Below are 57,671 nucleotides of genomic sequence, written 5' to 3'. Positions count from 1 at the left end.
ACACGCGAGCCCGGGTGATCGTGGAGATCGACGGGCGCGAATTCCATACCGACCCCGCAACTTTCAACAACGATCGACGGCGTCAGAACGCACTCGTTCTCGACGGATGGATGGTGTTGCGTTACTCCGCCGCCACCGCGATGGCCCATCTCGACGCTGTGGCGGACGAAATCATCACAGTGGTCCGAAGACGCCGACACAACCGGGCGTAAGCGCGGGCGTAAACGCACACAGCATCGAGCGCGCAACGGGAAACCGCGATCGCGTCGCAGTAGTGGACAAAAATGCCCGCAAATACCTCCGCACAAGCAAAAGCCCGGCCCACCAAACGGTGGGCCGGGCTCTAGGAGCTAGGTGGAGATGGACTCAGAAGTCCATGCCGCCCATGCCGCCGGTCGGATCGCCTGCAGGCGCTCCGGCCTTCTCGGGCTTGTCAGCGACAACGGCTTCGGTCGTCAGGAACAGAGCCGCGATGGACGCTGCGTTCTGCAGTGCCGAGCGGGTGACCTTGACCGGGTCGTTGATGCCTGCAGCGAGCAGGTCGCCGTACTCGTTGGTCGCAGCGTTGAGGCCGTGACCTGCGGGCAGGTTGGAGACCTTGTCCGCAACAACGCCGGGCTCGAGGCCTGCGTTGAATGCGATCTGCTTGAGCGGAGCGGACAGTGCAACGCGAACGATGTTCGCGCCGGTTGCCTCGTCACCTTCGAGCTTGAGGTCGTCCAGTGCGGGAGCTGCCTGGAGAAGTGCAACGCCACCACCGGCGACGATGCCCTCTTCGACGGCTGCCTTTGCGTTACGCACTGCATCTTCGATGCGGTGCTTGCGCTCCTTGAGCTCGACCTCGGTAGCAGCGCCGGCCTTGATGACTGCAACGCCGCCGGCCAGCTTGGCCAGACGTTCCTGCAGCTTCTCACGGTCGTAATCCGAGTCGCTGTTCTCGATCTCGGCGCGGATCTGGCTGACACGACCGGCGATTGCGTCGGCGTCGCCGGCACCCTCGACGATGGTGGTCTCGTCCTTGGTGATGACGACCTTGCGTGCCTGGCCGAGGAGCTCTAGGCCTGCGGTCTCCAAGGAGAGTCCGACCTCTTCGCTGATGACCTCGCCACCGGTGAGGATGGCGATGTCGGCGAGCTGAGCCTTACGACGGTCACCGAAGCCGGGAGCCTTGACGGCAACAGACTTGAAGGTGCCACGGATCTTGTTGACCACGAGGGTGGAGAGAGCTTCGCCCTCGACGTCCTCGGCGATGATCAGGAGCGGCTTGCCGGACTGGATGACCTTCTCCAGCAGGGGCAGCAGGTCCTTGACCGTGGAGATCTTGGAGCTGACGAGCAGGATGTACGCGTCTTCGAGGACGGCTTCCTGACGCTCTGCATCGGTGGCGAAGTACGCCGAGATGTAGCCCTTGTCGAAGCGCATGCCCTCGGTGAGCTCGAGCTGCAGGCCGAAGGTGTTGGACTCCTCGACCGTGATGACGCCTTCCTTGCCGACCTTGTCCATAGCCTCGGCGATGAGCTCACCGATGGACGGGTCGCCGGCGGAAATACCGGCGGTAGCAGCGATCTGCTCCTTGGTGTCGATCTCCTTGGCGGTCTCGAGCAGGCGAGCTGTGACAGCCTCGACAGCCTTCTCGATGCCGCGCTTGAGGCCGAGCGGGTTCGCGCCGGCTGCGACGTTGCGCAGGCCTTCACGGACCAGAGCCTGTGCGAGAACGGTAGCGGTGGTGGTGCCGTCGCCAGCGACGTCGTCAGTCTTCTTGGCGACCTCCTTGACGAGCTCGGCGCCGATCTTCTCGTACGGGTCGTCGAGTTCGATCTCCTTGGCGATGGAAACACCATCGTTGGTGATCGTGGGGGCGCCCCACTTCTTTTCGAGAACGACGTTGCGACCCTTGGGGCCCAACGTCACCTTGACAGCGTCGGCGAGGGCGTTGAGGCCTCGCTCGAGGCCACGACGTGCCTCTTCGTCGAACGCGATGATCTTTGCCATTGCGAAGTGATCCTCCGGATAGGGGGTGACACACAAGGTGACCGCTCGTCGGGTCACCTCATCGGCACAAGGCGACCGTTTGACCAGTCACCTCATTACACGGGCGACCGATTTGCCTGGTCACCCATCTACGCCTGTGGTCTAGTCAGTGCCCGCGACGGACGACCGGGGGTGTCTATGGTTCCCGGTCTCACTGCCTCGACCTGGCACTCACGGTTCGCGAGTGCCAACTGCATTTTTAGCACTCGAGCGTGCCGAGTGCAAGGTTGAGCCTCAGCCCGCGATGCAGAACTGTCCGTTACTCAAATTGACCGCAAACGAGAGCACTCCGACGCAGTCGACGCCGTTGGCATCGGCCGTAGCGCCCGCTCCGTAACCAGCGATGGCGAAGGTGACGTTGCCGTCAGCCGCCCCGGCCCGCGCGATACCGCCGCCGAGCGCAAATGCCTGCGCCTGACCGTTACCGCGAGAAGCCCCCAGCGCGGTTCCGAAGCCGTTTGCATATGAATTGGAGTAGCCGTTGTCGGCGGCGACGCTCACAGCGGTACCGCTCTCGGCAGCACCGGCCTGCGAACGGCCGGCTCCGACGGACTGCGCGCCGCAGCTCGCGGTCTCGGAGACCTGGATGTCATTGGCCGACGGCGGCGAGACACACGTGACGGGGGCTGCCGAAGCAGCTCCCGCACCGGTCAGCGCCAGCCCGGCGGCGAGCCCCATACCTACAGTCATCACAGCCCCTGTTCTCGCCAGGCGGCCCCCCAACCGACTACTGGAAATTCCGCTGACTCGAGAGGATGAGCGACGGAACCAGACTGACGAGATCAAGGGCATAGAAAACTCCTTCGTGGAACAAGTTCATTGGATTCGGGCGCGAGAGTACCCGCTCGAGTGAAGTCCGTCACCCCCGCCTGGTCAAGCCTCGAGGACGACCCCGAGAAGGGCCGGAAGATCCGCGACCGAATCGATGACATGATCAGGCTTCTGAACCGACAGATCGAGCACTGTTTGCCGAAACTTGCCTGTGCGCACCAGAACTCCGGTCAAGCCGACTCGTTGTGAGGAGAGGACGTCCCCGATCAGGTCGTCGCCGACCATCACAGTCGCCTCAGGTTCGACATGCATCAGCTCCGTGGCTGTCAGGAACCCCGTGAGAGACGGTTTACCCACTGCGGCGATATTTACACCTGCCACTTCCTCGAAGCCCGGCAAGTACGTTCCGGTGTCGATCCGAAGGCCGTCTACGGTCTCCCACATCATCCCGCGGTGCATCGCGACGACGGGCACACCGGCGAGCAGGAGTTCGAGCACTCGGCTCAGCGCCTCGTGAGTGAACTCCGGGCCGGCACCGCCGAGAATCACGACCTCAGGATCGGCGTCGTCGAATTCGATTCCCTCGAGATCGGCAGACACGTCACCGTGATTGAGGACCCACGCCCGCGCGTCCGGATACGTCGCCCGCACGTACTCCCCCGTGAGCCTGGCGGCAGTAACTATCTGGCTCGCCTCGACCTCGATACCGGCGTCGCACAACCCCTGCGCGATGAGCGTCGAACTGCGCGAGGTTGTGTTGGTCAGAAACCCACAGGCCAATCCGCGCCGCCGAACTTCGCGTACTGCTTCCCCTGCTCCCTCGATCGGCTGCCAGGACGTGAGCAGGACTCCGTCGATATCGAACAGAACACCTTCGATGTCGGCCATTGCACCAGCCTATATTCGCCATCGAGGTCCTGCCGAGGCGTCGGAACCCGAAATCCGTCGATCGCTCAGTAGGCTCCCACCCATGGACCTGCGCGACGACGACCTATTCTCCGTTGCCGGTTCTCTGGCCGAATTGCTCGGCGCTCCCGTCACGATCGAGGACGAGAACTCGACTGTCCTCGCGTACTCCGGCGGCGAGCAGGCCGTGGACGAAGCCCGCATCGGCACGATCCTCGGCCGGCAGGTACCCAGCCGATTCCGCCAATTACTCTCCGATGCAGGAGTATTCGATCGTCTCCACCGAGAGAGCGACCCAATCTACGTTGATCTCGAAGACCCTGCGATCACGCCGCGCCTGGTCATCGCAGTTCGCGAGAACGATCACCCCGTCGGCTCGATCTGGGTCGCACTCGCCGGAACACCGACGCCCACACAGGAATCGATACTTCGATCCGCGGTATCTGTCGTGGCCGAGAGAATCGCCTCGGAGCGTGACCGGGTCGACAGCACACGCCGTCGCCAATCCCAGCGCGTCCAAGCTCTGATCGGCGGTGGCGAACCCGCATTCCGCGCCGCAGACGACTTGCGGTTGGCAGGCCCGCTCACCGTCGTCGCCGTCGGAACCGTTGCGGGACCACTGCCGGCGGGGTTGGTCGCGTCCTTGAGCTTGTACCTCGACACTCTGGCCGTCGACGCCGTTGCCGCTCAACTGTCCGAGACCATCTACCTTGTCATCGCGACCGACGAGACCAACGCTCGCCGATTGTCCGCCGACTTCCTCACCCGCGCCCGTGGCCGCGAATTCCTGGCAGTGGCCGTCGGTCGGACAGTGAAGTCTGCAAGCGAATCACATCTTTCGCGCTCGGACACCGACCATGTTCTCGGAGCGCTTCGTCATGGCCGGTCCGGCGGAACCGTCGCGGGAATGAGGGACACGTTGGCCTCCGTTCTCGCCCTGCACGTCGCCGACATCATCGACGGACTCGGCGACTCCACACCACTCGGAAGCCTCGAACGTCACGACTCTCAGCACGGCAGCGATCTGGTCGCGACGGCAAAGGCCTTTCTCGAGCACGGCGGTGACGTGGCGAATTCTTCTGCCGCACTGCATGTTCACCCCAACACGCTCCGCAACCGCCTGCGTCGAGGCAAGGAGATGTGCGGCGTCGACCTGACCGACGCCGACACCCGCTTGATTCTGATGCTGCAGTTCAAACTCGGTCGCTGAGCAGGCGCGGCGGTGCGTTGTGCGAATCCACAACGAGGTAGCTCCGACGATGGCCGAACGGCCAGTCCTTTTGCCGCCCCCGCGATTCATGCTTGAGAGAAGAGCCGGATGTGACCGGCGTCTCGGTTCGAGCAGAGTCTGTAGAAGGAGTGCGTCATGGGAACTCGTCAGAGCCCCGATCGTGTGGTCGTGGTCGGTGCGGGTGTTGTCGGATTGTCGACGGCCTGGTTCTTGCAGGAACGTGGAGTCGAGGTCACCGTCGTCGATCGCGACGGCGTCGCAGCCGACGCGAGCTGGGGCAACGCCGGTTGGCTTGCCCCCGCATTGACGCTTCCGCTGCCCGAACCCGCAGTGCTCCAATACGGCTTGCGCGCGATGCTCAGCCCGTCGTCCCCGGTGTACGTGCCACTGACCACCGATCTGAAGCTGATTCGGTTCCTGGTCGGGTTCGCGCGCCACTGCACGCCGTCGAAGTGGCAGGAAGCGATGTCGGTCTACACCGAGGTCAACCGAACAGCCTTGGGCGCGTACGACGAACTCGCCGACGGTGGCGTCAAAGAGCTGACGCGCCTGGCCGATCCTTTCCTCGCCGCGTTTGCGTCCGAGAAGGACCGACAGACCTTGGTGGACGAGTTCCACCACGTCGAAGCTGCCGGCGGAGAAGTCGACTTCGACCTCCTCGACTACGACGCGATTCATTCGCTCGAGCCTTCACTCGGCCAGGGTGTGAAAGCCGGTTTGCGCCTGCGCAATCAGCGTTTCATCGATCCCCCGTTGTTCGTGAACTCGTTGGCGGACGCGGTTCGTGAACGCGGTGGAGAAATCGTCAGCGGTTTCGACGTCACGCAGATCGACGATCGGGTCGGCGGAGTCACTGTTCGCAGTGCACACGGTGATTCACGCGACGGCGACGCCGTGGTCATCTCGAGCGGTGCCCGCTTGAACAAGCTCGCTGCACCGTTCGGTGTGCGCAAACTGGTGCAGGCCGGACGCGGATACAGCTTCAGTGTCAAGCCTGAGCACCTCCCCAAGAACCCTGTGTATTTCCCCACCCAGCGCGTCGCATGCACTCCGTTGCACGATCGCTTCCGAGTGGCCGGAATGATGGAATTCCGCAGCCCTGACGCGCCGCTGGATCCGCGCCGCGTGCAGGCGATCATCGATGCGGCCAAGCCGATGCTCAGCGGCATCGACTGGACTGCGCGGGAAGAGGAATGGGTGGGATCACGACCGTGCACTACCGACGGCTTGCCGTTGATCGGAGCCACGCGCTCGCCGCGCGTGCACGTCGCCGGTGGTCACGGGATGTGGGGAATCGCTCTGGGTCCGTTGACGGGAAAGATGGTGGCCGACTCGATGACCGGTGCTCAGACGCCGACCGTCATGAGTCACTTCGATCCGCTGCGCTGACAGCCGGTTTCACCCACTTGTAGTACGCGCCCGTCAGCAGAACCAGCCATCCGGCGCCGACGAGCAGCGCAACTCGGGTATCGGCGATGACGCCGAGCAACATGATGACAAAAGCCAGGAACACGATCGCGAAGATCTGACCGTACGGCCACAGCGGCACTGGAAACTTCAGTGCCGCTGTTTCGTCTGCACTCATCTGAGCGCGGGAACGGAACTGCGAGAGCAGGATCATGATCCAGACGAAAATGGTGGCGAAGGTCGCCAGCGAGGCGATGACGAGGAACACCTGGTCCGGGATCAGGTAGTTGAGCACTACTCCCACCAACAGGGCAACGGTCATGATGACAACGGTCATCCACGGAACACCGTTGGCGGAGACTCTCTTCATCACCTGCGGGGCCTGGCCGGCATGCGACATTCCGAACATCATGCGACCCGCACCGAAAACGTCGCTGTTGATGGCTGACAGGGCTGCGGTGATGACGACGATGTTGAGGATCGATGCGGCCGTTCCCAATCCGAGGTTCTCGAAGATCTGGACGAACGGGCTGTTGTCGGAGTTGATGGTCTGCCACGGAATGATCGCCATGATGACGGCGAGGGTGCAGATGTAGAAGAGAATGATGCGCACCGGGACCGTGTTGACGGCTTTCCTGATGGTCTGCGCCGGATCCTCGGCTTCGCCCGCGGTGATACCGATGATCTCGGTGCCACCGAACGCGAACATGACGATCGCGAAACACGCGACGAATCCGCCGAAGCCCGTCGCGAAGAACCCGCCGTCCGACCAGAGGTGGCTGATTCCGGCATCGGTGTCGTGAACGCCGAATCCGAACACGATGATCGCGATGCCGCCGGCGATCATCGCGATGATGGCGGTGATCTTCACGAGCGTGAACCAGAATTCCAGTTCGCCGAACACCTTGACGCTCAACAGGTTTATCGCGCCGATGAAGAAGACGACAGCCAGAACCCAGATCCATCTCGGTACGTCCGGGAACCAGAACTGCATGTACAGGCCGAAGGCGGTGACGTCGGCGAGGCACACGATCACCATCTCGAACGTGTACGTCCACCCGGTCATGAAACCGGCGAGTGGTCCGAGGTGCTTGTTCGCGTACTCGCTGAACGAACCGGAAACCGGGTTACGGACCGCCATCTCGCCGAGCGCTCGCAACACCAGGTAGACCGCGATACCGCCGATCAGGTAGGCCAGGAGCACCGACGGGCCGGCTCGTTTGATGGCCTCGGCGCTGCCGTAGAACAGTCCGGTTCCGATGGCTGATCCGAGGGCGATGAAGCGGATATGGCGCGCTGTCAGCCCTCGCTTGAGGCCATCCTGCGTCGCGGCGTCGCTGTTCACTTCTCGGTACTCCAGTCGGATGGATCGTCATACGTGCGCGAACCATTGTCCGCTACCACCGCGCGTGTTCCCGCACGACCCTGTTGGACGGCCGTACAGTGACCTGACACACATGGTCCATTGACGGATCGCTTACGATCGACAAAAGTGTTTGTAACTTTACGTAGCATCAACTCGACTGGAGAGACTGTGTCCAACACCCTCGAAGCAAGCATCGACATCGACGCATCACCGCAGGACGTGTGGGCAATCGTCGCCGACCTGCAGCGCATGGGCGAATGGAGCCCCCAGTGCAAGGTGATGAAGGTAATCGGCGGGACCGTGCGTGAGGGCGCCAAGACGATCAACGTCAACCGCAAGGGCCTGCTGGTCTGGCCGACGTCGTCGAAGGTCGTTCGCTTCGAGCCCAACAAGTCGGTGGCGTTCCGCATCGCGGAGAACCGCACGATCTGGTCCTACGAACTCGAGCCGACCGCTACCGGCACCAAAGTGACCGAGCGTCGCGAGGCTCCCACCGGAACGTCGAAGGTCTCGCAGTTCCTCGTCAAGACCGTCCTGGGCGGAAACGCCGACTTCGAGGTCGAGCTCGTTGAAGGCATGAATGCCACCTTGAAGCGTGTGAAGAGCGAGGCCGAGGCGGCTGCACGCACCTCTGCTTGACCCTCGACCTGGTCGAGGCATCAGGATCCGTTCCATGGATCCCGTGATGACACAGATAGCGCAGGCACAAGAATTGGCGAGCTCCGGCGATCGAGCCGGGGCTCGCTCTGCGTTCGAGAAGGTGTGGGAAGAGATCAGCGCCGCCCCCGATGCGCTCCACATCGTCTCCCTCGCGCACTACATGGCCGACGTTCAAGACGATCCGGCTCAAGAGCTCTGCTGGGACCTGCGCGCCCTCGACGCTGCAGATTCGTTGACCGACGCGCGAGCCCAGGAACACCACGCATCGCTGCAGGTCGCCGGTTTCTATCCATCGCTGCACCTCAACCTGGCTGCCGACTACCGCAAACTCGGACGCGACGCCGAGGCCGTCGAGCATCTGACGAAGGCCGAGGCGTCGGTCGGCACACTCGCCGACGACGGTTACGGCCGGATGATCAGGGGCGCTATCGAGCGACTGCGGGCAGAATTGATCCGTGACCACTAGTTCCGCCCTCTTGACGATCGGCGAGATGTCCAGGGCGTCGGCGCTCCCGATCAGCGCGCTGCGGTTCTACGACAAGGAAGGCGTGCTCGTCCCGCATTCCGTCGATCCGCACACCGGTTACCGCTGGTACACCGACGACCAACTCCGCGACGCACGCGTGATCGCCGGTATGCGGCGCGTCGGTGTTCCGATCCGCGACATGATGGCCGTCCTGACCGGACCGGAACCCCATTCGTGCCTCGACGCCCATCTGCGCAACCTCGAGGACGGTCTCGCCGACGCCCGGGCCGAACTGGGACGAATCCACCGCCTGATCGACGCGCTACCTATCTCCGGCGGCGTGGACATCGACTCGTGGGATCTACGACGCGCACTCGACGCCGTGCTGTTCGCCGTGAACGAGGAATCGGAGTTCCCGATACTTCGCGGCGTCCACCTCGACATTCACGACGGCGTCGCTGCGTTTGTCACCACTGATCAGTACCGGCTCGCGGTCGCCGAGGTGACAGTTCACTCCGCTCTGACGGTGTCCGCTGTCGTTCCCGTCACCTTCGCGCGATTGTTGCGCGACGTCGCCGGCGTCGTGACGCTGACTTTCTCCGCGCGCACGGTGACTGCGTCGTATCCGGGAGGTGAGGTGTCCAGCCCCCTGATCGAGGACGGAGAGTTCCCCGATCACCGAATCCTGCGCGAGCACCACAACGCCGTCGAACTGAGCGGCGACCACCTTGCCGCCCTGCTCAACGGCACCGAGGACAGTGCCGTCGTCAGCGTCGGCGAAGACGGTGGTGCCCGGGTGGATCCGGGCGGAACGGATCCCCGTGAGAAGTTCCGAGTACTGGTCGACCGGCAGCGACTGCGCGACGCCGCCGCAGCCCAACCGGGGCGGCAACTGGTGATCCGAGTAAGCGGTGCGACGCTCCCGCTGGCGATACGCACCGGCGACTGTGTCGGGTACTACTCGTACTTGATGCCATTACAGCCTGTAGGAGAGAAGGCGTTCACGTAATCTATGGATGTTCTACCACCCCGTACTGTCAGTGCGACCAGCAGAAGACCTACCGAGTAGTTAGAGGAGCCTGTGGCACGCCGACCCACACCCCCCGGAACCCCGCAACCCACCGGGATCGGACATATCGTCGATCTGGTTCGCCATGCGATTCCGCCACTTCATCCCGCCGGCCTGCCGTTCGTGCTGGCCCCGCTGGGAGTTGCAGCTCTGGGCCGCAACCGTAAGTGGGTGCGCCGAGCCGGTCTGACCACCGCCGCCGCATGCGCCACGTTCTTCCGTCACCCGCACCGGGTGCCGCCCAACCGCATCGGCGTCGTCGTCGCACCCGCCGACGGCGAGGTGGCGTTGGTCGACAACGCCGTTCCGCCCGCCGAGCTCAATCTCGGAAGCGAGCCGCGCCCGCGCGTCAGCATCTTCCTGTCGGTTCTCGACGTGCATGTCCAGCGCAGCCCTGTCGGTGGAACGGTCAAAGAGGTCGTTCACCAGGCAGGCAAGTTCCTCTCCGCAGATCTCGCCGACGCCAGCGAGGTCAACGAGCGCAACAGCATGCTGATCGAAACCGCCGATGGTCACGACGTTGCGGTTGTCCAGATCGCGGGACTGCTTGCACGCCGCATCGTCTGCTACGCCGGTGTCGGTGACGTCCTGCCGATCGGCGACACGTACGGACTGATCCGTTTCGGCTCACGCGTCGACACCTATTTCCCCGCCGGAACCACACTCGTGGTCGAGCCGGGACAACGCACGATCGGTGCTGAAACAGTTATCGCGCAACTGCCGTGAAGACGCCGAAGATGAAGTCAGCCGTGAAGAAGCCGGGAGCAGCCCAACCCGGCGCGAAGATGCCCAAACGCACCCAGGCGGTGCGGTTGCTGCCGTCCGTCATCACCATCCTGGCGCTGTGCGCCGGGCTGTCCGCCGTCAAATTCGCTCTCGACGGACAACCCGGTACCTCGCTCGCGATGATCGGCGCCGCTGCCGTCCTCGATTCACTCGACGGCCGCATCGCGCGACTGCTCGACGCCACCAGCAAGATCGGCGCCGAACTCGACTCACTGGCCGACTCCATCTCCTTCGGCGTCGCCCCGGCCCTGGTCCTGTACGTGACCTTGCTGGACGGCACCAGCATCGGCTGGATCATCGCGTTGATCTACGCGGTCAGCATCGTGTTGCGACTCGCACGTTTCAACACCCTGCTCGACGACGACGACGTCCCCGCGTATGCACGTGAGTACTTCGTCGGCGTTCCGGCTCCGGCCGGCGCACTCATCGCCCTCACTCCCCTGGCCGCGACGGCTCAGTGGGGTGACGGCTGGTGGTCTTCGCACTTCGTCGTCATCGTGTGGACGCTCTTCTCGGCTGCACTGATCGTCAGCCGCATCCCGACCCTGGCGATGAAGTCGGTATCCGTGCCGCCGCACATGGCGGCCGGCCTGCTCGTCCTGGTGACGTTGGCTGCAGCCGCACTCATCACCTACCCGTACATCCTGCTGATCGTTCTCATCGCGATCTACCTGGTGCACATCCCGTTTGCCGTGCACTCGAAGCGGTGGGTGGCAGCACGTCCCGAAACCTGGGACATCAAGCCTTCCGAACGCCGCGCGATCCGACGCCAACCCAACGTCGGTGGCCGCCGCTCGGCCGCTCGTCTCGGATTGCGGCGACCCCGCTAGTCCACGACGTACTCTCGAGAGGTGACTTCGCCGGAACTCGCCCTCACCGTTCGACTCAACACCTCTGCCGCCGACCTACGCCGCGGGGTCGTGCGCTTGCACCCCGAAGCGTTGGCGGCGTTGGGCATCCGCGAATGGGATGCCATCGCACTCATGGGAGCCCGCGGCACCGCGACCGTCGCGGGCCGTGCACCCACCGGAACCCCGGCAGGCACGATCCTTCTCGACGACGTCACCATGTCGAACGTCGGCCTGACCGAGAACTCTTCCGTCGTGGTCGGTCCGGTGACGGTGTACGGAGCGCGATCCGTCTCCGTCACCGGCTCGTCCATGGCGACAAATTCGATCAGCTCGACGGTTCTGCGACAAGCTCTTCTGGGCAAGGTCGTCAGCGTCGGCGACACGGTCTCGCTCCTCCCCCGCGATCTCGGTCCGGGTACGAGCACTTCCGAAGCCACCCAAGCGCTTTCCCGTACCTTCGGCGTCGCGTGGACATCCGAACTGCTCACCGTCACGGCCGTCGAACCTGCCGGTGGTCCGGTCAGCGTCCAGCCGAATTCGGCAGTCAACTGGGGTTCCGGCTCGGCGGGCACACTGACACCGAGTGCGCTTGTTTCCAGTCCGGCCGCCGTCGCGATCGAGCCTGCACCGTCGGTTCCGCTGGATCACCTCGTCGGCGCGCAAGCGCAGGCAGCCAAGCTGACCGAGTGGCTCGGCCTGGCACTCGACGAACCAGAACTGCTCCGTACGCTCGGCGCCTCCCCGCACCTCGGCGTCCTCATCACGGGCCCCGCCGGCGTAGGCAAAGCCACGTTGGCCCGCTCGGTCCTGTCCTCGCGCAAACTGGTCGAACTCGACGGCCCGGGAGTCGGTGCCACCGAGGCGAATACCCGCCTGCAGCGAATCGTCGACGCCGTTGCTGCCGTGCGCGGCGGTGGTGTACTGCTGATCAGTGACATCGACGCTCTGCTTCCGGCCACCGCGGAACCGGTGTCCGCACTGATCCTCGAACAACTGCGCAGCGCCGTCGCAACCCCGGGCGTGGCATTCGTCGCGACCTCCGCCCATCCGGAGACCGTCGACGCGCGCCTTCGCGGCCAGGATCTCTGCGATCGAGAACTCGCACTTACCCTGCCGGACGGCGCAACCCGCAAGGCGTTGCTCGAACTCCTGCTCCGCCGCGTGCCCACCGGAACCCTCGAACTCGACGCCATCGCCTCGCGCGCACCCGGATTCGTGGTCGCCGACCTCGCGGCGCTCTGCCGTGAAGCTGCCTTGCGAGCGGCGACGCGGGCGTCCAAATCCGGTGATTCTCCGGAGATCACGCAGGAAGATCTTGTCGGTGCCCTCGAAGTGATTCGGCCACTGTCTCGTTCGAGTACCGAAGAACTGTCGATCGGCAGCGTCACCCTCGACGACGTCGGCGACATGGTCGAAACCAAACAGGCGCTCACCGAGGCGGTGTTGTGGCCGCTGCAGCACCCCGACTCCTTCGCGCGCCTCGGTGTCGACCCACCCCGCGGCGTGCTCCTCTACGGCCCTCCTGGCTGCGGCAAGACGTATCTCGTTCGTGCCCTTGCCAGCTCGGGGCACCTCAGCGTTCATGCCGTGAAAGGCGCAGAGCTGATGGACAAGTGGGTCGGCGCCTCCGAAAAGGCCGTAAGAGAGTTGTTCCAGCGCGCACGCGATTCGGCGCCGTCGTTGATCTTCCTCGACGAAATCGACGCCCTTGCCCCGCGTCGTGGTCAAAGTTCCGACTCCGGGGTGTCGGATCGCGTCGTAGCCGCGTTGCTGACCGAACTCGACGGCGTCGAACCGCTACGCGACGTCGTGGTGTTGGGCGCCACCAATCGACCGGATCTGATCGACCCGGCTCTCTTGCGCCCCGGCAGACTCGAACGTCTCGTATTCGTACCGCCGCCGGATGCGGAGGCCCGCAAAGCGATTCTGCGTGCTTCCGGCAAGTCGGTACCGCTCGCCGAAGATGTCGATTTGGACATTCTGGCCGTCGATCTCGAGGGATACTCGGCAGCAGACTGCTCGGCTCTCCTGCGTGAGGCTGCACTCGCCGCCATGCGTCGGAGCATGGACGCGGCCGACGTGACGGCCGCGGACGTGGCAACCGCCCGTGAGAAGGTACGTCCCTCACTCGATTCCGAGCAGGTGGCACACCTACAGGCGTACGCGGACAACCGATAAGGACTGACCATGGCTGCTGATCTGGTTCTGTACGGCGACATCGTGACCATGCACGAGGAATCACCACGCGCCCAGGCGCTCGCCGTGACGGGCGGCCGGATCACAGCCGTCGGCGCGCGCACGGACGTCGAGAAACTGGTGGGGCCGGATACCCGCGTCGTCGACGTCGGAGGTGCCGCTGTTCTGCCGGGGTTCATCGAACCGCACGGTCACCCCCTGGAAGAAGCCATCGTTCTCGGGCCTGACGTCGTCGACATCCGGCCTGTCACGATCGCCGAGGCGGATGCCGTAGTTGCTGCCGTCGTCGACACTGTTCGTTCGCGAGGTGCTGCCGGCGCTTCTCTGAACGGTTGGGACCCGTTGCTGCAGAAGGGCCTACCCGATCCGACCATCGACTGGCTGGACTCCATAGCGCCGGAGTACCCCCTCGTGATCATGCACAACTCGGGACACGTCGCGTATTTCAACACGGCGGCAGCAGTGCAGGCCGGCATCACCCGCGATACCCCCGATCCGATCGGCGGATCGTACGGCCACGACGCGACGGGCGCACTCGACGGAGCCGCGTACGAAATGCCTGCGGTGTTCGCAGTCGCGGGCCACGCAGTCACTATCGGTGACGACTTCCCCGCACTGGTGGCGGCCGAATGCGCCCGACTGAACGCCGCCGGAATCACCACCATCGCCGAATTGTCGTTCGACCCCAAGATGCGGCCCGCCCTGGCCGCAATAGCCGACGCCGGACTGCTCACCACCCGCCTGCGGCTCTACGAAATGTCCAACGACGCACGCACTACCGAGGCGTCGCCGGGCGACGGAAACGACCTGGTGCGCCAGATCGGCATCAAGGTCTGGTCCGACGGTTCGCCGTGGGTCGGCAACATCGCCACCAGTTTCCCGTATCTCGATACCGAAGCCACCCGTGCGCTCGGGATCGCCTGCACGCACGGGCATGCCAACTACACCGGCGAACAGATCCACGACATCAGTTCCGCTTACTTCGCCAAGGGGTGGCAGATGGCGTGCCACGCCCACGGCGACGACGCGATCACCATGGTTCTCGACGCGTGGGAGCAGCTTCTGAAGGAGCACCCCCGGCCCGATCACCGGTTGCGCCTCGAACATGTCGGCGCGATGCGTCCGGATCAGTTCGCCCGCGCAGCGGAACTGGGCGTCACGGTCAGCATCTTCATCGACCACTTGCACTACTGGGGTGACGTTCTGGTGGATGACCTGTTCGGCCCCGAATACGGATCCGTCTGGGCCGCAGCAGGATCTGCACTCGCGGCCGGGCAACGGTTCACCTTCCACAACGACGGTCCCGTCACCCCCGCCAATCCGCTACGGAATATGCAGGACGCCGTCACCAGACTTTCGCCCAGCGGCCGCGTCGTGGCACCCCAGGAACGGATCCCCGTGGATGCCGCAGTGCGCGCCCACACGGTCAACGCCGCGTGGCAGCTGTTCAGCGAAGATCACATCGGGTCCATCTTTCCCGGTGCCTACGCGGATTTGGTTGTGCTGTCGGCAAATCCCCTCGACGTCGAGCCGGCCGAGCTGGCCGACATCACGGTGCTCGCCACCGTCCTGGAGGGCCGGACGGTGTACGGGGACCTGAGCGCGATCGGCTGATCGGTCGCCGAACGCCGTGGACAAAGGCCGATAACCTTCCCTGCTCGAGTTCCAAGGATTGTTGCGAGAACGGAGACGGCGCAAGTGGTCTCAGGGTTCAGTGCGGATGTCGTCAATGACCTGGGCAATCGCATGTTTCGCCCAGGCCGTGATCTGCTCGTTCGTGTCGCGGTAGTACGGCAAGGCAACCAATGCATTCGACAGAGCCCATGCGCGGCCACGCGTCCAAGTGCCCTCGTCCACGTCAACATGAAGCCGGAATGTATGCCGAGTGCTCGGCGTCAGCAGAGTCCATGCGATGAGGCAGTCGAGATTGCCTGCCGCAAATCGAATGAAGATCCGAAAAGTCCCAGAAATCAGAATTGTCGAAAATTATTGCATAGGAACAGTTTTCGAGATTCAAGTCTTGTGTTCGAAACTTTGTTCGATTAGACTTTGAGCATGGACAGTCGGGAAGCGTGGCAGCTGGATGGTGAGGGCCTCAAGAGTGAGGTTCTGGATCTGGTGCGCGCCCGGCACGAGTTGCAGTCGCGGATGGTGTTGCTGATCGTCGAAATGTTTTCCCGGGACGTTCTCGGCGGGAAGGGTTTTCGGGCGATCGCACAGTGGTTGCACGGGTCGACGAATCTGGAGATCGGCGAATGCAGCCTGCTGGTCGGGTTGGCGCGGTTGCTGATGCTCGAACCCGTGGTGGGCGATGCGTTTCACCGCGGTGACGTGGATGCGTTGAAAGCCCGTCAGGTGGCGTCGTTTTGTCAGCATCCACCGAAGAACATGACGCCGGCGGATGTCGACAAGGCCCGCGGGATCTTGTTGGGGTTGGCGTCGAAGAACATCGTGGATTGCGATGCGGTGCGGGCGGCGATCCGGCGGATCGAGAAGCAGTACGGCAAACGCGAGGACGGCGTTCCGGTGGGTGAGGATTCGGAGCGTAACGAGTTCTACGCCTCGAAAGGCTTGTACGGGCGGGTGACCGTGAAGGGTGATTTGGATGCGGTGAACGGGGCGCGTCTGATCACGTTGTTGTCGAGCCTGTCTGCGCCGATACCGGAGAAGGACGGCGTGAAGGACACCCGTACTCCGGCGCTGCGGCGTGCGGACGGGTTCTGCGAACTACTGCGGCGGTACGAGCGGGCGGGGTTGGGTCCGATCGAAGGCGGGGTGAAACCGCACATCACGGTCACCGCGTCCGCGAAAGACATGACGGATCTGCAGGCTTTGAAAGACCTCCTGCCGTCGACGGAGGAACTCGGGTTTGCGTGGGCGGATTGGGTGGGTCCGATCAGTATCGATACCGCGCGGATGTTGGCGTGCGACTGCACCGTGACGCGGATTTTGTTGGATGAGAATGGTGTTCCGCTCGACTGCGGTAAGGAAGCGAGAACAGCGACGGTGCCGCAGAGGCGGGCGTTGGCGGTTCGTGATGGTGGGTGTGCGTTTCCGGGGTGCGGAACGCCGTCGGGGTGGTGCGATGCTCATCATATTGTTCACTGGAACGATGGTGGCCCAACAGATCTCGACAATCTGATCTTGTTGTGCGGTCATCACCACCGGACACTGCACCACACCGAATGGCGGGTGGAGATCGGGCCGGATCGCAAAACGGTGTTCTACCCGCCGATGTCTGTTGATCCGTATCAGCAGCCGATCGGCGGGAACGGCCCACCGACAGCAGCCTGAAGTGAAACAACTCGAGACGCGAGCACCGGGGCACGATCATGCCCCGGTGCTCGTGCTGCGTTCCGTCATCTTCGCGGAGACGTACGGCCTACCAGCGGTTCCGAACCTCCTCGGCAAATCCGAGGAGATCTCGAACCACCACGGAGGTGCCGTCGTCGAGGATCACTGTGCCGGAGAACTTTCCGAACACCTGATGCTGAATCGAACGCAGCACCCCGACGTCGAAAGTCGCGGCACGGTCGATGATCGGCTCGAAAGTCATCTCGAAGCGACCATCGTTGCTCGAGAAGTTCCACGGAGCGCCGTCGTACGTTCCCTGCGGGATGCCGAAGTCGATCCTGTCCAGTTTGTGTGCCCGCCCTCCGACAAACACGATGTTCTCGCTGGCCGCCGTAGTGTCACCGAAGCCGTAACCGATGTTGAATCCGAACCGCTCGCCGTTCACCAGTCCGGATGCAGAACCCCAGTACCAGGTGTTGTCGAAAGTCCAGACTCCCCTGCCCCAATCGAGAACGCCGAACGAGTCTTCCGAGCGAAATGTGAAGTCGTCGATCCCGATTCGCACGGTCCCGGCAGCGGGCAGGCAGTTGATCTTCTGGTTGTAGTAAAACGAACGGGACGCCTTCGGAAACGGTGTGGCGATCACCATCCGGTCATCGGCAGGACTCGCCAGGAACAAATCGGCATGAAGGCCTCGCCCACCGTCGAAAGCCGGGTAGTCGACAATCAGGTGGCGCCCACCGTCCACATGGCGAAACTCGAAGCGAGCTTTACCTTTCGACACCACCACATCACCGTCGTCCGCGCTTTCGGGCAGACCGAGCCTTCCCATCGGGAACGGCAGCATCACGTTTTCGGTGATCTCGTGTGGTGTTCGGAAATCGAGCCAGGAGACTCCGAGCAAGCCCATGTACCCGTTGTCGGCGACGGTCAACGCGATGCCGTAATCCGCAGTGAGAACGCAGTAGTAGTCCCACTCCTTGATCCGGAACTTGGGAGCGGTGATCGCAGAGCGTCGATACTTGCGAATCTCCGATGGGGCCCAACCCGTCTCGACCAAATGTCCGCGATCGTCGAGAAGCGGGCCGGGCGACATCAGTGTCTGCATTCTTACTTCCAGCGTCCCAAGATCTCGTTCGCACGGTTGGCCAATGCCATCTGGAAGAACGGACCGAAGCTCACACGTGCCACTCCGAGCGGACCGAAACTTGCCGGGTCGTCCTGGTCCGGGATTCCGATCGCATTGATCGGAAGTGGGAGCTCGGACGTCAGGCGGCGCTGGGTCGCGTCGTCATGGCGCCCGACGGGGTAGAGAACGTCGGCGCCGGCGTCGGCCGCCAGCTTGAGGCGTGCGATGGCGCGATCGACGCGATCGGCCTCGTCACCGACCTGCTTCACGAACAGGTCGGTGCGCGCGTTGACGACAACGTGAACTCCGGCTGCGTCGGCGGCCTGACGAAGCCCACCCACGAAGTCGGCGTGCTCCTGCGCCTCGCGCAAGCGTCCGCCTTCACTGTGAACGGTGTCCTCGATGTTGAGTCCGACAGCGCCGGCATCGATCAACCCGTCGATGAGAACTGCCGGCTCGAGCCCGTAACCACCCTCGATGTCCACCGAGATCGGGGCGTCGACCGCACCGGTGATCTGCTTGATCCGGTGCAGAAGTTCGTCGAAGGTGATGCCCTCGTTGTCCGGCTTGCCGATGGAATCGGAAACCGGATGACTGCCTACCGTCAGGGCTGCAAAACCGGCAGCCACCGCAAGATTCGCCGACCACGCGTCCCATACCGTCGGGAGAATGACCGGATTACCTGGCTGGTGCAACGCCAATAGAGCAGTTGCCTTGTCGTTGATCGAAGTCATGCGGTGGCTCCTCGAGATCGTGGGGTGTACCTCTCACCTACCGACTCTAGTGAGCGACCGGGCAGCCTGTGCTCTTGTAATCGACCTGGAACTCCTTGATGCCGTTGATCCAACCCGAGCGCAGACGGCGCGGATCACCGATCTTGGTGATGTCCGGGACGTTGTCGGCGATCGCGTTGAACATCAAGTCGATCTCCATACGAGCGAGGTTGGCACCGATGCAGAAGTGCGCGCCCGTTCCGCCGAAGCCCAAGTGCGGATTGGGGTTACGAGTGATGTCGAACGTCATCGGGTTCTCGAACACGTCCTCGTCGAAGTTCGCGGAGCTGTACAGCATCACCACGCGCTGCCCCTTCTTGATCGACACTCCTGCCAATTCCGTGTCCTCGAGCGCGGTGCGCTGGAAGGCGGTGACGGGTGTCGCCCAACGGACGATCTCGTCGGCCGTCGTCTTGGGACGTTCCTTCTTGTACAGCTCCCACTGCTCGGGGTTGTCCAGGAACGCGATCATTCCGTGCGTGATGGCGTTGCGAGTGGTCTCGTTCCCTGCGACCGCCAGGATGAGCACGAAGAACCCGAACTCCTCCGGGCTCAAGGAGTCGCCGTCGATGTCGGCCTGGACCAGAGTGGTGACGATGTCGTCTGCCGGGCAGGTACGACGTGCGTCTGCCATTTGGTACGCGTATCCGAGGACCTCGGTGGACGCGACTGCCGGATCACCCTGGTATTCCGGGTCGTCGTAGCCCATCATCTCGTTGGACCACTTGAACAGCTTGTCTTGATCGTCCTGCGGTACACCGATCAGATCCGCGATCGCTTGGAGCGGCAGCTCGCTGGCAACCTGCTTCACGAAGTCGCCCGGGCCTTCGCTCACAGCGGTGTCGACGATGCTCCGTGCACGACGGTCCAATTCGTCGCGCATGCCGTTGATCGCGCGAGGCGTGAACAGCTTCGAAATCAGCTTGCGGAGCTTGGTGTGCTCCGGTGCATCCTTGTTGAGCAGAAGATGCCGGAGCATCTCGACGGCCTCACGTGGCATGTCGTCGGCGAAACGCGCGATCGCGGTGTTCTCCCAGCTCGAGAACACATCGCTGCGCTGGCTGACCTCTTTGACGTCAGCGTGACGCGAGACCACCCAGTAGCCCTCGTCCTGGAATCCACCGACCGTCGGCGGCTGCTCACACCACCACACGGGTGCGTTGCGACGCAGTTCGGCGAATTCCTCGAAAGGGATCCGCTCCCCGAGGACAGCAGGATCGGTGACGTCGAATCCGGCCGGCAGGTCAGGCGTGCGTGTTGTGTCCGAGATGGTCATGGCGTCCTCTGATCGGTCGAATGTGCGCTACACCACAGAGTAGCTTTCACTAACGGACTGTCAAGTGAAAGACGGAGAGTCTCGTGCAACTGACCCGTGAGAGCCCCCGCGGCACTAGGATCCTGGTAATGACAGATACCTCCGGCAGACTGACGCTGCGAGAGAAGCAGAAGCAGCGAACCCGCGCAGACCTCGTGGATGCCGCCGGCGCGCTCTTCACCGAACGCGGATACGCGGCTGTCACCGTCGAGGACATCGCCGGCCGGGTCGGTTGCAGCCGAGCCACCTTCTACCTGCACTTTCCCGGAAAGATCGACATCCTCAAGGCGCTCGGCTCGAACACCGTCGTATCCAGCACCCTCGCCATATTCCAGGATCTCGACCACGTACTCGATTCCGGTTCGCGCGAAGAATTCGCCGGCTGGATCAACCGCGCTCTCGACTGGTGCCGCGATCACCACCACATGATGCGGGCGTGGGACGAGGCCATGGTCCTCGAACCCGAGTTCCGCACACTGGCCCGCGAAGGCATCTCCGCACTGCCCAACGCGATGCCGTCGTACCTGGCACGCTGGCCGCAGAGCCGACACGACGAGGCGAAACTCCGGGTCGAACTCCTGCTGACACAAGTCGAGCGCTTCTTCATTCGCTGGGCGGAACAGGGCGCGATCACCGCGGGTGCGGACGTCGCAGCAGACGTTCTCACCGACATCTGGTTTCCGGCACTCACGCCGCCCACGACCGATGTCGCGGCGCCGCGATAGGTTGGCCCGATGCCACTCGATCTTCGAGCGATCCTCACCACCGTCGCTGCGCTCCTGTCCGGGATACTCGCGGCGCTGGCCCTGACCAATCCCGTTCTCCGTGACTGGGCCATCGTGGCCTCCCCGTCGGAAGTAGATCGCTGGATCAGCAGTGGACCCACCGCTGTCGGGCTCGGCGCCGTGGTTGCCGTGCTTGCCTGCGCACTCTCACAGCGTCGCGGCTCCCGTCGGGCAGCCTGGATCGCGATCACCGTCGGGGTCGCCGTCATCGCGATCATTCGGGCAGTCGTGCCCGAGGTTGCGTCACTGGACCTGCTGATCGCCTTGATCGTCGTCAAAAGTGTTGCAGCCGGTGCGATTCTGGGTTGTGTGGTTGCCGTCAGTTGGGATCGCACCTCCACGAAGAACGCCACCCTCCTCGGCGTGCTTGCCACCTTCCTCGCGGTTCGCACGTTCTCCGGCGGGACGGGCCGGATGAGTACGTCTTCGGTAGGTGAGCCGTCGTGGTGGTTGATCGGCGCCACGGCCGCAGCAGCAATCGCCTGTGCAGTGACCGCGCAATCCGGCTTCCGGATCCGCAAGCCCGACGCGGGCGAAATCCGCATCGCGCTCGTGGTGATCGCCGCGCTGGCGATCGGGCATCGAGTGCTCGGCGCCATGATCGATCGCCAGCAGTACGCGTCCGAGGCGACCGCCTGGATCGTCATGGTTTTGGCGGCAGGCGCTGCGCTCGCGTTGACATGGATCGCCGCCTACCGTCTCGGCGACACCTCCGGTGCTGGTGGCAAGTTCCTCTGGGCCGCAACCGCTCTGGCCGCTGCGTCGGCCCCGCTCTTCGTCGACATCGCGAAGGGTTCCGGCCACTGGGGAGACCTGAAGTCCCCTTGGGTACTGGTGCTTTTCGCGGCCCTGCCGGTTGCCGTCGGATTGAGACTGCACAAGCAGGTGCCAAACCTAGTGCCCATCGTCGTCCTCGTTGCGGTACCGCTGTCCGAACTACTGCCCTTCGACTCCGCGCACGGTGTCTGGTCAATCGCGCTGAAGATCGCCGCACTGGGCCTCGCCGCCGGATTGCTGTTCGGTGCCCTGGCTCCCGGCAGCCTGGTCGACGCCACACTCGGACTCGCCATTCCCTTTGCCGCAATGACCTTCTCGTCGATCGCTGTTCTCACCGATCAGCTCGCTTTCCCACCGATGATGACGTCGATATACATCCAAGGGCAGCTCGATATCGATGCGGTCTCTCCCCACGGCGACGGAGGATTATTCGGACGCGGCGTCGGAATCACCGTCGACTACGTCACCCCTCAGACCGTCGGCACTGCAATCCTCTTCGCCTTGATCATCGGCTTCTGCGGTGCAGCGATCCTCCGACGGTCCCATCCACCCGTCGACACCACGGAATCTCGGATCGAACCGGAGCCAGTCGACTGACACACCGTCACCGGACTGAGACCTGCTATTGCGGTGCAACTGGTACCGGATTGACTATTTTGGAGCAGTGCCCATCGCCCGCAGGACGCTGCTCGTCGCGCTGAGTGGTGTGACGGCATTCGTCGTCACCGTCGTCGCCTTGGCACCGTTCGTGAACAGCCAGTCGACGTCGATTTCGACGGGCGACAGGTTCTGGTCGATCTCGACGATCGGCGCCGGCGTTCTGGCTGTCGTCGCGGTCGGGACAGCCGCGATGATGGCCCGCTGCCGGTTGCGGACCGCGGCCATGACGGTCTTCGGTGGACTCCTACTCGAACTGCCCGGGCTCTACGATCACAACTTCGAGGCACTCTCACCCGTGGGTGCGGGAGTCGCTGTCGGCGCGGTCACGGTTGCTGCCGCTCCCCGGGTCCGAGCCGCTTCCGTCGCGGGAACGATTGTTGCCGTGCATGTCTCGGATTCACTCCTCGACGAAGACGCTATTCCTCGGCGGTACGCGGACTACATCGCCGACAACACCAACCAGTTTCAACCACCAGTGTTGGGGGCAACACTGCTCGCGCTCGCTTTGGCCGCCGCCTGCGTCGCCGCGTTCTGGTTCCACGACTTCGACAAGGACCACCCCAAGGAACGGATGGCCGTTCGACCGGTGACTATCGCGGCGGTGCTCACTCTCTTCGGGGTCGCTGCGAATTGGTGGTTCGAGATCACCACCGTCACGGCGGCGGTGCCTCTACTACTCGTCGCGCTGGTGATCACGGTGATCTGCGCGCGGGTGCTGGGCGACGGCAGTCGTATCCTGCTGATGTGTACCGCTGCCGTCGCAACTCTGGCGGCGGTCTCGGCGAACCGTCCCGCAACCGAAGCTATGGAATGGTCGAAAACCCCCGCCTCGACCGCCGTCGTGATCGGACTCGTCATCGTCGCCGCGGCAGCGATCGGCGCGATCGCTCCCTCGCGGGTCGTCGGCTACGGATTGCTCCTGACGGTCACGGTCGCCGGGATCGTCAGCTACGCCACGTCGCCGTCGCCGAAGATCGGTGACGTTCTCACGATCAGCGATCTTCTTGTCGCCTTCACCGCTGCGGTCGTCACGTACGCGATCGCCAGCGCGATGTACCGAGAGCCACCGCGGACCGGAGCGTCACGAGCCCTCGTCGGACTCGGTGTCATCTTCGGCCCGACGGCGCTGGCCCTGCTCGTCTATCCGCAGTTCGACTACGGATGGACGGCGTACACGCCGCTCGACGAGAACAAGCCCTTCAACGGCATCACGACGGTCGGCCCGTTCGAAATCTCGACCGACATTCTGATACTCGACGCCGTGGCGTTGATCATCGTGGCCGTCTGCGCCTACGTGAGTCTCCGATTGGGGCGGATCAATCGATCCGTTCCTCCGCCGATCAGTCGATCAGATCCATCGACGCCAGGCGATGGAACACTTTGAGCGATCCGGGCGCCACCTCGTCCATCGCTGCGTACTCGGCGAGCGTGAAGTAGCGGAACTCGGCGATCTCGCTGGTCGGGCGCGGGTCTCCGGCCATCTCCGCCAGATAACAACTCATGTGCAGGCCCGTGTCCGCGGAATGTCCGAAAGCGTGAGCCTCGAAGACGTCGAGGAACGTGACCGTCCCGTCGACCAGATCGACGTCGAGTTCCTCCCGAATTTCGCGGTGCAACGCCTGCTCGGGCGTCTCACCCGGGTCGATCTTTCCGCCGGCCATGTAGAACGCGGTCTTGCCCACGGAGCGGGTCTGGATCAGCTTGCGGTCACGAATGTGTGCAAGGGCGGCGGTACGGATGATCGTGGTGGGTGTCGACGAATTCACGTCGTCCAACCTACGTGTATCAGCGAGTGCCGATGATGTCCGAATCGACTCGCTGCACATCGAAACTGCCACGCCCGGTAATATGTACGCAAAGACAACCTCTCCGACAAGGTGAATTGTCTCGTTAATCCGATAGGTTCGATTTTGTTCGGACACCCCGCCGCCCGCTGACAACACGACGGAGTGCCTTTTGCTCGCTATCTTGCTTGCCCATGCCGTTGCCGCCCTCTTGGCTCCGCTTGTGGTGCGCAGGTTAGGGCGAAACGGCTTCTTCCCCCTCGCGATAGTCCCCCTCGCCGGCCTCGGCTGGGTCATCGACAAATGGGGCACCGTCGAGACGCTGCACATCACCTGGGTTCCAGGGCTGTCGATGGACATCGACTTCAGGTTCGACGCGCTTTCGGCCATCATGGCCGTGCTCGTCCTGGGTGTCGGCACGCTCATCCTGGTCTACTGCGCCCGCTACTTCACCGACGACGAACCTCGACTCGGTATCTTCGCCGCCGAGATGGTCGCCTTCGCGGGTGCCATGTTCGGGCTAGTGACCAGCGACAACATGCTGCTTCTCTACGTGTTCTGGGAACTGACAACGGTCCTGTCGTTCCTGCTCGTGGGTCACTACGCCGAACGCGCCACCAGCCGCCGCGCCGCGACCCAGGCACTGCTGGTCACCACCGCGGGTGGTCTGGCGATGTTGGTCGGCATGATCATCCTCGGCCAGGTCGGCGGCAGCTACAACCTGTCCGAACTGGTCGCGAACCCGCCGACGGGGTGGCTCCCGTCCGTCGCGATCGTCCTGATCCTGATCGGTGCGCTCTCCAAATCGGCAATCGTGCCCCTGCACTTCTGGCTTCCCGGTGCAATGGCCGCGCCAACCCCTGTCAGCGGTTATCTTCACGCTGCTGCAATGGTCAAGGCCGGTATCTACCTCGTCGCGCGCCTGGCTCCCGGGTACGCCGATTCGCCGCCGTGGCGCATCACCATCATCAGTTTGGGTCTGCTGTCGATGATCCTCGCCGGTTGGCGAGCCATGCGCGCGTACGACCTCAAACTCGTCCTCGCCTTCGGAACCGTCAGCCAACTCGGCTTCATGATGGTCCTGGTCGGCATCGGCACGCGTGACGCCGCCCTGGCCGGTATGACGATGGTCGTGGCGCACGCGATGTTCAAGGCCGCACTCTTCATGGTCGTTGGCATCATCGATCACACGACCGGTACCCGTGACCTGCGCAAACTTGCTCACCTGGGTAAAGCGGCACCCGCTCTCGCGATCATCGCGAGCCTCGCTGCCGCCAGCATGGCCGGTCTGCCACCGCTACTCGGATTCGTCGGCAAGGAAGCCGCACTCGAATCGGTGCTCGAAACGAACGCGCTCGGCCACTGGTCGTCCATCGCCGTCGTCACGGTGATCGTGTTGGGCTCGATCCTCACCGTCGGCTACAGCGTCCGCTTCATCTGGGGCGCCTTCGGACGTAAGACCCTGAGCAAGCCCAGCCCAGCCGTGAGCAAGATGCACAAGCCGGGTTGGCTGTTCCTGTTCGCGCCAGGCCTACTCGCGGTTCTCGGTCTGGCCGCCGGCATTCTCTCGCCCCAACTCGAGAAGCTGCTGACGCCGTACTCGACCACACTGGCCCCCGGACCTCACGCCGACTACCACCTCGCGCTGTGGCACGGATTCAACACTCCGCTGCTGCTCACCTGCATCGTCATCGCCGGCGGCATCGCGCTCTACATCGCGCAGCGTCAGATCAGCCGCCTGCATTTCGAGCACCCGCCGCTCGGCAACGCCGACCGTATCTACGACGCGACCCTGCGCGGCATGGACACCATCTCGATGCGCCTGACCGGTGCCACTCAGCGTGGTTCGCTCCCCCGCACACAGTCGACGATTCTCGCGACGCTGGTCGTTGTGCCGCTGTTCCTGCTGATCATCGACACCGATGGCGGCGGAGTCGACCTTCGGATGTGGGATTCACCCATCCAGTTCACGATCGCGCTGATGATGATCTCGGCCGCCATCGCCGCGACGCTGATGCGCAACCGACTCGCCAGCGTCATCCTCGTCGGACTGACCGGCTACGGCTGCGGCGTGTTGTTCGCGCTGCACGGCGCACCCGACCTCGCGCTGACCCAGTTCCTCGTCGAGACACTGACACTGGTGATCTTCGTGCTCGTGCTCCGGAAGTTCCCCGCCGAAGTCGACGAGAGCAAGGCGATCGGCTTCAAGTGGCCGCGTGCCGCACTCGCCGTCGCCGTCGGTATCACCGTCACCACCATCGCGGCCTTCGCGACCAATGCCCGAAACACTCGTCCGATCTACGAACTGCTTCCCGACGCGGCCTACGACCTGGGCAACGGCAAGAACGTCGTCAATGTCCTACTCGTCGACATCCGCGCATGGGACACCCTCGGTGAGATCTCGGTGCTGCTGGTCGCGGCAACTGGCGTCGCCAGCCTCGTCTTCCGCAACCGCCGGTTCGGTATCGCGCCGCGCGTCGCGGACGCCCCCTCCGTCATCGTCGACAAGGCAGCTGCCAACTCGGACACGACGTGGTTGCGCGGCGGAGACCTCATCGATCCTCGACACCGTTCGCTGGTTCTCGAGGTCACCACGAGGTTGATCTTCCCGACCATCATGGTGTTGTCGATCTACTTCTTCTTCTCCGGTCACAATGCCCCCGGTGGCGGTTTCGCCGGAGGCCTGACGGCGGGCCTGGCGCTGGTACTTCGGTACCTCGCCGGCGGACGCTACGAACTCGGTGAAGCCGTACCCATCGACGCGGGCAAGATTCTCGGCCTCGGTTTGGCGCTGGCCGCGGGCACCGCCCTGGTGTCGCTGTTCCTCGGCGCCCCGGCGCTCTCGTCCGCCGTCTTCGAGTTCACACTCCCGCTCATCGGTCACGTCAAACTGGTCACCGCACTGTTCTTCGACCTGGGCGTCTACCTCATCGTGGTCGGCCTGGTCCTGGACGTACTCCGAAGTCTCGGCGCCCGCCTCGACGCAGAAATCGAGGTGAAAGCACCATGAGCGCAAACATCGGAATGCTGATCCTGATCGGCGTCCTCACGTCGGCCGGTGTCTACCTGCTGATCGAACGAAGCATCACTCGGATGCTGCTCGGTCTACTTCTATTCGGCAACGCCATCAACCTCTTGATCCTCACTGTTGGTGGATCGGACGGGAATCCGCCCATCGTCGGCCGAGATTCGGTCCACGAGGAGATAGCGGATCCGCTCGCCCAGGGCATGATCCTGACGGCGATCGTGATCACGATGGGTATCGCCGGCTTCGTTCTGGCACTGGCGTACCGGTCTTACAAGATCAACACCGCCGACGCCGTCGAGGACGATCCCGAGGACACCAAGGTTCTCAAGCGTCGCCTGCCTGCCGACGCTCCCGACCACGACCGCTCCGACGACCCGGTCACCGGTGCCCCGAGCATCGGCGGCGACGCATTCGACAAGGACGGCAACCCTATTCCCCTCGAACAACTGGTCAACCTCGAGGACATCGAATGCTACGACGACCTCCACGACGGCGACTTCGAGGACGAACCGGTACCCGACTGGGCCACCGACCTTGCTCGTAAGAAGGAATCCGAGAAGCGGCGCAAAGACGCTCGCCAGACCAAGATCGAGGGAGGTGGAGGCGCATGACCATCTCGGACAACCTGATGGGAGCCCTTGCGCCCCTGCCCGTCTTGATCCCGATGCTGGCCGCAGCTGCGACGCTGGTCGTCGGCCGACGTCCTCGTTTCCAGCGCGTGATCACACTGATCGCGCTCGTCGGCGTCGTCGCGGTGTCGGGCTTGCTGCTCTACCTCGCCGACCGCGACGGTACGACGGCCGTTCAGGTCGGCGGCTGGGACTCCCCCATCGGCATCACACTCGTGGTCGACCGTCTCTCGGCGATGATGCTCGTGGTCTCGTCGGTGGTGTTGCTCGCCGTCATGATCTACGCGATCGGTCAGGGTATTCGCGACGGCAGCGAGGCCCAGCCGGTCTCGATCTTCCTGCCGACCTATCTCGCATTGACTGCCGGAATCTCCAACGCGTTCCTCGCCGGTGACCTCTTCAACCTCTACGTCGGGTTCGAGGTTCTGCTCGCCGCGAGTTTCGTGCTCCTGACGCTCGGTGCCAGCGCCGACCGCGTCCGGGCCGGCGTCTCGTACGTGATGGTCTCGATGGTGTCCTCGCTGATCTTCCTGGCGGGCATCGCCTTCGCCTACGCGGCGACCGGCACCCTCAACATGGCCGACATGGCCCTGCGCTTCGACAACATTCCGCCGGGCACACGAACCGCCATCTTCGCTGTCCTGCTCGTGGCGTTCGGCATCAAGGCCGCGGTTTTCCCGCTGTCCGCGTGGCTACCGGACTCGTATCCGACCGCGCCCGCACCGATCACCGCCGTCTTCGCCGGGTTGCTCACCAAGGTCGGTGTGTACGCGATCATCCGCGCACACTCACTGCTGTTCCCGCAAGGAGAACTCGACAACGTACTGATGGTGTGCGGCCTGCTCACGATGGTGGTCGGCATCATGGGTGCCATCGCGCAGAGCGACATCAAACGTCTGCTCTCGTTCACACTGGTCAGCCATATCGGTTACATGATCTTCGGTATCGCACTGTCCACGACGTCCGGGCTGTCCGGCGCGATCTACTACGTCGCCCACCACATCATCGTGCAGACGACGCTCTTCCTCGTCGTGGGTCTGATCGAACGACAAGCCGGGTCGTCGTCGCTGCGCCGTCTCGGCGGTCTGGCGGCGGCCAGCCCGATCCTCGCGATCGTCTTCCTGATCCCGGCGCTGAATCTCGGTGGTATCCCGCCGTTCTCGGGCTTCATCGGCAAGGTCGCGCTCCTTCAGGCCGGTGCGGCCGACGCCAGCGCGTTGGCTTGGATCCTCGTTGCCGGCGGCACGATCACCAGCTTGCTGACGCTCTACGCCGTCGCCCGCGTGTGGACCAAGGCTTTCTGGCGAGCCCGGGCCGACGCGCCCGAAGGTGACCTCGCCGACGTCAGCCCGTCAGCGTTGATCGACGAGTCCGAAGAGGACATCGCGTTCGTCGACCGCGAGGATGTCGGCAAGATTCCGCTCTTCATGCTGATTCCGACGGTCGGACTTGTCATCGTCGGTCTGGCACTGACGGTGTTCGCGGGCCGGATCATCGACATCAGCGACAGAGCGGCGAAGGATCTGCAGGACCGGTCCATCTACATCGACGCGGTTCTCGGCAACCACCGGCCCGTGCCGGTCGACGAAGCTCCCGTCGCTGCAGACGACCCCGCAGCCGTTCCGAATACCGAGGCCCCGAACACCGACGTCCCGAATACCGAGGAGGCTCCGCGATGAAACGCGAACAGGTACTCCGCGTCGGGATCCTGCTGTGGCTGATGGTCGTATGGATCCTGTTGTGGGGCAACATCAGTTTCGGCAACATCTTCGGCGGACTCGCCGTCGGCCTGATCATCATGGTCCTGCTTCCCCTCCCCCGCGTACCGGTCGAGGGTCGGGTACATCTGCTGTCGATTCTGCGTCTGTTGTGGATGATCGTGTACTACGCGATCCAGTCGAGTATCCAGGTCGCGTGGCTGGCGATCCGTCCGTCGCCGCCGCCGGTCACCGGAGTTCTGCGGTACCAACTCGGGATCAAGTCCGACCTGGTTCTCACGCTGTGCATCGACGTTCTCAACCTGATCCCCGGCACGATGGTTCTCGAGATCGACCAGAACCGACGCATCGTCTACGTCCACGTGCTCGACGTCGGCTCGCAGAAAGCCGTCAGCGCGTTCTACCGCTCGGTGGAGGACCTCGAGCGGTTGTTCATCGCGTCGTTCGAACGTGATTCGGACTGGCAACCCAGCCCATGGCACCAGCGCGACTACGAATTCGATGCACCCCGGCAGGAGGACCAACCATGAACGGGTTCATCACCACGATCTTGATCATTTCCGGAGTGATTCTGCTGATCGCCGCCGTACTGACCACGTTCCGATTGCTCGACGGTCCGAGCTCACTCGACCGCCTCGTCGCCCTGGACACGATCATCGCGGTCTCGATGTGTGGACTCGCGGTCTGGGCCGCGTACAGCAAAGACACGACCATCGTTCCCGCGATCGTCGCGCTGGCGCTGGTCGGCTTCATCGGTTCCGTGTCCGTCGCGCGCTTCCGGGTGAGTGACCAGTGATCGGCAACATCCTCGACACGATCGGGGCCATCTCCATCTTCCTCGGCGCGCTGCTCGCGCTGACCGCCGCGGTGGGAATCGTTCGCTTCCCCGACACTCTGCGTCGTATGCACGCGGCCACGAAACCTCAGGTGGTCGGACTGATCTTGGTCCTGATGGGCGCCGTGTTCCTGCTTCGTGGGAGCGTCGACATCTGGATGTTGGTCCTGGTGGGCATCTTCACGCTGCTGACGGCGCCCGTGATCGCGCACAGCGTCGGCCGAGTCGCCTACCGCGAACAGCGCGAAGAGGACGACCTCATGAAGATCAACGAGCTGGAAGACCCGGACTCTCTGCTGTAGCGGCATCCCACTCGCCGTCGCGCTCGCCCCACACCGCAAGAGCAGTGCCGGGGCGGGCGAAGAAGGTGGCGAAGTACGCCACCGACATGAGAACCAGGACAGCCATCAGCAGCGGCCCGAAGATCGCCGGGTACTCGGCCATCTGCACCGCAGCGAACCGGTACGAGAGCAACAATCCCGCCAGGAGTGCCGAGCCACCGATCAACAGACGCACTCGGAACCACCCCCAGCCGCGCTCCGGATCCCGTAGCGCCGCATCGAGGGTCAAGCACAGGACGGCACCGGCAATGAGGTCGACGCCGTAGTGGAATCCGAAGCCGAGCGTCGCGGTCAGGGTCGCAACGAGCCAGAACGATCCCAGGCTGCGAATCCACCACGGTCCGCTGCGCGAGTGGATGAACAGCGCGACTGCCCACGCGGTGTGCAGGCTCGGCATGCAGTTTCGCGGTGCGGCGTCGTCGAACGGCAGCGACGACGGTGATGCGAAGTCGAAGTTGGGCACGATGTTCGGCCAGTAGTCACCGATCTGGAATCCGAACCCACGCGGACCGAAGGCGAACACCGGGCCGACCACCGGGAACAGGACGTAGAAGATCGGGCCGATCAGCCCGATGAGCAGGAACGTGCGCAGCAGGTGATGCGACGGCCATCCCTTACGTACTTGATAGAGAGCAACCACGATCACTGCGACCGGCAGTTCGACGTAGATCCAGTCGAGGGCTGCGGCACCGACGGGGCCCATGGCGTCGACGATCTGGCCCATCACCCACGACGGATTCCCGAGAGCCTGGTCGGCGAGGAACACGTACTCGTCCCACACGTCGGTGCCGACGAGAATGGTGATCTCCAGCCACGTCTCGGCAACCTTGGCCGCGATGATGAGCAACGCGCCGAGAGCGACGCCGTGCAGAACGCTGAGTCGACGCTCACCGGACAACTTCCACACCGCGTACACCGCGATGGCCGTCAGCACCCAGGTGCCGCCGGTGCCCATCGTCAGCGGTCCACCCGAGAACCAGCGGATCGCGCCGACGACCACGTCGATCACGACGGCCGCGGATACCGCGTAGATGCGTTCTTTGTTGTTCAGTCCGACGAGCGCGAGAGCGAGGCCCACCCAAGGCATGGTCGCGGAGCGGGGAACGAGGAAGTAGTCACCGAACAGGCTTTCCACCGGACCGAGATAGCCCTTGTACGACGCGAACGCCTGCACGCCCAGGACCAGCACGGTCAATGCTGCTGTGCCGATCAGAAGGAGTCGGTGAGAACTCGACCACGAACGGTCCGACTGTCCGGGTGCGCCCCCTCGTTGGGACCAACTGTCTATCAACACCGGACAATAGTAAACGGCGTGTGAACTGAATATGGACACCCACTGGACAAACGGTTGGTATGCCCGGATTTCCAGTCCGCGAAACAGTCCTTCGCACTGTGAACCTGCTAGGTGCCCAACTCTGCGACCAAGGCGTCGACGACCGCAACCAGATCGCCGCCCGTCGCTTCCGCGACACGACGTTGCCGCTGGTAGGACGCGCCGCGACGGGGAATGTCCGCCACCGACGCCAACTCGTCCGCGCAGCCGAGTGAGACCGCAATCGGCGCCAAGTCGTCGAGCAGGCGATCCAGATCGTCAGTGACGAGGCACTCGTTTGCGTCGGAGTCGAGGATGATCTCGGCGTCCAGTCCGTATCTCGCTGCGCGCCACTTGTTTTCCTTGACGTGCCACGGCTGCATGTTCGGCAGAGTCTCACCGGCACTCAGTCTGCGGTCCAGATCGACGATGAGGCAGTGGACCAGAGCAACGAGAGCACCCAGTTCAGCGCGTGTCGAGACGCCGTCGAACACCCGGACCTCGATGGTTCCCCACTTCGGCGCGGGACGGATGTCCCAGTGCATGCCACCGATCTTGGTGATCACACCGGTCTTCATCTGGTCGTCGATGAACGACTCGTATTCGGCCCAGTTCTCGAACTGGTACGGAAGGCCCGCGGTGGGGAGCTGCTGGAACATCAACGCGCGATTGGACGCATAGCCGGTGTCCACACCGGCCCACATCGGCGAGGACGCCGACAGCGCCAACAGGTGCGGATAGCGCTGCAGCAGTGCGTTGATGATGGGGAAAACGCGATCCGCGGACGAGACACCCACATGAACGTGCACGCCCCAGATCAGCATCTGCCGACCCCACCACTGCGTGCGTTCGATGAGTTCGTCGTAGTCGGGTGTCCGGGTGACCAGCTGCGTCGACCATTGCGCGAACGGGTGCGTGCCCGCGCTGATGAGGTCGACGCCGAGCGGATTCGCAGCGCGGCGAAGCAGATCCAGTGACCTGTCGAGATCACTCATCGCCTCGCCGACCGTCGAATGAATACCCGTGACGAGTTCGACGGTATTTCGCAGTAGTTCCTTGGTGATGTGCGGGGTTTCGGAGCCGGCAAGCTCTTCGACCGCCGAAAACACCTCGGCTGCTGTGTTGGAGAGATCTCTGGTCTTGCGATCGACCAGCGCGATCTCCCACTCCACGCCCAGCGTCGGGCGCGGCGAACCTGGAAATGGAACTACCACGCAGAGAATCCAATCACAGTGTCGGTAAAAACACCGTGCTGGCTACTGCGTGGTAGTCGCCGGAAGTGATGCAAAACTCAGGTGAGTTTGTCAGCTCTTGGTGATGACACCGCAAGCAACGCGTCCGCCGGCGTCACCGGTGTCGAGGGTCTGCTGATCCGGTGCCGGCGCGTAACGCGTCGGGATGTTGCCGAAGTTGTCCGCTCCGGCGTGGATCATGACGGATGTTCCACCGTTTGCGACCAGTTCGTCGACGGTGAATGCATCGGTCGTGGTGACCAGTGTGGCGGTGCCGTCTTCGAGGACCTGAACCGAAGTGAGGTCGCCGCTCGCCGGGTGGCCCGTGTGACCCTCGGCCTGGAAGTGTCCGCCTGCCGAGAGGAAGTTACCCGGCTCTCCGCCGCTGGGGGCAACGGAATTGGTCTCGCACTTGGCGACCTGGTGGACGTGGAATCCGTGGAAGCCGGGGGTGAGGCCCTTGGCGTCGAGGGTGACCTTGACGTCGCTACCTTCCTGCGCGAACGTGACCGTTCCGACCTTGGCGCCGTCGGTGCCGTTCAGCGTTGCGGTGACCGTTTCGGCAGAAGCGCCGGCGTGAGCCGTCTCGGAACCGTGGCCGCCCGCGCTTTCGTGCGCGCTGGGATCGGCTGCACCGGTCCACACCGGAGGAGTCGTGCCGGGGACGCTGCTGGGCTCTTCGCTGTTACTGCAAGCGGTCAAGCCGAAAGCGGCAATCGCGACTACAGGGGCAACGACGCGCCAGGACATACGCCGGGTGCTGCTGGGGGCCATCGAACCGCTCCTTTGAGGTGGCGAGAAAGTGCTTCTGATCATAACGGCGCGTGTAGTAGCTGGAACCGACGGGTCAGTTCCACCTTCACGACCGGTCAGTTGGAGGTCACGATCACGATCACGCCAGGTGACGCGTTCGCGATGCCGGCGAATCGAGGCTCTGCGGAGACTCCGAGTTCAGCCGCGATCTTCTGCGCCGCTGCCTTCTCCGCCGCGGACGATCCGTAATACACCGTCGTCGTACTGACGGTGCCCTCGCTGTAGTTACCCGTCTCCTCGACGTTCCAACCTGCTGCCGTCAATTCCTCGGCGGTGCCTGCTGCCAGACCGGAGACGGTGCTGTTGTTGAGAACTCGAACGCTGACATTCGACGTGTCGGCGCCGCTCGCGGAGCTGGAAGTCGTGGTCGTCGCAGTTCCCGAGGGACGCGACGTGGTGGTGGTATCGCCCGAAGCGGGTTGCGTCGTCGCTGCAGGCTTGGTGGTGGCAGGCGCGGGGGCGCTCGTCGTGGCAGACGCCGAGGATTCGGTCTGCTGTGCTGCGGTGTTCTCGTCGCCCGATCCACCGTCGCTCGATCCACCCAGTGAGGCTGCTCCGAGACCGATGAACACGATCGCCAACGCGATCAACACCATGGCGATTGCGCGAAGCGGAGGTCCGGACGGCTGCTCTTTCGGGGTACTCACGATGTCGACCTTATCGCCAGTGCGTGGACAGCCCGATCATATGTACGCGTGATTCAGGTGACCTCGAAGCCGAGGCGACGCGCGGCCCTGGCCTTCTGACGGCTGGCACGCAGACGACGCAGGCGCTTGACCAGCATGGGATCAGCCGCCAAGGATTCGGGGCGATCGACCAAGGCGTTGAGAACCTGGTAGTAGCGGGTTGCCGACATGTCGAACAACTCCTTGATGGCTTCTTCCTTCGCACCGGCGTACTTCCACCACTGACGCTCGAAAGAGAGGATGTCGTGCTCCCGGCGGGTGAGGCCGTCTTCGCCGACCTCGTGCATGCCTGCTGTATCTACTACCGAATCGTCGGCGCCAGTGCCTTCGGACTGGTTCCGACTACGCGCGGTTGCGCCGTCCATGTCACTCCTCGACTGCTGTGCTCGGCGTCAGCGAGACTCGTATGCCCGGTGTTCTTTTTCCGACCGAATTCTCGCGGCCGTGAGTTTCCCGGTCCCCTGGCCCGAAGGTAACTCACAATTTCCCCCGCGGCCCACGTTCCGACCGAGCAACGAATTACATCGCTGTTCTTCAGCAACCATTGAACCATGATCGAGTGTGCGGGCCGTGATAACTACGCGGGCGCGCCGCACTATCCTTGTCCGCATGGCTATCCTCCCCATCCGAATCGTCGGCGACCCGGTACTGCACAAGGCGACAGAGCCGGTCACTCAGTCCCCGGCCGAGATCGCCGAACTGATCGCAGACATGTACGAGACGATGGACGCTGCCAACGGCGTCGGTCTGGCGGCCAATCAGGTCGGTGTTCCACTGCGAGTCTTCGTCTACGACTGCCCCGGTGACGACCGCAGCAGCGAGCGTCGACGCGGCGTCGTCGTGAACCCGGTACTCGAGACGTCCGAAATCCCCCAGACGATGCCCGACCCGGACGAAGACTTCGAGGGTTGCCTGTCCGTTCCCGGCGAGCAGTTCCCGACGGGTCGCGCCGATTGGGCGAAGGTCACCGGCACCGACGCCGACGGCAACCCGATCGAGGTCGAGGGCACCGGATTCTTCGCACGGATGCTCCAGCACGAGACCGGGCATCTCGACGGTTTCCTCTACACGGACGTACTGATCGGCCGCAACGCGCGCGCTGCCAAGAAGATCATCAAGCGTTCCGGTTGGGGCAAGCCCGGTCTGACCTGGACGCCGGGGACCGTCGACGATCCGTTCGGTCACGACGACGACGATTACGAAGACTGAGAATTCTGCTCTGAACGGCAACATTTCGATCGGTAGCCGGGTGGTTTTGCGATACAAGCTCCCACCCGGCTATTCGCATCCCATGACCGACGTCATCGGCATCCTCGAGGGCGCCGATCCCATCGCCGTTCGCGCCGGCGACGGTCGGCTGGTCCAGGTCTCCGCCGATCAGGTGATCGCGCTCAAGAGTCTCTCGGCCCGCCCGATTCGCATCGGCGAGATTCGAAACCTCGAAACGGCTGCTGCGGCGGCGTGGCCGGGGGTCGAGCAGGCGTGGATCGACGGTTGGTTGCTGCGCGCCGGTCACGGTGTCACCGGCCGCGCCAATTCGGCTTTGCCGCTCGGTGGTGCGGGGGCGGTTGCCGGCTTCGACGCGAGCACCATCGAGCGGATACGCCAGTGGTTCGGTGACCGCGGACTGCCGACCCTGCTGCTCCTCCCCGATCGACTCGGCACCGCTCCGGACGGGTGGAGCAGCGAGAAGGAAACCATCGTGATGGCCGCCGATCTGGGCAATGTCACGCTGCCGCTCGGTCCTCCGGTCACCTCGTTCGCCGACCGCCCCGACCACAACTGGCTGTCGATGTACGACGCCCACGGCGATCCGGCGTACGTCGAGGCGGTCCTCACGGCTGTCGTGGGCACTGCAACTTTCGGCGCGATCGGAAACACCGACACGACGCTTGCCATCGGGCGCGCTGCGCTCACCGAGGCACCCGACCACAAACGCTGGGTAGGACTGACCGGCATTCACGTCGCCCCTGAACACCGTCGTCACGGAATCGGGTCGCTGATCTGCGGAGATCTACTCTCCTGGGGTCGTGAGAACGGTGCGACGCACGCGTACCTCCAGGTTTCGGCGGACAACTTCGCGGCGATCGCGCTCTACGAGCAGCTCGGATTCGTCGAACACCACCGCTACCGATACGCCACCGATCCTGTCGGCGGCTGACGCTAGGCTTGCCCTCGTGCGCATCGCTACCTGGAACGTCAACTCCGTCCGTGCCCGTACCGACAGGATCATCGACTGGCTCGGTCGATCCGACGTCGACGTCCTGGCAATGCAGGAAACCAAGTGCAAGGACGAGCAGTTTCCGTACGAACGCTTCAAGGAGATCGGCTACGAGGTCGCCCACGTCGGGTTGAGCCAGTGGAACGGTGTCGCCATCGCTTCCCGCGTCGGCTTGGACGACGTGCAGATCGGATTCGAGGATCAGCCCGGATTCGACAAGGATCCCGAGGCAGACCCGGTCCGCGAGGCACGTGCGATCGGTGCCACCTGCGGCGGTGTGCGGGTGTGGAGCCTGTACGTCCCCAACGGCCGTGAGCTGGAAGACCCGCATTACGCCTACAAGCTGGATTGGCTGGCCAAGCTGCGCGACGACGCGGAGGGCTGGCTCAAGCAGGATCCCGACGCGCAGATCGCCCTGGTCGGCGACTGGAACGTCGCTCCCACGGACGACGACGTGTGGGATCCCGCTTTCTTCGAGGGCAAGACCCACACGTCGCAGCCGGAACGAGCTGCGTTCACCGCCTTCACCGAGTCCGGGTTCGCGGACGTAGTTCGCCCGTACACACCCGGTCCCGGCGTGTACACGTACTGGGATTACACGCAGCTTCGCTTCCCGAAGAAGCAGGGTATGCGAATCGACTTCATCCTCGGCTCACCGGCATTCGCAGCACGCGTCGAGGCGGCCGAGATCGATCGAAACGAGCGAAAAGGCAAGGGCGCCAGCGATCACGCTCCGGTGATCGTGAATCTCGGGTGATCGTGAATCTCGGAGCCTGATCGTCTGTTTGCACCCTCGGGCTTCTAGTCCTCGACGAGCAGTTCCAGATACTCGGGATGCTCGCCGAGGTACCGCTGAACATAGGTACACACGGGCCGTACCGACCAATCACGTTCACGGGCGCAGTCCATTGCGAACTGCACGAGTACGGCTGCCAGTCCCTGCCCGCCGTACTCCTCTTTGACGACGGTATGCATGTACGCAACCACGTCGCCCGCTTCGGCTCCGCTCCCCGAAATCTCGTCTTCGTCGCGGTATCCGAGGATGCCGACCAACTCGTCGTCGGAGAGCAGTTCGAATCGTTCGTGCGACGGATTGTCCACGAGCGTGACTTCCGGTGAGGTTCCGGTTTTCGAATTTTCGATGTCGTTCATTGCGGCGACCTCCACGGCACGATGTGCACCTGCGCGATCGGCGACAGCTGCGTTCGCACGCTCTCCATAACTGTGATCCATGCCACTCATAGAATCAGCTACCGACGACGCTGTCCCGGGTTCGACCAATTTTTGCACTGGGAACGACCGGATCGCAATCGCAGTTCGCGCCGTCGTTCCCGCGAGAGGTGGGACCGAGCTGCCGTTTCCCCAGGTCCGATCGGTAGGCTCGTCGTCGTGAAGCTGCTGCCCCTGACCCCCGCCGGACAGACCCCGATTCGGGCATTGACCATCGCCGGAACCGACTCCGGTGGCGGAGCCGGCATTCAAGCCGATTCCCGCACGATGGCGATGTGCGGAGTGCACGCCTGCGTGGCCGTCGCCGCAGTGACGGTCCAGAATTCGGTGGGAGTCAGCGGATTCCACGAGATTCCGCCGGAGATCGTCGCCGACCAGGTGCGCGTCGTGGTCTCGGACATCGGCGTCGGTGCGGCGAAGACGGGAATGCTCGCGTCGACGACGATCATCGAAGCGGTGGCCGCGGTTGCCGCCGAGGTTGGGATCGGCCGCGACCGTCCGATTCCGCTCGTGGTCGACCCGGTGTGCGCGTCGATGCACGGCGATCCGCTGCTGCACGAAGAAGCTCTCGACGCGGTCCGCAACACCTTGATTCCGGCAGCCACGGTGGTCACTCCGAACCTCGACGAGGTTCGGTTGATCACCGGTATCGAGGTCGTCGACGACAAGAGCGCCCGCCAAGCGGCAGAAGCGCTGCATGCGCTCGGCGCTCAATGGTCCATCGTCAAGGGTGGCCACCTTCGTACTTCGGAGTTGTCCACCGACCTGTTGTTCGACGGCGACCGTTTCCTCGAATTCAGCAGTGCCCGGATCGACACCGGCAACGATCACGGCGGCGGAGACACGCTGGCTGCTGCGATCACTTGCGCTCTCGCACACGGCTATTCCGTTCCGGACGCGGTGGCGTTCGGCAAGGAGTGGGTGACCAAGTGTCTCGAGGCGTCGTACGACCTCGGCGCGGGACACGGTCCGGTGTCCCCGCTCTGGCGGCTCCAGGTCTAGCGCTCGAGGTCCAGGGCGCTAGTTCCGGCGCACGCGCCAGATTCCCAGGTCGACGGGAACTCCGTTGGGCGTGGTCGCGAAAAACCCTCGCCGCCATGGCCGGATCGTGAGATCGAGATCCTCCAGGGTGCCGGCTTCGAGTTCCTCGAGAGTTGTCGCCGACATCATGACGTTGCCGTCGCCGCCCAAGCCCATCATCCGGGCGGCGATGGTCACGTCGACGCCGAGCCAGTCGTCACCGATCTGACGCGGGGTACCCGTGTGTAGGCCGACGCGCATGCGCGGGGTGTATCCGTCGAGATCGACTTCCGCGAGCGCGTCCTGCGCGGTGAACACCGCCTTCAAAGCCGCATCCGGGCGAATGAACACTGCCATCAGACCGTCGCCCATCCGTTTGACGACGTGTCCGCCGTTGTCGGTGATCGGAGTTTCCACGGCCTGCGCCACCGCACGCAGAAGGGTCAGCGTCGCGCCGTCACCGGCTGCGAGCGACCAGGTGGAGAAGCCCACCAGATCGGTGAAGACGATGGTCAGTTCTTGATCGCCACGTCCGCGGCCCATCTTTTCCAGCGCTGCCTGCCACACCTGCAGTGCTCCGAGGCTCACTTCGCGAGTGGCTGCCGGCTTCTGATCGAGCAATCTGTCAGCGACGCGCGCCACGGCGCGGGCACCGCCGGGGCCGGCGAGCGAGAGCGGATCCCCAAACCCTGGATCACCGGGTAGTGCCCGCCTGAGGCGTCGTAGCGCGTCGATGAGCTGCTGCCGACGGTTAAGTTCTGCCGCAGAGTTCAAGACGACGTCGACGACGCCTCGAACCGAGGAGGAAGAAGCACCTGCCGTGTCGGTGTTCTCCGGGGACAGATCAGCCATAACTCAAGCGTAACTCAGAGTTACAGACAGTGTGCTGCCGCCGTTCTCGCACAGTGGCCTCCTGGTCGCTCGCACAGTCGATCATTCGGTCAGTCGATCATTCGGTCAGTCGATCATTCGGTTCTGGCCTGTGTCCGGGCATCGCCGACGGGAACTCCGTTCGGCCCGCTCAAATCCTGGGCATACGTCGCAACTCCGAAGGCTACTGCAGAAGCGTTGGCAGCGAGCGCTTCGCGATCGATGTTCGCGAGGTTGTCCTGGGCACTGTGGTAGTTCGGGTCGAAGGTCTCCTCCGCTTCTCCGCCCCACTTCTCGGCCTGTGCCGGCGTCTTGCGCTCGTCCGCGCCGCTGAACACGCCACCCGCCGGGATCCCGATCTCGATGAACGGGCCGTAGTCGGAGCGCCCGTCGAAGTCCGTTCCGTCCGCCGCAATCCCTCGCCCGGCGAGAAAATCGACGAAGGTGCGCTCGATGCCCGCCGACCCCTCGGGCCCGGGCCCCTCCCCGACGGCATCCGAGTTGTCGCCGTCGTAAGCCAGGTATCCGGCGTTGGGCGAACCGAGCATGTCGAAATTCAGGTACAGGGCGATGTCGGCCCGTTCCTGATCGCTCAGACCCTCGACGTAGCGGGTGGAGCCGACCAATCCCACTTCTTCCGCTCCCCAGAAAGCAAAACGCACGGCATTTTCGATGCTCGGTGAGCTTCCCATCTGCAGCGCGGTTTCCAGTACGGCTGCGGTACCGCTTCCGTTGTCGTTGATTCCGGGACCTTCCGGCACACTGTCCAGGTGGGCGCCCACGACAACCACGTTGTCGGTCGCGCCGGTCTTGGTCTGCGCAATCACGTTGCGCGACTTCGTCGTTTCCGTCGACGTGTCGAGAATCAGCGTGAGGTCTCCGGGCGCTGCGGCAAGAGCCTCGCCCGACGCCTTACTCACCCCGCCGGTCGGAATGCGGGCGTCTTCGGGTTCACCCAAGGTAGCCCCGCCCAGCATTGCGTCCTCGTTGTTGGCAACCAGCAACGCCGCCGCGCCGCGATCAGCGGCGATCTTCTGCTTGTCGCCGAACGGGCACACTCCGCGGGTGACCAGCACGATTGCACCGTTCACGTCGCGGCCGTCGTAGTCGGTGGCCTCGCAACCGGGGGTCTCGTCGGCGGGAATCGCCACCAGACGCGCCGTGATTCCGGTCGGTCCCGTGGAGGTGGAATATGTCAGCGCCCGCACCGGAACATCGGAGCCGTCAGCGGCTTTCAGGGATTCGGTGCCGGGATCGAAGGAGCTGAAGTCGAATTCCGGGGTGCTGACCTCGAAACCCTTGTCTTCGAGCAGGTTTGCCACGTAGTCGACACTGGCGTCGTAGCCGGGGGTACCGGCCGATCGATTGCCCTCGTTGTTGGCGGCGATCTTCTCGAGTTGCTCCAGATGCCCGGTCACGGCGTCGACCGTGACGGTCTCGGAGAATGCAACCGGGTCTGTCGGGACGGCCGCTTCACTTCCCGACGCGCATCCACTCACCACGAGTGCTCCAGCCATTGCGACCACAACCACACCGAAGAGTCTCATCTTCGGAGGATATCGGCCGGAGCACAGGAAAGGGACCCAGTACGAATGGTTTTTCGTACTGGGTCCCTACTCTGCTGTCACTCCTTGTTCTCGGTAGGTCTCCCGACAACACCTACCGAGGGAGCGACAAGATCAGGCGTCGCGACGATTCACGATGACGATACTTGCTCCGAAAATCACCAGAACGAAGGCCGCGAAGTAAATCAGGCTGCCCCAGGGTCCCCAGTGGAAGTCGACGCCACCGCTGCTCGCACTGAGGAAGTGGTTTGCATTCGCGAACGGCAGGAACGGAGTGATCTTCTCGCCGAAGCTGCCGAACAGTCCGAACAGGCTCTCGATGAGCAGCGGCCAGAGCAGGAGCAACGCAATAGCGCCGGCCGACTGGCGAATGATCGATCCGACGCCGACAGCGAGAATCACGCACAGGAAGGCGTAGATCGGGATGCCGTAGATCGCGCGCCAGTCACTGCCGCTCGACAGAGTCAATCCGGCACTCGCCTCGGTACCGGCGATGGCCTTGGCCATGGCGTACGCGCCGAAGGCGAGAACAAATGTCAGTACAGCACCGAAAGCACCGATGAGGCCGGCTTTGGCGATCAGAACCGAGGCACGGTTCGGAACGGCCTGGAAGGTGGTGCGGATGGTCCCGAAGCGGTACTCACTGGTGACCGCGAGGGCCGCCATGATCATGAGAACCATGATTCCGAAACCCGAGATGCCGGCCGTGGCAACGGCGGTGTCGAGGTCCGGTGCTCCCTGGACGTCGGAGGACGTCAGAGCCGACTTGGCAACCGCGCCCATGATGGCCGCGAAGCCGAGCGCGAGCACGACGATGATGACCGAGCACCACAGCGGCGACTTGGTCGTGGTGATCTTGATACGTTCAGCACTGAGAACAGCCATTACAGTGCACCTCCCATAGCCTGCTGCGTGTTTGCCTGCTGTGTATTTGCGTGGTGTGCACCGACACCCGGATCGATACCGGATGCGTGGTACTGGACATCGTCCCCGGTCAACTTCATGAACGCATCCTCGAGCGACCCCTGCTGAGAAGCCAACTCGTACAACACGATTCCCTGCGAACCAGCTAAACCACCGATCACATCGGTGGTCGAATCCACGACCACCAATGCCGGGGCAACGCCGGAACCGTCTTCACGCACCGTCAGCCCCTGCGAGAGCAACACACTGCGCAACGCATCGAGCTGTGGGCTGCGCACGCGCACCGTCGACTCCGACGAACGATCCACGAACTCCGCGACCGTCGAATCCGAAATCAACCGACCCCGACCGATCACCACCAACTGCTCCGCCGTGAGCGCCATCTCCGACAGAAGGTGACTCGACACCAACACCGTGCGGCCCTCGGCCGCCAACCGCTGCATGAACTTACGAATCCAGACGATGCCCTCCGGATCGAGACCGTTGACCGGCTCGTCGAACAACAACACCTTCGGATCCCCCAACAACGCACCCGCCAACCCCAGACGCTGCGACATACCGAGCGAGAACCCGCCGGCCTTCTTGCCCGCCACCTCGGACAACCCGACCAACCCGAGCACCTCGTCGACGCGGGACTTCGGGATCCCGTTCGAAGCAGCCATCCACTGCAGATGTGCACGCGCACTGCGATTGGGGTGCACCCACTTCGCATCCAGCAACGCGCCGACAGTCCGCAACGGCGTCTTGAGCTCGCGGTACGGCTTGCCCTCGATCAACGCCGCACCCGACGTCGGCTGATCCAGACCCAGGATCATCCGCATCGTCGTCGACTTACCTGCACCGTTCGGGCCCAGGAAGCCCGTCACGATGCCCGGCTTGACCGTGAACGACAAATCGTCCACCGCTTTCGTCGGTCCGTAAACCTTGGTCAATCCCCTCAGTTCAATCATGAGGAGAACTTTGCCCTACCGGCAATGACCAGCACATCGGCCACAGGTCTAGTTCCGAGTGGTACTCAGGTAGGACACGAAGCCGGACAATCTGGGCATAACCCTGAGAAAACACCCGGAAATGGTCCGTCAGGACGATGCTTGGGCCCAGAACCGCTTGGGAATCCGGCCGGCGTGACGCGCTTCGAAACCTGCTACCACTGCGTGCCGCATCGCCGACGCCATCAACGCGGGATTCTTGGCCCGCGTCACCGCTGTCGCAAGTAGGACGGCGTCGCAGCCCAACTCCATGGCAAGGGTGGCGTCGCTGGCCGTTCCGATTCCGGCGTCGAGGATGACGGGCACGCCGGCGCGCTCGACGATCATCTCGATATTGTGCGGATTCGCGATACCCAGCCCTGTCCCGATGGGTGAACCGAGCGGCATGACTGCCGCGCAGCCGACCTCTTCGAGGCGAAGCGCCAGCACCGGATCGTCCGTCGTGTACGGCAGGACGGTGAATCCGTCGTCCACCAATTGTTCTGCGGCGGAGACGAGTTCGATTGCGTCGGGCAGCAGAGTCCGCTCGTCGGCGATGACTTCGAGTTTGACCCAGTTCGTCTCGAGCGCTTCGCGTGCCAACTGCGCCGTCAGGACCGCTTCGGCGGCGCCCCGACACCCGGCGGTGTTCGGCAACGGTTCGATTCCGAGGCGACGAAGCAGGTCCAGAACGCCGGTGCCGCCGGCCGCGTCGACTCGCCGCATCGCGACGGTGGTCAGTTCGGTACCGGAGGCGACAAGCGCTTCCTCGAGGACCGCAAGGTTGGCGGCGCCGCCTGTCCCCGTGATGAGCCGGGAACCGAAACTGCGGCCCGCGATAGTGAGAAGGTCCTGCTCAGCCACCCTGCACCGCCGTGAGGATCTCGATTTCCCAACCACGTCCGACGGATTCGTCCCAACGCCCGCGAGGAAAGAGCGCACCGTCGACGGCCACGGCGATGCCTTTGCTCGGCAACTCGAGGTGCGTCAGAAGTTCGGTCACCGTGACTGCTCGATCGAACTCGAGATCTTCGCCGTTGACGGTGATCCCGATCGGGACCTGCTCACTCATGAATTTTCCTTAGCTACTGCGAACCGCTCGGGTTCGGTTCCTTTTACCTCGACCAAAGATGTGCCGTTCAGCAACGCGACCGTCGCATCGGCGGTGACGGGCGTCAGCAGGACCCCGTTGCGGCCGTGCCCGGTGGAGACGACAACACGATCGGACACGCGCCCGATCAACGGCAGGTTGTCCGGCGTCATGGGACGCAGACCTGCCGCGCACTCGTACAGTTCGTATTCGCCGATCGCCGGCATCAGTGCCTCGGCGTCGTTGATCAGGTCCCGTACGCCGGCCATCGTGACCTGTGTATCCTCACCAGACTCGTATTGTGTTGCGCCGACGACGATTCCGTCACCGCGCGGGACGAGGTAGGCGGGCCGCCCGTGGACGCTTCCGCGGATGGTGCGGCTGGGCGCCGGGGTGACTCCAGGCCTACTGCGCAAGCGAAGGATTTCGCCCTTGACCGGGCGTACCGGTAGCCCGGGCCACAGCTTGGGTGACGCGATACCGGCGGTGAGCACTATCTGATCGGTATCGAGTTCGGCGAGGTCGTCGACGGCCCGCGCGATCAATTCGACGCCGGATTCCGCACAGGCCTTCTGCAACGCCGCCAGCAGAAGTCTGTTGTCGACGGCGGACTCACCAACAGCCATCAACCCCGACCGGATGCCCCGGCCCAGCATCGGTTCGAGTTCACGGATGCGCGCGCGACCGAGAACTTCGAGTTCGTGCCCCTGCGAGCTCACCCACTCGGCGATGGTCTGCAGGTCCTGCGCGTCGGCAGTGTCGAGTGCAACCGTCAGCGAGCTGTCCGCGGTGAAGACCGATTGCCCGAATTTTCCGAGCTCCTCACCGAACGTCGGCCACCGTTCCAGGGACGCTGCACCGATTGTCAACGCGGTTTCTTCACCCGGCCAGCCTTCGGAAAGCGGGGCAAGCATTCCGCCCGCCACCCACGAAGCACCTGATCCAATGGACGGGTCGTACAACCGAACGGCCCACCCGTCGCGGGCTGCTCGCCACGCGATAGCGAGACCGATGACACCGCCGCCGACAACCGACACCGTACGAGCGTGTGTACTCACGAAACTCCACCTCCACTTCCTGCGCCGGCATGATCCGGGTCAGGTCTGACGGTCGGGATCTGGTCGCGATCCCCTCTCAGCCCTACGAACCTCGCAGTCACGACAAAAAGTGACGACGACGTTTCAGGACTCCCGTGTCGAACCTTGCTCCCTAGAGGCTACCGTTTGCTCCGTGCACCCCACACATCCCAGTAACGACATCGACCGGCGCGAGCGCCTGGCAGCAGCACGGCTGTACCTGTGCACCGACGCGCGCCGCGAGAAAGGCGACCTCGCGCAGTTCGCCGAGGCAGCATTGTCCGGCGGAGTCGACATCATCCAATTGCGTGACAAAGGCTCTGCCGGTGAGCGCGAGTTCGGCCCGCTCGAGGCCAAGGACGAACTGGTGGCGCTGGGCATTCTCGCGACCGCAGCGCGACGCCACGGCGCATTGTTGGCCGTCAACGATCGCGCGGATCTCGCGATGGCTTCCGGCGCCGACATCCTCCACCTCGGCCAGAACGACATTCCCGTCCCCTACGCGCGAACCGTTGTCGGTGAAGACGTAGTCATCGGCCGTTCGACGAGCAGTCGCGCGCAGGCGAGTCTGGCCGCCATCGAAGAGGGCGTCGACTACTTCTGTACCGGGCCGGTCTGGGCGACACCGACCAAACCGAATCGAAGTGCGTCCGGTTTGGAACTGGTTCGATCGACCGCCGACGCCGCACCGCCGCGGCCCTGGTTCGCGATCGGCGGCATCGACGAGGAACGTCTGCCAGAGCTGCTCGATGCCGGCGCCACGCGCATCGTCGTCGTGCGTGCAATCACGCAAGCATCGGACCCCCAGGCGGCCGCGCAACGCCTCGCCGCAGCCGTCGCTGGGCGCTGAAAGCCGGTAACTGGCGTTCGTCAAGTGTTTGCCGGGCGATTTCCGCACAGTTACGGGTCAGCACGCCTGACTCGAATTGTGAACGGAAGTTGTCCGATCAGACAACAAACTCCCAGTTCCTAGGTGCGATTGGATGTCCGAAAAGTCGGATTAAGTGATCTTGCTCACAGTTGCTCCGATTGCGTGTCACATCCCATTCGGTTTGTTGTAGTTTACCTCCAGTTACTAACTGAACCTAGGAGCACTAAATGGGATCCCTCGACACCGGCTCGCTCAGCACCGAATCGCTCGAAGACCTGAACCTCGGCAAGATCAGCGAGCTGCTCAAGCTCGGCATCACCGCGGTCAGCTTCATCACGGCGCTGAACTCGCTCAGCTGAGCCTCGTTTCGGTCGACGACCGAAACACCGAAGGGCCGGACTCCCGCGGAGTCCGGCCCTTCTGCTGTGAATGAACTGTGAAGACTCGACTGCTACGACTGGGTACTGCTCGCCTCGGACAGGTTCTGGTCGCTGCCTGCCTGGTCGCTGCCTGCCTGGTCACTGCCGTGGTGGGAACTACCCGACAACCATCCGAATCCGCCGTCCTCGAGCACGACGGTGTGCGGATCGCCGTCCACGGCCACAACAGGCTCGGTCCGGAGGTCGGGCCATGAGGAACCGAAGCCCGGATGCAGCGGCAGTGAGTCGACGTCGGCTTCGCGTACCCACCGCAACTCGGTGCTCTCACCATTGGCAACCGTCGACAGTGGATGCGCCGCGTCAGCCACGACGGTGGTGTAAGTCCACCCGCTCTCGGCGCGCATCGTCACTACTTCCCCGCGGACACGGACGGCGTCCTCGGCGATACCTGCTTCTTCGTGTGCCTCCCGGACGGCAGCGTGCGTCGTGCTCTCGTGTGAGTCCCGCGCTCCGCCGGGCAGTGCCCACGTTCCGCCCTGATGGCTCCACGCCGCACGATGCTGCAGCAAGACCATGGGTGATCCGTCCGAATCGGGGGCACGCAGTAGCAGTCCTGCGGCTCCGTGTTTACCCCAATGCCGAGTACCGTCCGATCCGATGGACCAACCGTCACCGTCACCACGCATCGACTACCTCGCTCCGCCTGCTCTCGCCGTTGTCCCACACTAACCGTTTCAATCTGCTCCAGGTGTAGGTGATGCTTATATGCTCGCGAAGATGCCCTGAATCATTTCTCGGCGGCATCATTTCTCGGTAGCCCGCCTACAGCGAAGTGAGGTGCTCGATGGTCGACCGTGTCGTCCCGTCCATCGAACCCCGGTCGCTGCCGCCCTCCGAGGCCACATCAGTGTCGGCGGAGGACGAGCAGGCACTTCTGCGGCGCGAACTGCAGGCCTTCATGTCCTCGACGCCTGGCCGGTTGACCGTCGTCGGACTGATCCTGATCGCGATCACTTTGATCGCCGGACTCCTCGCCACCGCAGCGATCGAGAATCGCCAGGCGAACCTCGACCTCCTCCTCGTCGAAACCGAGCCTCTCGCCAACTCGGCCCAGAATCTCTACAGTGAGTTGTCCTTGGCAGACGCCGCCGCGGCCACCGCCTTCATCTCCGGCGGCCTCGAACCCGCCGAAGTCCGCGACCGATACACGCAGTCGATCGGTGAGGCCTCTGCGGAGATCGTCCAGGCGTCGGCCGGTCTCGACTCGACTGATCTTGCCGGTCACAGCGCGTTGACCACTATCTCGACCGACCTCTCCGTCTACACCGGGCTGGTCGAAACTGCACGGGCGAACAATCGCGTCGGAAACCCGGTCGGGGCAGCATATTTGAGCGAGGCCTCCCAGTTGATGCAGACCTCGCTGCTGCCGATGGCCCAGCAACTGCACGCCTCGCAGGAGACGCTGGTCTCACAAGTACAGCGCGATTTCGAGACTCCACCGTGGTGGCCGATCGTGGCGTTCGTCTTCGTGCTGTGCGCGCTGGTGGCGACACAGATGTACTTCTCCCGCAAGAGTCGCCGACGCTTCAATCTCGGGTTGATCCTTGCCTCGCTGGCGGTCGCTGCAGCTCTGCTGTGGCTGCTCACGGTCGGACTGGTCTCCGCACTGGCCACCGGGCGCGCGCTCGACGCCGGGGCCGAGCCACTGCACGAACTGACCGAGGCACGAATCATGGCGCAGCAAGCACGCACCGTGGAAACCCTCACGCTGGCGAGGCGGGATTCGACCGCCGAGGACAACGTGACGTTCACCCGCAAGGTCGATGCTCTGCGGGACATCCTCGAGGGCCTGCAAAGCGACGAACGCGCCCGAGTGAACAGCGAAGTGCTGACCGCCGCACTCGACTCGCGCCAGCAGTGGGTGGCTGCGCACACGCGCATGTACGACCGTCTCGGAAACGGCGACTTCACGTCCGCCGCAGCCATCACCATCGGCGCCGGAGAACAGGATTCGGCCGCGGAGTACGGAAAGCTCGATCACGAACTCTGGCAGGGAATCGTGGATTCGCGCACGAATCTTCGGTCCGACGTCTCGTACGCCTCCCGGGTGTTGGCTGCCTCTGCACCGGGCATGTCTGTATTGGCAGTTCTCGGAGTTGCCGGAATCTTCATCGGATTCTGGCCTCGACTGCGGGAGTATCAGTGACGGGAGTACCGGTGATGCGGAGGAAGAGCCCGGCCGTATGTGTCGCGGTTCTGGCAGCGGCCATGCTGATGCTCGCCGGTTGCGGTGCGGATCGAGCCGAAGACTTGGACAACGCAGGCGCCACGTCGTACACGGAACCGCCGCTGCCGGCCGAGGCCACCATCGCTCCCAGCCCGACACCGACGACTACCGCGTCGTGCACCAACCTCACCGCGAGCCTGCGGCCCACCCCCGCAGACGCATCTCCGCAGCCACCCACGCCGAGCCTCGACGCCATCCGCGCCCGCGGGCGGCTGATCGTGGGCCTGGACACCGGTTCCAACCTCATGAGCTTTCGCGATCCGGCCACCGGGCGCCTCGAGGGTTTCGACGTGGACATCGCCCGCGAAATCGCCCGAGATCTGCTCGGTGACCCGGAGAAGATCGAGTACCGAATCCTGACGTCGGACGATCGGATCGCCGCACTCCAGGAATCGATGGTCGACGTGGTCGTCAAGACCATGACCATCACGTGCGAGCGGCGCGAGAAGGTCGACTTCTCGACGCAGTACTTCTCCGCTGAACAACGAATTCAGGTCTTGCAGGGGTCATCCGTCCGCGGCATCGACGACCTCGCAGGCAAGCGGGTCTGCGCTGCCCGGGGAACGACCTCGGCGACTCGAATCCAGCAACTCCAACCCGAAGCCACCGTCGTCACCGTCCCGATGTGGTCCGACTGCCTCGTCGTCCTCCAGCAGGGGCAGGTGGACGCGATCAGCACCGACGACACGATCCTCGCGGGCCTCGCCTCGCAAGACCCGTATCTGATGATGGTCGGTGGCTCACTGGGCGTCGAACCGTACGGAATCGGAGTGAACAAGGACAACCCCGACTTGGTCCGATTCGTCAACGGAACACTGGATCGGATCCGGAGCGACGGGACCTGGAACCGTATCTACGACCGCTGGCTCAGCGTCCTCGGTCCTTCGCCCGGTCCCCCGCCGGCCGTCTACCGGGATTGAGGCTGACATGACCGAAGAAACCGGCCCCGAGCCCGACGCCACGCAGGCTTCCATGCGTCCCGAACCCGAAGCCACCGGCGCCTACGAGCGGCCCGAGCCCGAAGCCACGGGCGCCTACGAGCGTCTCGAACCGACCTCGGCCCAGATACGAGGAACCACGCCGTCCGCGTCCTCCTCCCCTACCGGCCGCTCCACTCGATCCCGCCGCAGCCGGTCGGGGCGAAAGCTGCGTCTCGGCGGCGGCCTGGTCGAGGTTCCCCCCGTCCCGCAGATCGACCCCGCGTCTGCGGTGATGAGTGACCCGACCGTCCCCGAGCGGAAACGCTTCTGTTGGAAATGCAACGAACCAGTCGGTCGTAAGAGCGCAAGCACCAAGGCAACTCAGCACGGCACCTGCCCCAAGTGCGGTTCCACTTTCGACTTCCGCCCACTCCTCGAAGAGGGCGAATTGGTGTCCGGTCAATACGAGGTTCAAGGGCCCATCGCGCACGGCGGCCTGGGATGGATCTACCTCGCGATCGATCGCAATGTCAGCGACAGGTGGGTAGTTCTCAAGGGGCTCTTGCATTTCGGTGATTCCGAAGCGCAAGCCGTTGCGGTGGCCGAGCGTCAGTTCCTCGCCGAGGTCGCCAACCCCAGCATCGTCAAGATCTTCAACTTCGTCGAGCATCCGCGCCCGGACGGCACACCCATGGGGTACATCGTCATGGAGTACGTGGGTGGGCGATCATTGCGCGAGGTGCTGGCCGAATTCCCGGACGGCAAGCACATGCCGATCGAGCAGGCAATCGGCTACGTACTGGAAATCCTTCCGGCGCTGAGCTATCTGCATTCCACCGGCCTGGCCTACAACGACCTCAAGCCCGAGAACGTGATGGTCACCGAGGATCAGTTGAAGCTGATCGATCTCGGCGCCGTGTCCGGAATCGAAGACTACGGATACCTGTACGGTACCGCCGGCTATCAAGCACCCGAGATCATCGAGACCGGTCCGACCATCGCCTCCGACATCTTCACCGTCGGAAGAACACTCGCGGTTCTCACCCTCGACATGCCTTCGAAGCACGGACGGTACCTCGACGGCCTTCCCGAACCCGAGGACGAGCCACTACTGCGCGACCACGAGTTCTTCCACCGTCTACTGCTACGCGCCACCGACCCGGATCCGAAGAAGCGATTTCAGTCCGCCGAGGAAATCGCGGGACAACTCACCGGCGTTCTGCGAGAAATCCTCGCCGAGCAGACCGGGCAGGAGAATCCCGGACTCTCGCTCGTGTTCAGCAGGCAGCGAACGTCTTTCGGCACCGATGAATTGGTCGGGCAAACCGATGTGTACGTCGACGGTATCAGCCACGACGCCGCTCTCGATCCGCGCGAAGTTGCGCACGCCCTTCCCATTCCGTTGGTCGACCCCACCGATCCCAGCGCGCCGTTGCTGGCAGCGGCGGTGCACAGCGAACCGTCTCAGACTCTCGATGCTCTCACGCATGCCCGCGAGAACGGAATCGACCGAACGTCAGGCACACCGGCGGCCGCCGTCTCGGGCGAAGTTCGACTGGCCGAGGCCAAAGCTCATCTCGATCTCGGTGATCCGGAAACCGCACTGACAGTTCTGGGCGAACTCCAGCAGAACATCGGGGACCACTGGAAGATCGAGTGGTATCGAGGACTTGCGGCGTTACAACTGGACCGATTCGAGCCCGCTTTCAGTCACTTCGAGGCAGTTCTCACCGCACTGCCCGGCGAGGCTGCCCCCAAGCTGGCGTTGGCAGCGACGGCAGAACTGATTCTCCAGCACTGGGAGAGCGACGACCCGGACCAATGGTGCCGATTCTCCGAGAAGTACTACCGCACCGTCTGGCGGACCGAACGAAACTACGTGAGCGCAGCATTCGGGCTCGCCCGACAACTCGCCGATCACGGCAACAAGAAGGCAGCCATCGCCGCCCTCGACGAAGTACCCACGTCTTCCCGGCACTACAACGTCGCACGGATGTCCAGCGCTCTGACGATGCTGTCCGGCGTTCCGATCGCCGAACTCGACGAATCGACTCTGCGGGAAGCCGCCCGTCGTGTTCGGGCGCTACCTGCTGAAGAGAGCCGAAGCCTGCAGATGCGAACCCTGGTGTTGGGCACGGCACTCGATTGGATTCGCTACGGCAATCGCTCGCACACCGAACTCGAACCCATCCTCGACCTGCCCTTCACCGAGCAAGGTCTGCGCACCGGAGCCGAAGCCTGCCTTCGCGCCCTCGCTCGCGCCACGACCTCCCGCACGCACCGCTACGCCCTCGTGGACCGGGCGAATGCGGTGCGTCCGCGCAGCAATTTCTGACGGACGCCCCGAGGTTTACAGTGCTGCAGAAACCTACAGTGCGGCCACCAAAGCCTTCGCCGCGCGGGCGATCGCCAACTCCTCGTTGGTGGGGACCACCAGCACCTCGACAGCCGACGAGGATGCGGAGATACGACGCTCGTCGCGACTCTTCGCCTCGTTGAGAGCCGGATCGACCTCGATACCGAGACGGGAAAGCCCGGCCAGGCTGTCGCGTCGTACGTCGACGTTGTTCTCGCCAACACCGCCGGTGAAGGTGATGACGTCGAGGCCACCGAGTTGAACGATGAAGGCACCGATGTACTTACGGAGCATGTGTACGTAGACGTCGTAGGCAAGTTGTGCGTCTTGGTCGCCGCCCTCGATCAGTGCGAGCAGGGCACGGAAATCGTTGACTCCCGACAGTCCCTTCAAACCGGAGCGCCGGTTGAGGAGGTCGTCGATCTCGTCGACCTTCATTCCCGAGTTGCGATTGAGGTGCAAGATGATGCCTGGATCGATGTCGCCGCTGCGGGTGCCCATGACAAGACCCTCGAGCGGGGTGAGGCCCATCGTGGTGTCGATGGCCTTGCCGCCCTTGATTGCCGAGGCCGAAGCGCCGTTTCCGAGGTGCAGGACTATCTGATTCAGCTCGGCGGGATCCTTGCCGAGGAACTCCGCGACCCGTCCAGACACGTATTCGTGTGAGGTCCCGTGGAAGCCGTACCGGCGAATCTGGTTGGCCTTGGCCACATCCCGATCGATCGCATAGGTGGACGCCGCCGCGGGCAGTGTGTGAAAGAAGGCGGTGTCGAACACTGCGACGTGCGGAACGTCTGGCAGTTCTTCGCGCGCCACCTCGATACCGATCACGTTGGCCGGATTGTGCAGCGGCGCAAGGTTCGACAAATCCGCGATGGCTTTCACGACGCCGTCGTCGATGAGAGTCGGCGAATAGAAGATGTCACCACCGTGCACGACTCGGTGACCGACTGCGATGATTCCGGCCTCACTCAGCGGCCGCCCGACCTCGGCGACGATGTCGAGCACCATCTTCAGACCTGCGCGGTGATCGGCGATCGGAAGGCTCCGGTCTTCGACTCCGGTGCGGTGGTTGTAGACGATGTGGCCGTCGGGCTCACCGATGCGCTCGATGAGACCGTGCGCCACCGATTCCGCCGTATCCGGATGCACGAGTTGAAATTTGATGGATGACGAGCCGGAATTGATGACCAGTACGGTGCCGTCGCTCACGCTTGCGCTCCCTGTGCCTGTATTGCCGTGATAGCCACGGTGTTGACGATGTCCTGGACCAACGCTCCACGCGAGAGGTCGTTGACCGGCTTGTTCAGTCCCTGCAGAACCGGCCCGACGGCGATAGCACCGGCGCTACGCTGCACTGCCTTGTACGTGTTGTTGCCGGTGTTCAGGTCCGGGAACACGAACACCGTTGCTTTGCCCGCCACCAGCGAATCCGGCATCTTCTTGTCGGCGACACTCTGCTCGACGGCGGCGTCGTACTGAATGGGCCCTTCCACCAACAGATCCGGTCGACGCTCGCGCACCAAAGCGGTCGCGGTGCGAACCTTGTCGACGTCGGCTCCGCTGCCCGAATCCCCGGTGGAGTACGAGAGCATCGCGATGCGCGGATCGATCCCGAACTGCGACGCCGTCTGTGCGGACGAGATCGCGATGTCCGCCAACTGCTCCGACGTCGGGTCCGGAACCACTGCGCAGTCACCGTAGGAGAGAACGCGGTCGGCCAGGCACATCAGGAAGATGCTCGAGACCGTCGAGACACCGGGGGCGGTCTTGATGATCTCGAACGAGGGCCGGATCGTGTGAGCGGTGGTGTGTGCAGCGCCGGACACCATGCCGTCGGCAATTCCCAAGTGCACCATCATCGTTCCGAAGTACGAGATGTCGGCGATCACCTCGCGGGCCCGCTCGATGGTCATGCCCTTGTGAGCACGCAGCGCGGTGTATTCCTGTGCGAAGCGCTCGGTGTACTCGGACTGCGCGGGTGCGAGTACCTGCGCGCCGCTGATGTCGACGCCGAGTTCCGCTGCGCGTCGACGCACACTGGGTTCGTCGCCGAGGATCGTCAGGTCGGCAACCTGGCGCTGCAGCAGCCGGCCGGCCGCGCGCAGGATCCGGTCGTCGTCACCCTCAGGCAGGACGATGTGCTTGCGATCGCGTCGAGCGCGGTCGATGAGCTTGTACTCGAACATCTGTGGGGTCACGACGGACGGGATCGGCAGTGCCAGTCGGTCCATCAGGACGTCGGCGTCGACGCGCTGTTCCATCAAGCTCAACGCGGTGTCCACCTTGCGCTGCGAACCGACTGCCACGCGTCCGCGGGTTTGGGCTGCGGCGCTTGCGGTGTCGAAGGTACCGAGGGTTGTCGTCAGGATCGGAAGACGCTGTTTGAGGCCGGCCATCAACGCTGCGATGGCTGGGTGCGGTGTGATTCCGCCGTTCATGATGATGCCCGCGAGCGACGGAAATCCTTCCGCCTCATGTGCATTGAGCAATGCGAGCAGTACGTCCGAGCGATCGCCCGGTGCGATGACGACCATGCCCTCGACCAGACGCTCGAGGATGTGCTCGGCGGTCATGCCGCCCACCATCACCTTGAGCGCTTCGCGGTGCAGCAGTTCCGGGTCACCCGAGTACAACTCGCCGCCGGTGGCTTCCATCAACTCGGCCATCGTGGGTGAGACGAGCAACGGAATCTCCGGCAGGCTCCACGTCGGAACACCGATGTCGGACAGCGCTGCGGTGACCTCGTCGAGCTTGTCGGGATCGCAACGATTGGCGACGACGGCGAGCAGATGAGCGTGGTTGGCGGCCAACTCGGCGGCGCATAGATGCGCGAGCTGGGCGACCTCCTCGACACTGCGCCGAGCGCCGCGTACCGCCAGCAGAACCGGCGCGCCGAGGTTCACGGCGATGCGGGCGTTGAAGCTCAGCTCGCTCGGGCTTGCTACGTCGGTGTAGTCACTTCCGATGATGACGACGGCGTCGCACTGCTCGGCCACGGTGTGGTACTTCGCGACGATGTCGGCCAGCGCGGCTTCAGGATCGGCGTGAACCTGCTCGTAGGTGACGCCGAGTGCGTCGGCGTAGGAGAGATCGGCGGTGGTGTGCTCGAGCAGCAGTTCGAGGATGTAGTCGGTTTCCTCGGTAGAGCGGGCGATCGGGCGGAAGACACCGACCCGGGCGACGGTCGCGCACAGCATCTGCAGCACGCCAAGCGCGATGGTGGATTTTCCGGTGTCACCTTCAGGAGAGGCAACGTAGACACTCGACACGGCAGCGGGCGCTTCTGGCATGCCCAACAGCCTAGTGTGGGCCGCCGCCCACCTTGCCACTGATCGTGGTCACGCTCACGCTCGTGCCGACAACCGGCGGCTACGAGAAAGACGAACGGTGCCTGCCACACGTCGAGTGGCAGACACCGTTCAGTTGATCTCGAGGATCAGCCCAGAGCACGCAAGCGAGGCGCGAGGTCACGCTCGAACAGTTCGAGGAACCGGCGCTGATCATGGCCCGGTGCGTGGAACACCAGGTGATTGAGACCGGCATCGACGTAGGCCTTGACCTGCTCGACGGCGTCGTCCGGATCGGAAGCGACGATCCAGCGCTTGGCCACCTGCTCGATGGGCAGAGCGTCGGCAGCGGCTTCCATTTCGATCGGATCCTCGATGCTGTGCTTCTGCTCCGGCGTCAGGGACAGCGGAGCCCAGAAGCGGGTGTTCTCGAGTGCAGCCTCCGGATCGGTGTCGTAGCTGATCTTGATCTCGATCATCTTGTCGATGTCGGCGACGTCGCGCTCGGCCTTGGCTGCGCCCTCGGCAACGGCTGGAAGCAGCTTCTCGGTGTAGAGCTCCATGCCCTTTCCGGAGGTGCAGATGAAGCCGTCACCGGCACGTCCCGCGTACCGGGCGACAACGGGTCCGCCGGCCGCGATGTACACGGGAATCCCACCCTCGGGAACGTCGTAGATCGACGCGCCACGAGTGGTGAAGTACTCGCCTTCGAAGTCGACACGATCGCCCAGCCACAGCTCACGCATCAACCGCACGGACTCACGCAGCCGCGCGAAGCGTTCCTTGAACTCGGGCCACTCGCCCTGGAAGCCGGTGGCGATCTCGTTGAGAGCCTCACCGCTGCCGACGCCGAGCATGATGCGTCCCGGGTAGAGACATCCCATCGTCGCGAACGCCTGAGCGATGACTGCCGGGTTGTAGCGGAACGTCGGCGTCATCACGGACGTGCCGATCTGCACGCGCTCGGTGCGCTCACCGACGGCGGTCATCCAGGCGAGCGAGAACGGTGCGTGGCCACCGTTGTGACGCCACGGCTGGAAATGATCGCTCACCGCAACGGAATCCATGCCGTGCTGCTCTGCCAGAACTGCCAGCTCTACCAGTTCGCGAGGGCCGAATTGCTCAGCCGATGCCTTGTATCCGAGCTTGAGTTCCTGCGCCACCGTGCACTCCCTTGTCGTCTGTTTCGTTTACTTCTCTGACATGCTTCACGTTCTTTGCAGACTATCCAGACACCGCTCGGACTTCTCTGCGTATCTCAGCGAGCGAGGCTGGTGACCACCGTTGCCACGCCGGCTGCGACGGCAACCCCGGCCAGTGCCAGTGCAAACAGCCACAAAGCGTGCGGTTCCGGCATCGCCGCTCCGTCCTCGAGCGCCTTCTTCACCTGTAGCCAGCGTCGCATACCTACCAGTGCGGCCGCCGCCGCGAGTGCGATCAGGGTCAGACCGAGAGTCGTGCGAACCCACCCTGTACTCCATTCCGGTACCAACTGGACGACGGCGATGCCTCCGGCCAGCAGGGCGAGTGAGCTACGCATCCAGGCGAGGAAGGTGCGCTCGCTGGCAAGGGTGAAGCGCTCGTCCGGGCGGTTCGGTTCACTCATGCGTGCTCACCTCCGTGCGGTGCCACCAGATCCGGGTCCTGACGCCAGTCGTAGACGACCTCGGTGCGCAGAACGATGTCCTGCAACGAACGTCGTCGTCGATCGACCGCCGACCACAGCAATCCGAAGGCGAAGAGCACGCAGAG

The 57,671-nt window shown here is 63.8% G+C and carries 57 protein-coding genes and 1 riboswitch (2 of these 58 only partly in view); of the genes, 29 read left to right on the top strand and 28 right to left on the bottom strand.

The genetic code is table 11. The features are described from left to right. Positions 1–212 carry the end of a DUF559 domain-containing protein gene (locus M0639_RS07565; RefSeq protein WP_054781533.1) on the top strand. The gene continues 625 nt to the left of window position 1, outside the view, so 212 of the gene's 837 nt are visible here — the last part of the coding sequence; the start codon falls outside the window, past its left edge; the stop codon is at positions 210–212. 154 nt (positions 213–366) lie between these two features. Here M0639_RS07565 and groL read toward each other — a convergent pair whose 3' ends face one another. The 3 genes from groL to M0639_RS07550 all read right to left on the bottom strand — a co-directional run bounded on the left by groL (position 367) and on the right by M0639_RS07550 (position 3,690). Then, on the bottom strand, positions 367–1,992 hold the full coding sequence (gene groL / locus M0639_RS07560; protein ID WP_003941476.1) for a chaperonin GroEL: 1,626 nt from the start codon (positions 1,990–1,992) through the stop codon (positions 367–369). Positions 1,993–2,265: 273 nt separating this feature from the next. After that, positions 2,266–2,823: a DUF6764 family protein gene (locus tag M0639_RS07555; RefSeq protein ID WP_019744475.1), complete on the bottom strand. Its 558-nt coding sequence runs from the start codon at positions 2,821–2,823 to the stop codon at positions 2,266–2,268. An 81-nt stretch (positions 2,824–2,904) separates the two neighbouring features. Next, positions 2,905–3,690, bottom strand: coding sequence for an HAD-IIA family hydrolase (locus tag M0639_RS07550; RefSeq protein ID WP_003941506.1), 786 nt, complete (start codon positions 3,688–3,690; stop codon positions 2,905–2,907). Between the two features lie 82 nt (positions 3,691–3,772). On the opposite strand from M0639_RS07550, the gene M0639_RS07545 reads away from it, so the two are divergent. Then, the gene (locus M0639_RS07545) at positions 3,773–4,918 is read left to right on the top strand and encodes a PucR family transcriptional regulator (protein ID WP_020906710.1); all 1,146 of its coding nucleotides are present in this window, start codon (positions 3,773–3,775) and stop codon (positions 4,916–4,918) included. Positions 4,919–5,074: 156 nt separating this feature from the next. After that, positions 5,075–6,328 carry an NAD(P)/FAD-dependent oxidoreductase gene (locus tag M0639_RS07540; protein WP_021333986.1) on the top strand — a complete coding sequence of 418 codons (1,254 nt, stop codon included), beginning with the start codon at positions 5,075–5,077 and terminating at the stop codon, positions 6,326–6,328. On the opposite strand, the gene M0639_RS07535 is transcribed toward M0639_RS07540, so the two are convergent. Beyond that, on the bottom strand, positions 6,300–7,691 hold the full coding sequence (locus M0639_RS07535) for an amino acid permease (protein ID WP_064075621.1): 1,392 nt from the start codon (positions 7,689–7,691) through the stop codon (positions 6,300–6,302). The genes M0639_RS07540 and M0639_RS07535 overlap by 29 nt on opposite strands. A 189-nt stretch (positions 7,692–7,880) precedes the next feature. On the opposite strand from M0639_RS07535, the gene M0639_RS07530 reads away from it, so the two are divergent. The 7 genes from M0639_RS07530 to M0639_RS07500 all read left to right on the top strand — a co-directional run bounded on the left by M0639_RS07530 (position 7,881) and on the right by M0639_RS07500 (position 15,354). After that, positions 7,881–8,351, top strand: a complete 471-nt coding sequence (locus M0639_RS07530; RefSeq protein ID WP_003941500.1) for an SRPBCC family protein — start codon at positions 7,881–7,883, stop codon at positions 8,349–8,351. 34 nt (positions 8,352–8,385) lie between these two features. After that, positions 8,386–8,838, top strand: a complete 453-nt coding sequence (locus tag M0639_RS07525; protein ID WP_007733713.1) for a hypothetical protein — start codon at positions 8,386–8,388, stop codon at positions 8,836–8,838. Then, entirely contained in the window at positions 8,828–9,847 is a 1,020-nt protein-coding gene (locus tag M0639_RS07520) for a DNA polymerase III subunit beta family protein (protein ID WP_064075622.1), read from the top strand. The genes M0639_RS07525 and M0639_RS07520 overlap by 11 nt, the downstream gene beginning before the upstream one ends. Positions 9,848–9,919: 72 nt before the next feature. After that, positions 9,920–10,633 carry a phosphatidylserine decarboxylase gene (locus tag M0639_RS07515; protein ID WP_064075623.1) on the top strand — a complete coding sequence of 238 codons (714 nt, stop codon included), beginning with the start codon at positions 9,920–9,922 and terminating at the stop codon, positions 10,631–10,633. Positions 10,634–10,692: 59 nt separating this feature from the next. After that, complete coding sequence (locus tag M0639_RS07510; protein WP_029254795.1) at positions 10,693–11,523, top strand: CDP-alcohol phosphatidyltransferase family protein; 831 nt, start codon at positions 10,693–10,695, stop codon at positions 11,521–11,523. 21 nt (positions 11,524–11,544) lie between these two features. Continuing rightward, positions 11,545–13,722: an AAA family ATPase gene (locus tag M0639_RS07505; RefSeq protein WP_064075624.1), complete on the top strand. Its 2,178-nt coding sequence runs from the start codon at positions 11,545–11,547 to the stop codon at positions 13,720–13,722. Between the two features lie 9 nt (positions 13,723–13,731). Continuing rightward, the gene (locus M0639_RS07500; RefSeq protein WP_054782292.1) at positions 13,732–15,354 is read left to right on the top strand and encodes an amidohydrolase; all 1,623 of its coding nucleotides are present in this window, start codon (positions 13,732–13,734) and stop codon (positions 15,352–15,354) included. A gap of 90 nt (positions 15,355–15,444) precedes the next feature. Here M0639_RS07500 and M0639_RS07495 read toward each other — a convergent pair whose 3' ends face one another. Beyond that, entirely contained in the window at positions 15,445–15,597 is a 153-nt protein-coding gene (locus M0639_RS07495; RefSeq protein ID WP_054802368.1) for a hypothetical protein, read from the bottom strand. A gap of 198 nt (positions 15,598–15,795) precedes the next feature. Here M0639_RS07495 and M0639_RS07490 point away from each other — a divergent pair, with 198 nt between their 5' ends. After that, a complete protein-coding gene (locus M0639_RS07490; RefSeq protein ID WP_064075625.1) occupies positions 15,796–17,034 on the top strand; it encodes an HNH endonuclease signature motif containing protein in 1,239 nt (412 codons plus the stop codon). Between the two features lie 88 nt (positions 17,035–17,122). Here M0639_RS07490 and M0639_RS07485 read toward each other — a convergent pair whose 3' ends face one another. Genes M0639_RS07485 through M0639_RS07475 form a run of 3 tightly spaced genes read right to left on the bottom strand, consistent with a single transcriptional unit; the run spans position 17,123 to position 20,212 of the window. Next, positions 17,123–18,142, bottom strand: coding sequence for a DUF2804 domain-containing protein (locus tag M0639_RS07485; RefSeq protein ID WP_054782291.1), 1,020 nt, complete (start codon positions 18,140–18,142; stop codon positions 17,123–17,125). A gap of 2 nt (positions 18,143–18,144) precedes the next feature. Then, the gene (locus M0639_RS07480) at positions 18,145–18,897 is read right to left on the bottom strand and encodes an isocitrate lyase/PEP mutase family protein (protein WP_003945055.1); all 753 of its coding nucleotides are present in this window, start codon (positions 18,895–18,897) and stop codon (positions 18,145–18,147) included. Between the two features lie 46 nt (positions 18,898–18,943). Beyond that, positions 18,944–20,212, bottom strand: a complete 1,269-nt coding sequence (locus tag M0639_RS07475) for a cytochrome P450 (protein ID WP_064075626.1) — start codon at positions 20,210–20,212, stop codon at positions 18,944–18,946. 128 nt (positions 20,213–20,340) lie between these two features. Here M0639_RS07475 and M0639_RS07470 point away from each other — a divergent pair, with 128 nt between their 5' ends. The 3 genes from M0639_RS07470 (at position 20,341) to M0639_RS07460 (ending at position 23,857) form a co-directional block, all read left to right on the top strand. After that, positions 20,341–20,976 (top strand): TetR/AcrR family transcriptional regulator, encoded by a 636-nt coding sequence (locus M0639_RS07470; protein WP_042926208.1) that lies wholly within the window; start codon positions 20,341–20,343, stop codon positions 20,974–20,976. 9 nt (positions 20,977–20,985) lie between these two features. Beyond that, positions 20,986–22,410 carry a hypothetical protein gene (locus M0639_RS07465; protein ID WP_064075627.1) on the top strand — a complete coding sequence of 475 codons (1,425 nt, stop codon included), beginning with the start codon at positions 20,986–20,988 and terminating at the stop codon, positions 22,408–22,410. A gap of 67 nt (positions 22,411–22,477) precedes the next feature. Continuing rightward, positions 22,478–23,857: a hypothetical protein gene (locus tag M0639_RS07460; protein ID WP_223304380.1), complete on the top strand. Its 1,380-nt coding sequence runs from the start codon at positions 22,478–22,480 to the stop codon at positions 23,855–23,857. Here M0639_RS07460 and M0639_RS07455 read toward each other — a convergent pair. Further along, the gene (locus tag M0639_RS07455; RefSeq protein ID WP_031331804.1) at positions 23,814–24,239 is read right to left on the bottom strand and encodes an NUDIX hydrolase; all 426 of its coding nucleotides are present in this window, start codon (positions 24,237–24,239) and stop codon (positions 23,814–23,816) included. The two genes, M0639_RS07460 and M0639_RS07455, sit on opposite strands and share 44 nt — an antisense overlap. Positions 24,240–24,429: 190 nt before the next feature. Here M0639_RS07455 and M0639_RS07450 point away from each other — a divergent pair, with 190 nt between their 5' ends. Genes M0639_RS07450 through mnhG form a run of 6 tightly spaced genes read left to right on the top strand, consistent with a single transcriptional unit; the run spans position 24,430 to position 30,769 of the window. Beyond that, positions 24,430–27,267, top strand: coding sequence for a Na+/H+ antiporter subunit A (locus M0639_RS07450; protein WP_007730104.1), 2,838 nt, complete (start codon positions 24,430–24,432; stop codon positions 27,265–27,267). Beyond that, positions 27,264–27,896 (top strand): Na(+)/H(+) antiporter subunit C, encoded by a 633-nt coding sequence (locus M0639_RS07445; protein WP_003945054.1) that lies wholly within the window; start codon positions 27,264–27,266, stop codon positions 27,894–27,896. The genes M0639_RS07450 and M0639_RS07445 overlap by 4 nt, the downstream gene beginning before the upstream one ends. Then, positions 27,893–29,593 (top strand): Na+/H+ antiporter subunit D, encoded by a 1,701-nt coding sequence (locus M0639_RS07440; protein WP_003945059.1) that lies wholly within the window; start codon positions 27,893–27,895, stop codon positions 29,591–29,593. The genes M0639_RS07445 and M0639_RS07440 overlap by 4 nt, the downstream gene beginning before the upstream one ends. After that, positions 29,590–30,162, top strand: coding sequence for a Na+/H+ antiporter subunit E (locus M0639_RS07435; protein WP_003945063.1), 573 nt, complete (start codon positions 29,590–29,592; stop codon positions 30,160–30,162). The genes M0639_RS07440 and M0639_RS07435 overlap by 4 nt, the downstream gene beginning before the upstream one ends. Beyond that, a complete protein-coding gene (locus M0639_RS07430) occupies positions 30,159–30,428 on the top strand; it encodes a monovalent cation/H+ antiporter complex subunit F (RefSeq protein ID WP_003945061.1) in 270 nt (89 codons plus the stop codon). Before M0639_RS07435 ends, M0639_RS07430 begins: the two co-directional genes overlap by 4 nt. Continuing rightward, positions 30,425–30,769 (top strand): monovalent cation/H(+) antiporter subunit G, encoded by a 345-nt coding sequence (gene mnhG / locus M0639_RS07425; protein WP_003945045.1) that lies wholly within the window; start codon positions 30,425–30,427, stop codon positions 30,767–30,769. Before M0639_RS07430 ends, mnhG begins: the two co-directional genes overlap by 4 nt. On the opposite strand, the gene M0639_RS07420 is transcribed toward mnhG, so the two are convergent. From M0639_RS07420 to napA, 5 genes are all read right to left on the bottom strand, one after another. Next, entirely contained in the window at positions 30,735–32,102 is a 1,368-nt protein-coding gene (locus M0639_RS07420) for a phosphatase PAP2 family protein (RefSeq protein WP_042926204.1), read from the bottom strand. The genes mnhG and M0639_RS07420 overlap by 35 nt on opposite strands. 107 nt (positions 32,103–32,209) lie before the next feature. Beyond that, complete coding sequence (locus M0639_RS07415) at positions 32,210–33,334, bottom strand: glutamate--cysteine ligase (RefSeq protein ID WP_003945034.1); 1,125 nt, start codon at positions 33,332–33,334, stop codon at positions 32,210–32,212. Between the two features lie 90 nt (positions 33,335–33,424). Further along, the gene (sodC, locus tag M0639_RS07410; protein WP_007730117.1) at positions 33,425–34,126 is read right to left on the bottom strand and encodes a superoxide dismutase[Cu-Zn]; all 702 of its coding nucleotides are present in this window, start codon (positions 34,124–34,126) and stop codon (positions 33,425–33,427) included. Between the two features lie 95 nt (positions 34,127–34,221). Next, the gene (locus tag M0639_RS07405) at positions 34,222–34,812 is read right to left on the bottom strand and encodes a LytR C-terminal domain-containing protein (protein ID WP_054827817.1); all 591 of its coding nucleotides are present in this window, start codon (positions 34,810–34,812) and stop codon (positions 34,222–34,224) included. 53 nt (positions 34,813–34,865) lie between these two features. Then, positions 34,866–35,216, bottom strand: a complete 351-nt coding sequence (gene napA, locus M0639_RS07400) for a nucleoid-associated protein NapA (RefSeq protein ID WP_007730120.1) — start codon at positions 35,214–35,216, stop codon at positions 34,866–34,868. Positions 35,217–35,460: 244 nt separating this feature from the next. On the opposite strand from napA, the gene M0639_RS07395 reads away from it, so the two are divergent. From M0639_RS07395 to M0639_RS07385, 3 genes are read left to right on the top strand one after another with little or no spacing between them, the layout of a single operon-like run. Beyond that, positions 35,461–36,060 carry a peptide deformylase gene (locus tag M0639_RS07395; RefSeq protein WP_003945053.1) on the top strand — a complete coding sequence of 200 codons (600 nt, stop codon included), beginning with the start codon at positions 35,461–35,463 and terminating at the stop codon, positions 36,058–36,060. A 10-nt stretch (positions 36,061–36,070) separates the two neighbouring features. After that, complete coding sequence (locus M0639_RS07390; RefSeq protein WP_202426378.1) at positions 36,071–37,012, top strand: N-acetylglutamate synthase, CG3035 family; 942 nt, start codon at positions 36,071–36,073, stop codon at positions 37,010–37,012. A 16-nt stretch (positions 37,013–37,028) separates the two neighbouring features. Next, a complete protein-coding gene (locus M0639_RS07385) occupies positions 37,029–37,829 on the top strand; it encodes an exodeoxyribonuclease III (protein WP_042926198.1) in 801 nt (266 codons plus the stop codon). A gap of 44 nt (positions 37,830–37,873) precedes the next feature. Here the strand turns inward: M0639_RS07385 and M0639_RS07380 are convergent, their stop codons facing one another. After that, the gene (locus M0639_RS07380; protein ID WP_231915197.1) at positions 37,874–38,305 is read right to left on the bottom strand and encodes a GNAT family N-acetyltransferase; all 432 of its coding nucleotides are present in this window, start codon (positions 38,303–38,305) and stop codon (positions 37,874–37,876) included. A gap of 156 nt (positions 38,306–38,461) precedes the next feature. Between M0639_RS07380 and thiD the strand changes: the two genes are divergently transcribed. Then, positions 38,462–39,304 carry a bifunctional hydroxymethylpyrimidine kinase/phosphomethylpyrimidine kinase gene (gene thiD, locus M0639_RS07375; protein ID WP_003945044.1) on the top strand — a complete coding sequence of 281 codons (843 nt, stop codon included), beginning with the start codon at positions 38,462–38,464 and terminating at the stop codon, positions 39,302–39,304. Positions 39,305–39,322: 18 nt separating this feature from the next. Here thiD and M0639_RS07370 read toward each other — a convergent pair whose 3' ends face one another. From M0639_RS07370 to thiO, 7 genes are all read right to left on the bottom strand, one after another. Continuing rightward, positions 39,323–40,174 (bottom strand): adenylate/guanylate cyclase domain-containing protein, encoded by an 852-nt coding sequence (locus M0639_RS07370; protein ID WP_007730127.1) that lies wholly within the window; start codon positions 40,172–40,174, stop codon positions 39,323–39,325. 113 nt (positions 40,175–40,287) lie between these two features. After that, positions 40,288–41,739, bottom strand: coding sequence for a M20/M25/M40 family metallo-hydrolase (locus M0639_RS07365; protein WP_007730129.1), 1,452 nt, complete (start codon positions 41,737–41,739; stop codon positions 40,288–40,290). A gap of 132 nt (positions 41,740–41,871) precedes the next feature. Continuing rightward, positions 41,872–42,642 carry an ABC transporter permease gene (locus M0639_RS07360; RefSeq protein WP_047268852.1) on the bottom strand — a complete coding sequence of 257 codons (771 nt, stop codon included), beginning with the start codon at positions 42,640–42,642 and terminating at the stop codon, positions 41,872–41,874. Then, the gene (locus M0639_RS07355) at positions 42,642–43,631 is read right to left on the bottom strand and encodes an ABC transporter ATP-binding protein (protein WP_058038516.1); all 990 of its coding nucleotides are present in this window, start codon (positions 43,629–43,631) and stop codon (positions 42,642–42,644) included. The genes M0639_RS07360 and M0639_RS07355 overlap by 1 nt, the downstream gene beginning before the upstream one ends. Before the next feature lie 129 nt (positions 43,632–43,760). Beyond that, positions 43,761–44,513 (bottom strand): thiazole synthase, encoded by a 753-nt coding sequence (gene thiG, locus M0639_RS07350; RefSeq protein ID WP_007726857.1) that lies wholly within the window; start codon positions 44,511–44,513, stop codon positions 43,761–43,763. Further along, positions 44,506–44,721, bottom strand: coding sequence for a sulfur carrier protein ThiS (thiS, locus tag M0639_RS07345; RefSeq protein ID WP_003944402.1), 216 nt, complete (start codon positions 44,719–44,721; stop codon positions 44,506–44,508). The genes thiG and thiS overlap by 8 nt, the downstream gene beginning before the upstream one ends. Continuing rightward, positions 44,718–45,797, bottom strand: coding sequence for a glycine oxidase ThiO (thiO, locus tag M0639_RS07340; RefSeq protein ID WP_064074676.1), 1,080 nt, complete (start codon positions 45,795–45,797; stop codon positions 44,718–44,720). The genes thiS and thiO overlap by 4 nt, the downstream gene beginning before the upstream one ends. After that, positions 45,797–45,943, bottom strand: a riboswitch (TPP riboswitch). It overlaps the preceding gene by 1 nt. 26 nt (positions 45,944–45,969) lie before the next feature. On the opposite strand from thiO, the gene thiE reads away from it, so the two are divergent. Together thiE and M0639_RS34930 are read left to right on the top strand one after the other, a co-directional pair. Next, positions 45,970–46,665, top strand: coding sequence for a thiamine phosphate synthase (thiE, locus tag M0639_RS07335; protein ID WP_003944422.1), 696 nt, complete (start codon positions 45,970–45,972; stop codon positions 46,663–46,665). A 248-nt stretch (positions 46,666–46,913) separates the two neighbouring features. Further along, positions 46,914–47,045: a hypothetical protein gene (locus tag M0639_RS34930; RefSeq protein WP_003944354.1), complete on the top strand. Its 132-nt coding sequence runs from the start codon at positions 46,914–46,916 to the stop codon at positions 47,043–47,045. 92 nt (positions 47,046–47,137) lie between these two features. Here M0639_RS34930 and M0639_RS07330 read toward each other — a convergent pair whose 3' ends face one another. Further along, on the bottom strand, positions 47,138–47,752 hold the full coding sequence (locus tag M0639_RS07330; protein ID WP_064074675.1) for an NUDIX hydrolase: 615 nt from the start codon (positions 47,750–47,752) through the stop codon (positions 47,138–47,140). 158 nt (positions 47,753–47,910) lie between these two features. Here M0639_RS07330 and M0639_RS07325 point away from each other — a divergent pair, with 158 nt between their 5' ends. The 3 genes from M0639_RS07325 to M0639_RS07315 are packed head-to-tail and all read left to right on the top strand — an operon-like array spanning position 47,911 to position 52,608. Next, entirely contained in the window at positions 47,911–49,272 is a 1,362-nt protein-coding gene (locus M0639_RS07325) for a hypothetical protein (RefSeq protein ID WP_064074674.1), read from the top strand. Positions 49,273–49,286: 14 nt separating this feature from the next. Further along, positions 49,287–50,273 (top strand): glutamate ABC transporter substrate-binding protein, encoded by a 987-nt coding sequence (locus M0639_RS07320; RefSeq protein ID WP_042925914.1) that lies wholly within the window; start codon positions 49,287–49,289, stop codon positions 50,271–50,273. Between the two features lie 7 nt (positions 50,274–50,280). Further along, positions 50,281–52,608, top strand: coding sequence for a serine/threonine-protein kinase (locus M0639_RS07315; RefSeq protein WP_064074673.1), 2,328 nt, complete (start codon positions 50,281–50,283; stop codon positions 52,606–52,608). Positions 52,609–52,641: 33 nt separating this feature from the next. Here M0639_RS07315 and M0639_RS07310 read toward each other — a convergent pair whose 3' ends face one another. The 5 genes from M0639_RS07310 to M0639_RS07290 all read right to left on the bottom strand — a co-directional run. Further along, positions 52,642–53,841 carry an acetate kinase gene (locus M0639_RS07310; RefSeq protein ID WP_064074672.1) on the bottom strand — a complete coding sequence of 400 codons (1,200 nt, stop codon included), beginning with the start codon at positions 53,839–53,841 and terminating at the stop codon, positions 52,642–52,644. Beyond that, positions 53,838–55,922 (bottom strand): phosphate acetyltransferase, encoded by a 2,085-nt coding sequence (gene pta / locus M0639_RS07305; protein WP_042452123.1) that lies wholly within the window; start codon positions 55,920–55,922, stop codon positions 53,838–53,840. The genes M0639_RS07310 and pta overlap by 4 nt, the downstream gene beginning before the upstream one ends. Positions 55,923–56,068: 146 nt before the next feature. Beyond that, positions 56,069–57,082: a glucose-6-phosphate dehydrogenase (coenzyme-F420) gene (gene fgd / locus M0639_RS07300; RefSeq protein WP_003944371.1), complete on the bottom strand. Its 1,014-nt coding sequence runs from the start codon at positions 57,080–57,082 to the stop codon at positions 56,069–56,071. 95 nt (positions 57,083–57,177) lie between these two features. After that, entirely contained in the window at positions 57,178–57,525 is a 348-nt protein-coding gene (locus M0639_RS07295) for a YidH family protein (RefSeq protein WP_003944317.1), read from the bottom strand. After that, positions 57,522–57,671, bottom strand: the final stretch of a protein-coding gene (locus tag M0639_RS07290; protein WP_003944375.1) for an RDD family protein. 324 nt of this gene lie beyond the right edge of the window; the window shows 150 of its 474 coding nt (coding positions 325–474); its start codon lies off the right edge, out of view — the gene reads right to left on this strand; it ends in the stop codon at positions 57,522–57,524. Before M0639_RS07290 ends, M0639_RS07295 begins: the two co-directional genes overlap by 4 nt.

Source organism: Rhodococcus qingshengii JCM 15477, from assembly GCF_023221595.1.
In the GTDB taxonomy this organism is placed as follows: Bacteria; Actinomycetota; Actinomycetes; order Mycobacteriales; family Mycobacteriaceae; genus Rhodococcus_F; species Rhodococcus_F qingshengii.
This window is presented reverse-complemented; position numbering and strand designations above follow the sequence as displayed.

Coding starts and splice junctions, on each gene's coding strand:
- pta (WP_042452123.1), bottom strand. CDS start 55,922: ATGCCAGAAGCGCCCGCTGCCGTGTCGAGTGTCTACGTTGCCTCTCCT.
- M0639_RS07480 (WP_003945055.1), bottom strand. CDS start 18,897: ATGACTTCGATCAACGACAAGGCAACTGCTCTATTGGCGTTGCACCAG.
- M0639_RS07370 (WP_007730127.1), bottom strand. CDS start 40,174: ATGGCTGATCTGTCCCCGGAGAACACCGACACGGCAGGTGCTTCTTCC.
- M0639_RS07355 (WP_058038516.1), bottom strand. CDS start 43,631: ATGATTGAACTGAGGGGATTGACCAAGGTTTACGGACCGACGAAAGCG.
- M0639_RS07490 (WP_064075625.1), top strand. CDS start 15,796: ATGGACAGTCGGGAAGCGTGGCAGCTGGATGGTGAGGGCCTCAAGAGT.
- M0639_RS07470 (WP_042926208.1), top strand. CDS start 20,341: ATGACAGATACCTCCGGCAGACTGACGCTGCGAGAGAAGCAGAAGCAG.
- M0639_RS07445 (WP_003945054.1), top strand. CDS start 27,264: ATGAGCGCAAACATCGGAATGCTGATCCTGATCGGCGTCCTCACGTCG.
- M0639_RS07510 (WP_029254795.1), top strand. CDS start 10,693: ATGCCCAAACGCACCCAGGCGGTGCGGTTGCTGCCGTCCGTCATCACC.
- M0639_RS07365 (WP_007730129.1), bottom strand. CDS start 41,739: ATGAGACTCTTCGGTGTGGTTGTGGTCGCAATGGCTGGAGCACTCGTG.
- M0639_RS07440 (WP_003945059.1), top strand. CDS start 27,893: ATGACCATCTCGGACAACCTGATGGGAGCCCTTGCGCCCCTGCCCGTC.
- M0639_RS07430 (WP_003945061.1), top strand. CDS start 30,159: ATGAACGGGTTCATCACCACGATCTTGATCATTTCCGGAGTGATTCTG.
- sodC (WP_007730117.1), bottom strand. CDS start 34,126: ATGGCCCCCAGCAGCACCCGGCGTATGTCCTGGCGCGTCGTTGCCCCT.
- M0639_RS07320 (WP_042925914.1), top strand. CDS start 49,287: ATGCGGAGGAAGAGCCCGGCCGTATGTGTCGCGGTTCTGGCAGCGGCC.
- thiS (WP_003944402.1), bottom strand. CDS start 44,721: ATGAGTGAGCAGGTCCCGATCGGGATCACCGTCAACGGCGAAGATCTC.
- M0639_RS07475 (WP_064075626.1), bottom strand. CDS start 20,212: ATGACCATCTCGGACACAACACGCACGCCTGACCTGCCGGCCGGATTC.
- M0639_RS07395 (WP_003945053.1), top strand. CDS start 35,461: ATGGCTATCCTCCCCATCCGAATCGTCGGCGACCCGGTACTGCACAAG.
- M0639_RS07465 (WP_064075627.1), top strand. CDS start 20,986: ATGCCACTCGATCTTCGAGCGATCCTCACCACCGTCGCTGCGCTCCTG.
- M0639_RS07485 (WP_054782291.1), bottom strand. CDS start 18,142: ATGCAGACACTGATGTCGCCCGGCCCGCTTCTCGACGATCGCGGACAT.
- M0639_RS07435 (WP_003945063.1), top strand. CDS start 29,590: ATGAAACGCGAACAGGTACTCCGCGTCGGGATCCTGCTGTGGCTGATG.
- groL (WP_003941476.1), bottom strand. CDS start 1,992: ATGGCAAAGATCATCGCGTTCGACGAAGAGGCACGTCGTGGCCTCGAG.
- M0639_RS07325 (WP_064074674.1), top strand. CDS start 47,911: ATGGTCGACCGTGTCGTCCCGTCCATCGAACCCCGGTCGCTGCCGCCC.
- napA (WP_007730120.1), bottom strand. CDS start 35,216: ATGGACGGCGCAACCGCGCGTAGTCGGAACCAGTCCGAAGGCACTGGC.
- M0639_RS07380 (WP_231915197.1), bottom strand. CDS start 38,305: ATGGATCACAGTTATGGAGAGCGTGCGAACGCAGCTGTCGCCGATCGC.
- M0639_RS07360 (WP_047268852.1), bottom strand. CDS start 42,642: ATGGCTGTTCTCAGTGCTGAACGTATCAAGATCACCACGACCAAGTCG.
- M0639_RS07330 (WP_064074675.1), bottom strand. CDS start 47,752: ATGCGTGGTGACGGTGACGGTTGGTCCATCGGATCGGACGGTACTCGG.
- M0639_RS07315 (WP_064074673.1), top strand. CDS start 50,281: ATGACCGAAGAAACCGGCCCCGAGCCCGACGCCACGCAGGCTTCCATG.
- M0639_RS07545 (WP_020906710.1), top strand. CDS start 3,773: ATGGACCTGCGCGACGACGACCTATTCTCCGTTGCCGGTTCTCTGGCC.
- M0639_RS07500 (WP_054782292.1), top strand. CDS start 13,732: ATGGCTGCTGATCTGGTTCTGTACGGCGACATCGTGACCATGCACGAG.
- M0639_RS07540 (WP_021333986.1), top strand. CDS start 5,075: ATGGGAACTCGTCAGAGCCCCGATCGTGTGGTCGTGGTCGGTGCGGGT.
- M0639_RS34930 (WP_003944354.1), top strand. CDS start 46,914: ATGGGATCCCTCGACACCGGCTCGCTCAGCACCGAATCGCTCGAAGAC.
- M0639_RS07525 (WP_007733713.1), top strand. CDS start 8,386: ATGGATCCCGTGATGACACAGATAGCGCAGGCACAAGAATTGGCGAGC.
- M0639_RS07295 (WP_003944317.1), bottom strand. CDS start 57,525: ATGAGTGAACCGAACCGCCCGGACGAGCGCTTCACCCTTGCCAGCGAG.
- M0639_RS07550 (WP_003941506.1), bottom strand. CDS start 3,690: ATGGCCGACATCGAAGGTGTTCTGTTCGATATCGACGGAGTCCTGCTC.
- M0639_RS07555 (WP_019744475.1), bottom strand. CDS start 2,823: ATGCCCTTGATCTCGTCAGTCTGGTTCCGTCGCTCATCCTCTCGAGTC.